Origin of the sequence: Rhizobium sp. L43, assembly GCF_002531725.1 — a bacterium.
Taxonomy (GTDB): Bacteria; Pseudomonadota; Alphaproteobacteria; order Rhizobiales; family Rhizobiaceae; genus Rhizobium.
This window is the reverse complement of record NZ_NWSQ01000013.1, coordinates 112,584-168,901: the sequence shown is the minus strand read 5'-3', so window position 1 is coordinate 168,901 and position 56,318 is coordinate 112,584. Positions and strand designations below refer to the sequence as shown.

The following is a 56,318-nucleotide window of genomic DNA, read 5'->3' as shown; positions in this document are numbered from 1 at the left end:
GAAGTCTTCGGTCTTTGCAGGCGCGTTCATTGCGGTAGAGGATCCCGTTTCGTCGGATGAACTGTCGGATGCGAGGCTGATATTACATATCGGGCCGGAATTAAAGGCATTCCATTCCACGCGACGCTTCAGAAGGGAAATATGCATGTCATTGTCAGGATTCAATGCCCCGCAGGGAGCGAGCAGCGGACGGGGGAATGTCGTATTTCCCGCTGGCGAAGCCCGGCAAAGGATGCATATTAGAACGGCGCGCCTGACATGGATACCGGTTTTCGGCAAAAACGGTGCGACAACAAAGGCCTACGGCGGCGGAACCCGATTCAGCAACAGGATCCGGCGAGGTGTGGCTGATAACGATGCTTGCCGGGGCGAGCACGATAGGGCGGTCGGGGGAATATGAAGATTTTCAACTATAAGCGCGTTCCTTACGCGGAGATGCGCGCCTTCTCCGTCCATATCCTGACGGCCTCCGGTTCCTTCCTTGCCTTTCTCGGCGTCGTCGCCGCCGCCGAGCACCGCTTCATCGACATGTTCTGGTGGCTGGGGCTTGCGCTTCTCGTCGACGGCATAGACGGGCCGATCGCCCGCAAGGTGCGCGTCAAGGAAGTGCTGCCGAACTGGTCGGGCGATACACTCGACAATATCATCGATTACGTCACCTATGTGCTGCTGCCGGCTTTCGCGCTCTATCAGAGCGGCATGATCGGCGAGCCCTGGTCCTTCGTCGCCGCCGGCATGATCGTCGTCTCCAGCGCCATCTATTATGCCGATATGGGCATGAAGACGGACGAGTATTTTTTCTCCGGCTTCCCGGTCGTCTGGAACATGATCGTATTCACCCTGTTCGTTATCGATGCCAGCGCCACGACGGCGCTCGCCGTCGTCATCGTCTCGGTGGTGCTGACCTTCCTGCCGATCAACTTCCTGCACCCGGTCCGGGTCAAAAGGTTGCGCCCGCTCAATCTCGGCGTGTTTTTCCTGTGGTCGGCGCTCGGCATTTTTTCGCTGCTGATGCATTTCGACACCCCCGAATGGGCGCTCATTCTCTTTATCGTGACCGGGCTCTATCTTTACGTCATCGGCGCGGTGCTGCAATTCTTCCCCGCCCTTGGACGCGAAGCTTAGGATAGGCAGATGAGCAAAACACAGGCGGTTTCATTCTCGAGGACGGGCGGGCCGGAGGTGTTCGACTATGTCGAGATCGATCTTCCCACGCCCTCGGCCGGCGAAGTGCAGATCCGGCAGGCAGCGGTCGGCCTCAACTTCATCGACGTCTATTTCCGCAATGGCACCTATAAGCCGCCGCATCTGCCCTTCGTCAGCGGCAAGGAGGGCGCCGGCACGGTGACCTCGGTCGGCCCCGGCGTGACGGATTTCAAGGTCGGCGATCGCGTCGCCTATGCCAGCGCCGACGGTGCTTACAGCACTGAGCGCAATATCGAGGTCCGCCATCTCGTGCATGTGCCCGACGGCATAGCGCTCGAAACGGCGGCGGCGATGATGCTGAAGGGCATGACCGCCGAATATCTGTTGAACCGCACGTTCAAGGTCGGGCCCGAGACGGTCCTGCTGTTCCATGCCGCTGCCGGCGGTGTTGGCCTGATCGCCGGCCAGTGGGCAAAGGCGCTCGGCGCCACCGTCATCGGCACGGCGGGCTCTGAAGACAAGGTCGAGCTGGCGCTCGCGCATGGCTACGACCATGTGATCAATTATAAGAGCGACAGTTTCGTTGACCGTGTCCGCGAAATTACCGGCGGCAAGGGCGTCGATGTCGTCTATGATTCGATCGGCCGCGATACTTTTCCACAGTCGCTTGACTGCCTGAAGCCGCGCGGCCTTTTTGCCTCCTTCGGCCAATCCTCCGGGCCGATCGAGAATTTCACCCTCGCGGCCCTGGCGCAGAAGGGCTCGCTGTTTGCGACCCGGCCGACGCTCTTCACCTATATCGCCGCCCGCCAGGAACTGATCGACAGCGCCAAAGCGCTATTTGATATTGTGCAAAGCAACAAAGTGCGTATCAATATCAATCAAACCTATCCGCTGCGTGAGGTTGGGCAGGCTCACGCGGATCTGGAAACAAGAAAAACAACAGGAACGACGCTGCTGATTCCATGAGATCCGAAACGGACCGGTTGGCAGAAGAAATGAGGGGAACGTGTCGCCATTGAATGTGCCGGATTCCGGTGCGTTATTATCGGTCCAGAAGCTGACGAAGTTCTTCGGAAGCTTTGCCGCCTGCAATGAAATCGATCTCGATATCGCGCCGGGCGAAATTCATGCGCTTCTCGGCGAAAACGGCGCAGGCAAATCCACCCTGGTGAAGATGCTGTTCGGCGTTCTCGAGCCGACGGGCGGGCATATCCTCTGGCAGGGCCAGCCGGTTGCGATCACCTCGCCGGGGGAAGCCCGCAAGCACGGCATCGGCATGGTGTTCCAGCATTTTTCGCTGTTCGAGGCGTTGACGGTTGCCGAAAACATTGCGCTGTCGCTCGATGACGCCATCCCGATCGACCGGATCGCCGAGGAGGCGAGGGCGCTGTCGATCGCCTACGGCCTGCCGCTCGATCCGCATGCCCATGTCGCCGATCTCTCGGTCGGTGAGCGCCAGCGCATCGAAATCGTCCGCGCGCTGCTGCAGAACCCGAAGCTCATCATCCTCGACGAGCCGACCTCGGTACTGACGCCGCAGGAGGCCGACAGGCTGTTCGAGACGCTGTTCAAACTGAGAGCAGAAGGGCGCTCGGTTCTTTATATCAGCCATCGCCTGGAAGAGGTGCAGCGTATCTGCGATCGCGCCACCGTGCTGCGCCATGGCCGTGTGACCGGCGCCTGCGATCCCAGGCGGGAAACGCCGGCCTCGCTCGCCCGCATGATGGTCGGTAGCGAGGTGGCTGTTGTCACCCATCCGGAGCGCAGCGACAAGGGCGAGGTGCAGCTTGCCGTCGCCAATCTTTCCGTTGCCGCCCGCACCCCTTTCGCCATGCCGCTGCGCGATGTGTCGATGACGGTGCGCTCAGGCGAGATTCTCGCCATTGCCGGTGTCGCCGGCAACGGCCAGAGCGAGCTCTTCGATGCGCTCTCCGGTGAATATCCGGTTGCTTCGGCCGAGGCGATCGTCATCCGCAAAAAGCACGTGGGCACTCAGGGCATTACCGCCCGCCGTCTTCTCGGCGCCGGCTTCGTGCCGGAGGAGCGCCACGGCCATGCCGCCGTCTCCGCCATGAAACTCTCCGACAATCTGGTGCTGGCCCGCAGTCAGTCCGACCGCAAAGCCTTTCTCGGCCTGCTCGGCATCATCCGCCATGGCGCGGTGAGATCCGCCGCAAGGCGTATTTCCGAGGCCATGGATGTCCGCAAGAGCGGCGAGGATCCTGCCGCCGGCTCCTTGTCGGGTGGCAATCTGCAGAAATTCATCGTCGGCCGCGAGCTCGATCGCCAGCCGGCAGTGCTCGTCGTCAACCAGCCGACCTGGGGTGTCGATGCCGGGGCTGCAAGCCGCATCCGCCAGGCTCTGGTCGATCTGGCACGGAGCGGTTCGGCCGTCGTCGTCATCAGCCAGGATCTCGACGAGATCTTCGAAGTGGCGACCGATATTGCCGTGATCTCCGAAGGCCGCCTTTCCCGCCCGTTCCCATCAGGCGAACTGACACGGGAAAAGATCGGCCTGCTGATGGGCGGCCTGCATGAGAGCAGCTCTGCCCCAGAGGCGCCCATGCGCATTGAAGAGGCGCCGCATGCGCATTGAACTCGAAAAACGCCCCGACGTCTCGAAGCTCTACGCTTTCGTCTCGCCGCTCCTGGCCCTCGTCCTGACGTTGGCCTTCGGCGCCATCATGTTCGCCATGCTCGGCAAGGACCCGGTCGAGGCCCTCGACGCCTTCTTCGTCGAGCCGCTGCTCGAGGTCTGGTCGCTGCACGAACTGGCGATCAAGGCGGCACCCTTGATCCTGATCGCCGTCGGCCTTGCCGTCTGCTACCGCTCGAACAACTGGAATATCGGCGCCGAAGGCCAGTTCACCATCGGCGCCATCACCGGCTCCTATCTGCCGATCGTCTTCTACGACTGGCATTCGCCGCTGGTGCTGCCGCTGATGCTGATCCTTGGCGGGCTCGGCGGTGCGCTCTTCGCCGCCATTCCGGCGCTGCTGAAAGCGCATTTCAACACCAACGAGATCCTGACGTCGCTGATGCTGGTCTATATCGCCCAGCTCTTCCTCGACTGGCTGATCCGCGGCGCCTGGCGCGATCCGAAGGGCTTCAACTTTCCGGTCTCGCGCGATTTTGCACCGGAAGCGGTGCTGCCGGCGATCTGGGAAGAATCGGGCCGCGCCCATTGGGCCTTCATCTTCGCCATCATTGCGGCGATCGGCGTCTGGTTCATGCTGCGTTATACGCTGAAAGGCTTCGAGATCGTCGTGCTCGGCCAATCCGAGCGGGCAGGGCGCTTTGCCGGCTTCTCGTCGAAGAAGATGATCTGGTTCAGCTTTCTTTTTTCGGGCGCGCTGGCCGGCCTTGCCGGTATATCAGAGGTCTCCGGCTCGATCGGCCACCTGCAGCCGGCGATTTCGCCGGGCTATGGCTTCACCGCCATCATCGTCGCCTTCCTCGGCCGCCTCAATCCGCTCGGCATCATCGCATCGGGCCTGGTGCTGGCGCTGACCTATCTCGGCGGCGAGGCGGCACAGCTTTCGCTCGGCGTTTCCGACAAGGTCACCCGTGTCTTCCAGGGCCTGCTGCTGTTCTTCGTGCTCTCCTGCGACACACTGATCTATTACAAAATCCGCATTGTCTGGTCGCGGCTAAGGGGTGGGGCGGCATGAGCATCTTCGAAGCCATTCTGCTCACTGTTATCACCGCCTCGACGCCACTCGTCATCGCCGCACTCGGCGAACTGGTGACGGAACGCTCCGGCGTTCTCAATCTCGGTGTCGAAGGCATGATGATCATGGGCGCGGTTGCTGCCTTTGCCGGCGCGCAAATCTCGGGCTCGCCCTATGTCGGCATTGTTTGCGGCATTGTGGCCGGCGCGCTGTTCTCGCTGCTGTTTGCCTTCCTGACGCTGACGCTGGTGGCAAACCAGGTGGCGACCGGGCTGGCGCTCACCCTTCTCGGCCTCGGTGCATCCGGCATGCTCGGCGAAGCCTATGTCAGCGTGCCCGGCATCCGGCTGCAAGAGATCGTCATTCCCGTCCTGTCGGATATCCCCGTTATCGGCCACGTTCTCTTCGGGCAGGATCTGATCTTCTATCTGTCGATTGCTCTGGTGGTCGGTGTCAGTTGGTTCCTGTTCAAGAGCCGTGCCGGGCTGAAACTGAGAGCGATCGGCGACAATCACGGTTCGGCCCACGCGCTCGGCATTCACGTCATCCGCACGCGCTACCTGGCGGTGATGTTCGGCGGCGCCTGCGCCGGTCTTGCCGGCGCGCAGCTCTCGCTCGTCTACACGCCGCAATGGGCGGAGAACATGTCGGCCGGCCGCGGCTGGATCACGCTGGCGCTTGTCGTTTTCGCCTCCTGGCGGCCGTGGCGGGTCTTTGCCGGCGGTTATCTCTTCGGCGCAGTCACCATCCTGCAGCTGCACGCGCAGGCCTTTGGTCTCGGCATTCCCTCGCAGTTCCTTTCGATGCTGCCCTATGCCGCGACTATTGTGGTTCTCATCATCATTTCTCATAATCGGCGCACGACGTTGATCAACACGCCCGCGTCGCTTGGAAAGGCCTTCGTGCCGGAGCGATGAAGCAACAACATAAGACGGGTTTCCCAACTTCAAACCAACAGGGGTTACTATGAAGAAGTTAGCACTCACACTTGCCGCCTCGGCTGCCGCCGTCATCGGTATCTCGTCCGCCGCAGAGGCCGCTGACAAGACGAAGGTCTGCTTCGTCTATGTCGGTTCGCATACCGACGGCGGTTATTCGCAGGCCCACGATCTCGGCCGCCAGCAGGTCCAGGCCGAATTCGGCGACAAGATCGAAACGCCTTACCTCGAAAACGTGCCGGAAGGCCCGGATGCCGAGCGCGCCATCGAACGCCTTGCCCGCTCCGGCTGCAAGCTGATCTTCACCACGTCCTTCGGCTTCATGGATGCGACGGTCAAGGTCGCCGCCAAGTTCCCGGACGTCAAGTTCGAGCACGGCACCGGCTACAAGGCCGGCCCGAATCTGGCGACCTACAATTCGCGCTTCTATGAAGGCCGTTACATCCTCGGCCAGATCGCTGCGAAAACCTCGAAGAATCACGGCGCCGCCTACATCGCCTCCTTCCCGATTCCGGAAGTGGTGATGGGCATCAACTCCTTCGAGCAGGGCGCCAAGTCGGTCGATCCGAGCTTCAAGCTGAAGGTCATCTGGGTCAACACCTGGTTCGACCCCGGCAAGGAAGCCGATGCCGCCAAGGCGATGGTCGATCAGGGCGTCGACGTGCTGACCCAGCACACCGACACGACAGCGCCGATGCAGGTTGCCGAAGAACGCGGCATCCATGCCTTCGGCCAGGCATCCGACATGATCGCAGCCGGCCCGAAGGCGCAGCTGACGGCCATCGTCGATACCTGGGGCACCTATTACTCCAAGCGCGTTCACGCGCTTCTCGACGGCACCTGGAAGTCCGAGCAGAGCTGGGACGGCCTGAAGGACGGCATCCTGAAGATGGCGCCCTACACCAACATGCCCGACGACGTGAAGAAGATGGCCGAGGAAACCGAGGCCAAGATCAAGTCGGGCGAACTGCATCCCTTCACCGGTCCGATCAACAAGCAGGACGGCACGCCGTGGCTGAAGGCCGGCGAGAAGGCCGATGACGGCACGCTGCTCGGCATGAACTTCTACGTCGAAGGCGTCGACGACAAGCTGCCGGCGCAATAAGCCGCATTTAATTCGCAGTTGCGAAGAGCGCCCCCTGTGGGCGCTCTTTTTTGTTGCAGTGCATGCCAAGATTCCGATTTACAAAAGTAATACTATATGATTTTTTGACCCTGCGCCGCGAGACGCGGCTTGGGAGAGGAAATCATGAAATTGAAGACAGCACTTTTGAGTGCCACGATTCTTGCTGCCTGCATGTTCGGTTCGGCTTCGGCCGCCGGGCTGACCGTCGGCTTCTCGCAGATCGGCTCGGAATCGGGCTGGCGTGCGGCTGAAACGACCGTCACCAAGGAGCAGGCCAAGAAGCGCGGCATCGATCTGAAGTTTGCCGATGCGCAGCAGAAGCAGGAAAACCAGATCAAGGCTCTGCGTTCCTTCATTGCTCAGGGCGTCGATGCCATTCTCATTGCTCCGGTCGTCGAAACCGGCTGGGACGACGTTCTCAAGGAAGCCAAGGAAGCCAAGATTCCGGTCATCCTTCTCGACCGCACCATCAAGGCTCCGGACGATCTCTACCTGACGGCGGTTACCTCGGATCTGGTTCACGAAGGCAAGGTTGCCGGCGACTTCCTGGTCAAGGCAGTCGGCGACAAGAAGTGCAACGTCGTCGAGCTGCAGGGCACCACCGGTTCCTCGCCGGCCATCGCCCGCAAGAAAGGCTTCGAAGAGGCTCTTGCCGGCCACGACAACCTGAAGATCGTTCGCAGCCAGACCGGTGACTTCACCCGCACCAAGGGCAAGGAAGTCATGGAAAGCTTCCTGAAGGCCGAAAATGGCGGCAAGGATATCTGCGCTCTCTACGCCCATAATGACGACATGGCCGTCGGCGCCATCCAGGCGATCAAGGAAGCCGGCCTGAAGCCGGGCAAGGATATCCTCGTCGTCTCGATCGACGCCGTGCCTGACATTTTCAAGGCCATGTCCGAAGGCGAGTCCAACGCCACGGTCGAGCTGACGCCGAATATGGCAGGTCCGGCCTTCGATGCGCTCGAAGCCTACCTGAAGGACAAGAAGGCTCCGGCGAAGTGGATCCAGACCGAGTCCAAGCTCTACACGCCTGCCGACGAACCGTTGAAGGTCTACGAAGAGAAGAAGGGTCAGGGCTACTGATCTGATTTGACACGACTGCATCATTCCGCAATCGGCAAAGAATTGAGGGAATGATGCAGCATTCAAAGCGCTACAGTGTCACGCGTCTTAAAAGACGGGGTGGCGCTGTAGAACCGCACCGGCCCGTCATGGACCGGTGCGGAACTGCCTTGCCGCCTTGGGACGTCATGTCCGGCCGCGGCGCGGCTTTTGCCGTCAATATCAGGAAAACAGACCCCTATGATTCACGATTTCGAGAACGTTCTCGCGGCTTCCGGAATATCGAAATTCTTTCCCGGCGCAGTGGCGTTGGACAAGGTCGATTTCACGCTGCGCAAGGGCGAGGTGCATGCGCTGCTTGGTGAAAACGGCGCCGGCAAATCGACGCTGATCAAATGCATCACCGGCGCCTATCATCGTGACGAGGGCAGCCTGACGCTCGACGGCCATGAAATCAATCCGGCCAATACGCTCGCCGCCCAGAAACTCGGCATCGGCACCGTCTATCAGGAGGTCAACCTCCTCGCCAATCTGAGCGTCGCCGAAAACCTCTTTCTCGGACGCCAGCCAAGGCGTTTCGGCATGACCGACGTGCGTGCGATGAACCGCAAGGCGCGCGATCTGCTCGCCGGCTACGGCGTCGATATCGACGTCACCGCCGAACTCAGCCGCTTCTCCGTCGCCGTCCAGCAGGTGGTTGCCATCGCCCGCGCCGTCGATCTCTCCGGCAAGGTGCTGATCCTCGACGAGCCCACGGCAAGCCTCGACAATCAGGAAGTGGCGCTGCTTTTCCGCATCATCGAGGACCTGAAGAAGCGCGGCCTCGGCATCGTCTTCATCACCCATTTTCTCGAGCAGGTCTATGCGATCAGCGACCGGATCACCGTGCTGCGCAACGGCAAGCTCGTCGGCACCCGCGACGCCGCCGATCTGCCGCGCCAGGGCCTGATCGCCATGATGCTCGGCCGCGAACTGGCGCATGTCGAGGAGACGGTGAGGGAACACAGCCTTGCGGCCGGCGAGGTCCGATACCGTTTTTCAGGCTACGGCAAACGCGGCAAGGTCAAACCCTTCGACCTCGACGTACGCGCCGGAGAGGTGGTCGGCATTGCCGGGCTGCTCGGCTCCGGCCGTACCGAAACCGCCGAACTGCTCTTCGGCATCGAACATGCCGACAGCGGCAGCGCCACGATCGACGGCCAGCCGGTGACGCTTTCCAGCCCGCGCGCCGCAATCGAAAAAGACTTCGGCTTCTGCCCCGAGGATCGCAAGACCGATGGCATCATCGGCGACCTGTCGATCCGCGAAAATATCGCGCTTGCGCTGCAGGCCCGCCGCGGCTGGACGCGGCCGCTTTCGCGCGCCGAACAGAATGCGCTCGCCGACCGCTACATCAAGGCGCTCGATATCCGCACCACCGATCGCGAAAAGCCGATCCGGCTGCTCTCCGGCGGCAATCAGCAGAAGGCGATCCTCGCCCGCTGGCTGGCGACCAATCCGAAGTTTCTGATCCTCGACGAGCCGACCCGCGGCATCGATGTCGGCGCCCATGCCGAGATTATCCGGCTGATCGAACAGCTCTGCGCCGAAGGCATGTCGCTGATCGTGATTTCCTCGGAACTTGAAGAGCTTGTCGCCTATAGTTCACGTGTCATCGTGCTTCGCGACCGGCAACATATCGCCGAACTCACAGGCGAACGTATCACGGCGGCCGGCATCGTCGAAGCCATTGCTGCCGCCGAACATAAGATGGAGGAGGCATGAGGTCCTCGCTGAAGGCGCTGGCCTATCGCCTGGCGCCGCAATTGATTGCGCTCGTTGTCATTCTTTTGTTGAATTTCATCACGTCACCGCAGTTTTTTAATGTCGTTGTTCAGAATGACCGGCTTTATGGCAGCCTGATCGACGTGCTCAATCGCGGTGCGCCGGTGGCGCTCCTGGCGATCGGCATGACGCTGGTCATTGCCACCAAGGGCATCGATCTTTCCGTCGGTGCGGTCATCGCGATCTGCGGCGCTGTTGCCGCTTCGTCGATTGTATCTGGAAATTCAGTTGCTTATACCATTATCCTAACGCTGGCGATCGGGCTTGCCTGCGGTGTCTGGAACGGTTTCCTGGTGGCCGTCCTCAATATCCAGCCGATCATCGCCACGCTGGTGCTGATGGTCGCCGGCCGCGGCATCGCCCAGCTCATCACCGAAGGCGCTATCCTCACCTTCAACGATGACGGGCTGACCTTTTTCGGCAGTGGTTCCTTCCTGCTCCTGCCGATGCCTGTCATCACCTGGCTTCTTGTCGGCCTGTTCGTCATCCTGCTCGTCCGCCGCACCGCGCTCGGCATGCTGATCGAGGCCGTCGGCATCAATCGCCGCGCCAGCACGCTCTCCGGCATTCAAACGCCGGTGCTGCTGATGGCGGTCTATATGCTGAGCGGCCTCTGCGCCTCGATCGCGGGCATCATCGTCGCCGCCGACATCAAGGGCGCCGATGCCAACAATGCCGGTCTCTGGCTGGAACTCGACGCCATCCTCGCCGTCGTCGTCGGCGGCAATTCGCTGCTCGGCGGCCGTTTCAGCATTCTCGGATCGTTGATCGGCGCGATGATCATCCAGGCGGTGAACACCGGCATCCTGTCCTCGGGTTTCCCGCCGGAATTCAACCTGATCATCAAAGCCGTCATTATTATCGTCATCCTCGTCATCCAGTCGCCGGCGGTGCAATCGCTCGCCATCTTCGCCAGCCGCCGGCAGGGCGGAAGGGAGCAGCCGAAATGAACTCCAAATACCTGCCGCTGCTTGCGACCATCGTCATCTTCGTGCTCGCCTATGCCGGCTGCACGCTGCAATATCCGAACATGCTGTCGACACGCGTCATCGGCAATCTTCTGACCGACAACGCCTTTCTCGGCATCGCCGCCGTCGGCATGACCTTCGTCATCATCTCCGGCGGCATCGATCTGTCGATCGGATCGGTCATCGCCTTCACCGGCGTCTTCCTCGCGGTGATCCTGCAGAAGACCTCGATCCATCCGTTGCTCGCCTTTGCGATCGTGCTGGTCATCACCACCGCCTTCGGCGGCATCATGGGCGCGATCATCCACTATCTTGAAATGCCGGCCTTCATCGTCACGCTCGCCGGCATGTTCCTGGCGCGCGGCATGGCCTTCGTGCTCTCGATCGACAGCATCCCGATCGATCACGAATATTATTCGACGCTGACGAGCCTCTATTGGCGTCTGCCCGGCGGCGGAAGGCTGACGCTGATCGGCGGCATCATGCTTCTGGTCTTTGCCGCCGGCATTTTCCTCGCCCAGCGCACCCGCTTCGGCACCAACGTCTATGCGCTCGGCGGCGGCCCGCAGACCGCGCGGCTGATGGGCGTGCCGGTCGGCCGCACGACAATTCAGATCTATGCGCTGTCGGGCTTTCTTGCAGGCCTATCCGGGATCGTCTTTTCGCTGTACACCTCTGCCGGATATTCTCTTGCAGCAGTCGGCGTCGAACTCGATGCCATTGCGGCGGTCGTCATCGGAGGGACGCTGCTGACCGGAGGAGCGGGATTCGTGGCGGGGACCTTGATCGGTATCCTGATCCAGGGGCTCATTCAGACCTACATCACCTTCGACGGCACCCTGTCGAGCTGGTGGACCAAGATACTGATTGGCCTTCTGCTGTTTGCATTCATCCTGATGCAGAAAGCCATCCTGTTCGTTTCCAGTCTGAACAAGAGGTACGCTTGAGAGGAGACGGATCGCTTGCGCAACAAATTGGACGAGACACGCAAGACGGGGCGTAGAACCCGAACGAGCCACGCGCAGGTGGTCGACGAACTCGGCAAGGCGATCGTCGCCGGCACCTATCCCGTCGGCTCGATCCTGCCGGGTGATACGGAACTGGCGCAACGCTTCAAGGTGTCCCGCACCGTCTTGCGCGAGACGATGAAGACGCTCGCCGCCAAGGGCATGGTCGTCGCCAAGGCGCGGGTCGGTACGCGTGTGACCGAGAAGAACCTCTGGAACATGTTCGACAGCGAGATCATCGCCTGGCACTTCGACAACGGCGTGACGGAAGAATTCCTGCTGCAGCTCTACGATATCCGTCTCGCCGTCGAACCCTTCGCCGCCGGCCTTGTCGCCGAACGGGCGAATGCAGAGGATATCGAGACGCTGCGCGGGCTGGCGCTCGAGATGGCGGCGAGCGGTCACACGGCCGACAGCCTGGCGCTCGCCGACCTGCGTTTTCACCTGGCGCTCGCCGAGGCCTCGCACAATCCCTTTATGCGGACGCTGGGCAGCCTCATCGAAGCGGCTCTCGTCGGCATGTTCCGCATGAGCACGCCGCCTGCCGAAAACGGTTTCGCCAATATCGCCGATACCCATATGCGCATCGTCGATGCTATCGTTTCCGGTGACAGCGCCGCCGCGCGCCGTGCGATGGAGCTCGTCATCCTGGACGGCCGCGATCACGTGCACGAAGCCTTCGCGGCCCGTGGTTCGGAGACCGTCAGAGTGCCGATTTCGACCTAAATTTCACACTTGTAAAGGCTTAGAGTGTCTGCGCCGCCACGCATATTTTCGGGCGCGCAGCGGCCGCCGTAACACTTTGCCCCCGCGCATCGTGCTTTCCGAAAATCGATTCCGATTTCAGGAATTATGCAGTATGAGGCGATAAAGCCGCCTCATGGCGCGGATTCGCGGAGCAGATCATGGAACGTACTTGTCTTGCCGTCATTCTTGCCGCCGGTGACAGCACGCGGATGAAATCCTCGAAATCGAAGGTGCTGCATCCGGTCGCCGGACGGCCGATGATCGCCCATGTGGTCGAGGCGGTCGCCTCCGCCGGCATCTCCTCGGTCGCGCTGGTCGTCGGCCGCGATGCCGAGGACGTGGCAAAGGCCGCAACCATCGCCGGCGTCGGCGTCGAATCCTATCTGCAGAAGGAACGCCTCGGCACCGGCCATGCGGTGCTGGCGGCGCGCGAAGCGATCGCCAAGGGTTATGACGATATCCTCGTCACTTATGGCGACGTGCCGCTCCAGACCGATGGACCGCTGAAGGCCGCCCGCCAGGGACTTGCCGAGGGCAGCGATGTCGTCGTCATCGGCTTCCACACCGACCGCCCGACCGGCTACGGCCGCCTGCTCGTCAAGGACGGCGAACTGATCGCCATCCGCGAGGAGAAGGACGCGACCGATGCCGAGCGCGCGGTGACGTGGTGCAACAGCGGGCTGATGGCGATCAACGGCCGCAAGGCGCTCGATCTTCTCTCACGCATCGGCAATGCCAATGCCAAGGGCGAATTCTATCTGACCGATCTCGTCGAGATCGCCCGGTCGCTCGGCGGCCGCGTCACCGCCGTCGATGCCCCTGAAATCGAGATGACCGGCTGCAACAACCGCGCCGAACTCGCCGTCATCGAGCGCTTCTGGCAGGAGCGCCGCCGCCACGAGATGATGCTGTCTGGTGTCAGCATGATCGCGCCGGAAACCGTCTTTCTCTCCTATGACACCGTCATCGGCCAGGATGCGCTGATCGAACCGAACGTCGTCTTCGGTCCGGGCGCGGTAATCGACAGCGGCGCCGTCATTCACGCCTTCTCGCATATCGAAGGCGCCCATGTCAGCCAGGGTGCCACCGTCGGCCCCTTCGCGCGGCTGCGGCCGGGGGCGGATCTCGGCAACGGTTCGAAGGTCGGCAATTTCTGCGAGGTCAAGAACGGCCGGCTGGGCGAGGGCGCCAAGGTCAATCATCTCACCTATATCGGCGATGCCGTCATCGGCGCCGGCAGCAATATCGGCGCCGGCACGATCACCTGCAATTATGACGGCGTCAACAAGAGCGAGACGGTGATCGGCGAAAACGCCTTCATCGGGTCCAACTCCTCGCTGGTCGCGCCGGTGACGATCGGCGACGGCGCCTATGTCGGCTCCGGCAGCGTCATAACAGTCGATGTGCCGGCCGATGCGCTGGCGCTCGGCCGCGCCCGGCAGGAGATCAAGCCCGGCCGCGCGACGCTGCTGCGCGAACGCGCACTCGCCATCAAGGCGGCGAAAAAGGCGAAGAGCTGAGGCTGATTTGCGTAACCGGCGGAAATTCAAAGTGACCGCCGAGGCGATTGAGAAATAAGCGAAAATCGTTAGGACTGGCCTCATTGTCAGAGGTTCATGGGGATATTTTATGTGCGGTATTGTCGGGATCGTCGGAACTCAGCCTGTTGCCGGGCGCCTGGTCGATGCGCTGAAGCGTCTTGAATATCGCGGTTACGATTCCGCCGGCGTCGCCACAATTCATGACGGGGTGATGGATCGCCGCCGCGCCGAGGGCAAGCTATTCAATCTGGAAAAGCGCCTCGACACCGAACCGTTGCCCGGCACGACAGGCATCGCTCATACGCGCTGGGCGACCCATGGCGTTCCCAACGAAACCAACGCCCATCCGCATTTCGTCGAAGGTGTGGCCGTCGTCCATAACGGCATCATCGAGAATTTCTCCGAGTTGCGCGATGAGTTGACCGAGGAGGGCGCGGTCTTTCAAACCCAGACCGATACCGAAGTCGTCGCCCAGCTGATGGCGAAATATCTGCGCGAGGGCCTGGAGCCGCGCGCCGCCATGCTGAAGATGCTGAACCGGGTGACCGGCGCCTATGCGCTGGCCGTCATGCTCAAGTCAGATCCCGGCACGATCATTGCCGCCCGTTCCGGCCCGCCGCTTGCCGTCGGCTACGGCCGCGGCGAAATGTTCCTCGGCTCGGATGCGATCGCGCTGTCGCCTTTCACCAACGAGATCAGCTATCTCGTCGACGGCGATTGCGCCGTGCTGACCCGCGACGGCGTGTCGGTGCTCGATTTCGCCGGCAAGCCGGTCAAGCGCGCCCGCCAGATCTCGCAGGCGACCGCCTATGTCGTCGACAAGGGCAACCATCGCCATTTCATGGAAAAGGAAATCTACGAGCAGCCGGAGGTCATCTCCCACGCGCTCAGCCATTATGTCGATTTCGCCGAGAACACGATCGGCGCCAATGCCGCGGCGATCGACTTCAAGGCGGCGACCGGCCTGGCGATCTCGGCCTGCGGCACTGCCTATCTCGCCGGTCTCGTCGGCAAATACTGGTTCGAGCGTTATGCCCGCCTGCCTGTCGAGATCGACGTCGCCTCCGAATTCAGATACCGCGAAATGCCGCTGTCGCCGTCGCAGGCGGCACTCTTCATCTCACAATCCGGCGAGACCGCCGATACGCTGGCATCGCTGCGTTATTGCCGCGACAACGGGTTGAAGATCGGCGCCGTCGTCAATGTCCGCGAATCGACAATCGCCCGCGAATCCGACGCCGTCTTCCCGATCATGGCCGGCCCTGAAATCGGCGTCGCCTCGACCAAGGCCTTCACCTGCCAGCTTGCCGTGCTGGCATCGCTGGCGATCGGCGCCGGCAAGGCCCGCGGCACGGTGAGTGCCGATGAGGAGAGGGCGCTGGTGCGCCATCTCGCTGAAATGCCGCGCATCATGAGCCGGGTGCTGAACCTCATCCAGCCGCAGATGGAAAGCCTGTCGCGCGAATTGTCGAAGTGCAAGGACGTGCTTTATCTCGGCCGCGGCACCAGCTTCCCGCTTGCCATGGAAGGCGCGCTCAAGCTCAAGGAAATCTCCTATATCCACGCCGAAGGTTATGCCGCCGGTGAATTGAAGCACGGACCGATCGCTTTGATTGACGAGAACATGCCTGTCATCGTCATCGCCCCTTACGACCGGTTCTTCGAGAAGACCGTTTCGAACATGCAGGAGGTCGCAGCCCGCGGCGGCCGCATCATCTTCATCACCGACGAGGCGGGCGCGGCGGCCTCGAAACTGCCGACCATGGCGACGATCACCCTGCCTGTGGTCGACGAAATCATCGCGCCGATGATCTTCTCGCTGCCGATCCAGCTGCTCGCCTATCACACCGCCGTTTTCATGGGCACCGACGTCGATCAGCCGCGCAACCTGGCGAAATCCGTGACCGTGGAATAAGCCTGCAACGCCGGGATCGTCGCGCCGAAACATATTGTGCGACGCCCCGAATTCTGGCAATTTTGGTCTGCGGACAAGGGGGAAGGGCCGGCGTTCCGGCCTGTCCACGACTGAGATGGAGTTCATCAGTAGAGATGACCGACAATACCCCCAGAATGCCGGTCGCGACCCGGTTGCGGAATAATTTCCTCGCAGGGCTGATCATCTGCGCCCCGATCGCGATCACCATCTGGCTGACCTGGACCTTCATCCACTGGTCGGACAGCTGGGTCAGGCCCTATATTCCGGCGCGCTGGAATCCGGAAAGCTATCTCAATTTCGCCATTCCCGGTTTCGGCCTGCTGACCGCCGTGGTGCTGATCACCGTCGTCGGCTTTCTCGGCAAGAACCTGATCGGCCAGAGCATCGTCCGCTTCGGCGAATCGATCGTCCAGCGCATGCCGCTGGTGCGCACCGTCTACCGAAGCGTGAAGCAGATTTTCGAAACGGTGCTGAAGGAACAGGCGAACTCCTTCAAGAAAGTCGGCCTCATTGAATATCCGGGTCCCGGCCTCTGGGCGCTGGTCTTCATCGCTACCGACGCCAAGGGCGAGATCGCGTCGAAGTTCAACGCCATGGGCCAGGATATGGTCGCCGTCTTCCTGCCGCCGACGCCGGTGCCGACGGCGGGTTTTCTCGTCTTCGTGCCGCGCGAAAAGATCGTGTTGCTCGACATGTCGCCGGAAGACGCCGCCAAGTTCCTGATCTCAGGTGGGCTGGTCGCCCCGGAACACAAGCCGTCCGAGCCGAAGCAGAAGCATTTGCCGCGGCCGAAGCCGGTGGCCGTTTCCAAGGCTGACTAACCTGCCCGCAGGAAGCGGATCGCCTCGTCGCGGCGGAAGAGATAGAGCAGGGTACGGATCGCCTCTCCTCTTTCACTGGTCAGTTCCGGATCGCGCTCGATCAGATAGGCGGCGTCCTTGCGGGCAATCTCCAGCAGGTCGGCATGCGCCTCGAGGCTGGCGATGCGGAAACCCGGCGTACCGGATTGCCTTGTGCCGAGCAATTCGCCTTCGCCGCGCAGCTTCAAATCTTCCTCGGCGATGCGGAAGCCGTCTTCCGTCTCGCGCATGATCGAAAGCCTGGCATGGCCGGTTTCGCCGAGCGGCCCCTTATAGAGCAGGATGCAGGTCGACGCCTCGTCGCCGCGTCCGACGCGGCCGCGCAGCTGATGCAATTGCGCCAGGCCGAAGCGCTCGGCATGTTCGATCACCATGATCGTCGCATCCGGCACATCGACGCCGACCTCAACGACGGTCGTGGCGACGAGAAGCCTGATGTCGCCGTTCTTGAAGGCCAGCATCGCCGCATCCTTCTCGGGTCCGCTCATGCGGCCGTGGATCAGGCCGACATCGGGGCCGAGCGCGGAGACGAGTGTGGCATGCCGTTCCTCGGCCGACATCAGGTCGAGCTCTTCGGATTCCTCGACCAGCGGGCAGATCCAATAGGCCTTCTTGCCCTCGGCAATCGCGCTTTGCAGCCGCCCGACGATTTCGCCGGTCCGTTCCATCGGCACGGTGATCGTCTGAATCGGCTTGCGGCCGGCCGGTTTCTCGGTGAGCTTGGAAACATCCATGTCGCCGAAGGCGGCAAGCACCAAAGTGCGCGGGATCGGCGTCGCCGTCATGACCAGCATATGCGGCGAGATGCCCTTGGCGGTCAGCCGCAGCCGCTGATGCACGCCGAAACGATGCTGCTCGTCGACGACAGCAAGCATCAGATTGGCGTAGGTGACGCTGTCCTGGAACAGCGCATGCGTGCCGATGATGATCTGGGCCGCACCCGAGGCGATCCGCTCCTGGATCTCCTCCCTTTCGCGTCCCTTGGTGCGCCCGGTCAGCACCTCGATGTTAAGCCCGGCGGAGGCGGCGAATTTCGCGATCGTCGCGTGGTGCTGCCGCGCCAGGATTTCGGTCGGCGCCATCAGCACGGCCTGGCCGCCGCTCTCGATCACCGCCGCCATCGCCATCAGCGCCACCAGCGTCTTGCCGGAACCGACATCGCCCTGCAGCAGCCGCAACATGCGCTCGTTGCCGGCCATGTCCCTCAAAACCTCGGCGATCGCCTCGTTCTGGCTGCCGGTCAGCGAAAAGGGCAAGGTCTTCAGGATCTTGCTGCTGATGGCGCCGGTCGCAGTGACCGGCTGGCCCGCCACCTTGCGCAGCCTCTGCCGCACCAGGCTGAGCGACAGCTGGCCGGCGAGAAACTCGTCATAGGCAAGCCGCCGCCGGGCAGGGGCCTGCGGGTCGATATCTCCGGGATCGCGCGGCTCGTGCAACATGTGGAAACTGTCGCGGATCGACGGCAGTCCTTGCTTCTCTGTCAGCGCCAGGTCGATCCATTCCGGCAGCTCCGGAAAACGCGGCAGGCCGGCGTCGATGATCTTGCGCAGCGTCTTCGGGGAAAGTCCCGCCGTCAGCGGATAGATCGGCTCGACCAGCGGCAGGCTCTCCGCCTCCTCGGCCCGGACGATATAGTCGGGATGCACCATCGAGGCGCGGCCGTTGAACCAGTCGATCTTGCCACTGACCGTCACTTCCGCATCAACAGGCAGCTGCTTTTCCAGCCACGCCGCCTGGCCGCGGAAGAAGACCAGCGTCAGCTCGCCGGTCTCGTCATGCAGGAAGACGCGGTAAGGGATATTGCTTTTGCCGCGCGGCGGCACCTGGTGCCGGTCGACACGCGCCGTGATCGTTACGATCGCGCCCTGCGGCGCGCGGGCGATGCCCGGCTGATTGCGCCGGTCGATCAGCGAGAAGGGCGCGTGGAGGAGCAGATCGATGACCCGGCAATCCTCCAGTGTCTCGCGCCCGAGCAGCTTGACCAGCAGCTCGGCGATCTTCGGGCCGACGCCCGGAAGGCCCGAAATAGGGGAAAACAGAGGATCGAGAATGGCGGGACGCATGCGGCCAAAATGCGATGAACAATGCGGCCTTGGCAAGGCTGACAAGCCGCTTTCCAGGGTCTATAGAGGCGCATCAACAGGAAGGTAATGCCATGACAGGTGTCACGCTCACGAGTGCCGGTCTCGACCCGCGCCGCCGCCGGATCCTTTTCCGTTGCTGGCATCGCGGCATTCGCGAGATGGACCTGGTCTTCGGCCAGTTTGCCGAAGCCGAGGTCGCGACTCTGTCGGAAGCCGAGCTCGACGAGTTCGAGACGATCATGGCCGAAGAGGACAATGATCTCGTCCGCTGGATCATGGGAACATGGCCGGTGCCAGAGCGTTTCCAGACACCGATGTTTGCCCGCCTGGCCGCCTACACGCCCGATTTCGACAAGCCCCTCAGGACGCCGGAATGATCCCTGGTTTTGATGCGAAGAAGCTTGCGGCCATTGCCGAGCCGCTGACGATCGGCAATGTGCCGGCCGGCCTTGAAACGCTGCTGCTCGCCGAGCTCGCGCGAACGGGAGAGCCGGTCGCCTATGTCATGTCGGACGGCCACCGCATGGCCGATCTCGAACAGATGCTGGGTTTCGTTGCCCCCGACATTCCGGTTCTCACCCTGCCGGCCTGGGACTGTCTGCCCTATGACCGCGTCTCGCCGAGTGCCGACACCTCGGCCCGCCGGCTGGCGGCACTCGGCGGCCTGATTGCCCATCGCAAGAAGCCGCATGCCGCAATCGTGCTCGTCACCGCCAACGCCATGCTGCAGAAGGTGGCGCCGCAGGATGTGATCGAAAGCTTGAGCTTTTCGGCCCGCCCCGGCAACCAGCTGCGCATGGACGATCTCGCCGGGCGCCTGGAGCGCAACGGTTTCGACCGCGTCGCGACCGTTCGCGAAGTCGGCGAATATGCCGTGCGCGGCGGCATTCTCGACGTCTTCGTGCCGGGTTCCGAAGAGCCGGTCCGTCTCGATTTCTTCGGTGACACGCTGGAATCGATTCGCAGCTTCGATCCGGCCAGCCAGCGCACGACGGGCCAGGTGCGCTCCCTTGATCTCAATCCGATGAGCGAGGTGACGCTGACCCCGGATACGATCAGCCGCTTCCGCAAGAATTACCTCTCGGCTTTCGGCGCCACGACGCGCGACGATGCGCTCTATCTCGCCGTCTCCGAAGGCCGCCGTTATCCCGGAATGGAGCACTGGCTGCCGCTCTTCTACGAGAAGCTCGATACCGTCTTCGATTATCTCAGCGGCTTCCGAGTCGTTACCGACCATACGGTGCGGGAGGCGGCCGAGGAGCGTTCCAAGCTGGTTTTCGATTATTACGACGCCCGCCTCAATTCCGGCCAGCCGGCAAAGAGCCAGATGTCGCAGGGCACGCCCTACAAGCCGGTGACACCGGGCCAGCTCTATCTCGACAGCAAGCTTTTCGCCAAAACCCTCGACGCGCTCGGCGCGATCCGCATCAGCCCCTTCAACGAGCATGAGGGCGAGGCGCGGCGGGTCGTCAATGTTGATGCCCGCCAGGGCCAGCGCTGGGCCCGCTCGAATGCCGAGGGTGGCGGTGATGCCGAACGCATCAATATCTTCGACGTCGTCGTCAAGCATATTGCCGACCGGCGTGCCGCCGGCGCGAAAGTGCTGGTCACCGCCTGGACCGAAGGTTCGCTGGAACGCCTGCTGCAGGTGCTGAACGAGCACGGCCTGGAAAAGGTCAAGCCGATCGAGGCGCTGAAGGATGTCGGCGCGCTGGCCAGAGGCGAGGCGGCCGCTGCCGTGCTCAGTCTCGAAGCCGGTTTCGAGGCCGGCGATCTCGTCGTCATCGGCGAGCAGGATATATTGGGCGACCGTATGGTGCGCCGCTCCAAGCGCCGCAAACGCGCCGCCGATTTCATCGCCGAGGTCGCGGGCCTCGACGAGGGCTCGATCGTCGTCCACGCCGAACACGGTATCGGCCGCTTCATCGGGCTGCGGACCATCGAGGCGGCCGGTGCGCCGCACGCCTGCCTGGAACTGCAATATGCCGACGAGGCCAAGCTCTTCCTGCCGGTCGAAAACATCGATCTGCTCTCGCGCTACGGCGGCGAAGGTACCGAGGCCCAACTCGACAAGCTCGGCGGCGGCGCCTGGCAGATGCGCAAGGCCAAGCTCAAGAAGCGGCTGCTCGACATGGCCGATGCGCTGATCCGCATCGCCGCCGAACGCCTCACGCGCTATGCGCCGATGCTGACGACGCCGGAAGGCCTCTACGATGAATTTGCCGCCCGCTTCCCCTATGATGAGACCGAGGATCAGGACAACGCCATCGAGGCAGTCCGCTCCGATCTCGCTGCCGGCCGGCCGATGGACCGCCTCGTCTGCGGCGACGTTGGTTTCGGCAAGACCGAAGTGGCGCTGCGCGCCGCCTTCGTCGCGGCGATGAACGGCGCCCAGGTTGCTGTCGTCGTGCCGACGACGCTGCTTGCCCGCCAGCATTTCAAGACATTTTCCGAGCGTTTCCGCGGTTTGCCGGTGCGCATCCAGCAGGCCTCGCGCCTCGTCGGCGCCAAGGAACTGGCGCTGACCAAGAAGGAAGTGGCGGACGGCAAGACCGATATCGTCGTCGGCACCCATGCGCTGCTCGGCGCCGGCATCAAATTCGCCAATCTCGGCTTGCTCGTCATCGACGAGGAGCAGCATTTCGGCGTCAAGCACAAGGAGCGGCTGAAGGAGCTGAAGAGCGACGTGCATGTGCTGACGCTGTCGGCAACGCCGATCCCGCGCACGCTGCAGCTGGCCATGACCGGCGTGCGCGAATTGTCGCTGATCACCACGCCGCCGGTCGACCGCATGGCGGTGCGCACCTTCATCTCGCCCTTCGACAGCCTGGTCATCCGCGAGACGCTGATGCGCGAGCATTATCGTGGCGGCCAGAGCTTCTATGTCTGCCCGAGACTTGCCGATCTCGCGGATATCCATGCCTTCCTGCAATCCGACGTGCCGGAGTTGAAGGTCGCCGTCGCCCATGGCCAGATGCCGGCCGGCGAACTCGAAGACATCATGAACGCCTTCTATGAAGGCCGCTACGATGTGCTGCTGTCCACAACCATCGTCGAATCCGGCCTCGATGTGCCGACAGCCAACACGCTGATCGTCCACCGCGCCGATATGTTCGGCCTGGCCCAGCTCTACCAGCTGCGCGGCCGCGTCGGCCGCTCGAAGGTGCGCGCCTTTGCGCTCTTCACCCTGCCTGTCAACAAGGTGCTGACGGCAACGGCCGAGCGCCGCCTCAAGGTGCTGCAGTCGCTGGATACGCTTGGTGCCGGCTTCCAGCTGGCAAGCCACGATCTCGATATCCGCGGCGCCGGCAATCTGCTCGGCGAGGAGCAGTCCGGCCATATCAAGGAGGTTGGTTTCGAGCTCTACCAGCAGATGCTGGAAGAGGCGGTCGCGGAGGTCAAGGGTGTCGACGAGATCCACGACACCGGCTGGTCGCCGCAAATCTCCGTGGGCACCACGGTGATGATCCCGGAGAGCTATGTGCCCGATCTGCATCTGCGCATGGCGCTCTATCGCCGCTTGGGCGAAATCACCGAACTCAAGGAGATCGACGGCTTCGGCGCCGAGATGATCGACCGCTTCGGCCCGATGCCGATCGAAGTCCAGCACCTGCTGAAGATCGTCTATATCAAGTCGCTCTGCCGCACCGCCAATGTCGAAAAGCTCGATGCCGGCCCGAAGGGCGTCGTTGTGCAGTTCCGCAACAAGGAGTTCCCCAACCCGGCCAACCTCGTCGGCTATATCGGCAAGCAGGGCACGATGGCGAAGATCCGCCCCGATCACAGCCTGTTCCTGACCCGCGACCTGCCGACGCCGGAAAAACGCCTGCAGGGTGCGGCGGTGATCATGACGCAACTGGCAGAACTCGCGAAATAGAGCAATTCCAGCAAAAGTGTACCGCGGTTTTGCGTCCGGAATTGCGTGGAAAAGGGAGATGGAGATGGCGAGATACGGCGCAACGATTGCCTGGCAGCGTAACGGTGAGACCTTCACCGACAACCGCTATAGCCGCGCCCACCGCTGGACCTTCGACGGCGGCATCGAGGTGAGGGCGTCCTCTTCCGCGCATGTCGTCCCGCTGCCCTATTCAGCCGAGGATGCCGTTGATCCGGAAGAGGCTTTCGTCGCCTCGCTCTCCAGCTGCCACATGCTCTGGTTCCTGTCGCTCGCCGCCAAACAGCGCCTTTGCGTCGACAGCTACACCGATGCCGCCGAGGGCATCATGGAGAAGAATGCCGAGGGCCGCCTTGCCATGACCGTCGTGACGCTGCGTCCGCATGTCGTCTTCAGCGGCGAAAAACAGCCCTCGTTGAGCGAGCTCGAAGCCCTGCATCATCGCGCCCACGACGAATGTTTCATCGCCAATTCGGTGAAGACCGAGGTGCGCTGCGTTCCGGTTCTAGGCTGAGGGCCAAAGCCGGTTAGTCGTGCGGCGGCTCAGACCAGCCGATCAGCTTTGCCCATTCATTGGCGCCGTCCATGATGATGTCGAACACCGGGTCCTTGATATCGTAGTAGAAATCGACATCGTCGGGAAAACGCTGGGCGAGCCGCTGCTTGATCAGGGCGTAGGCGTTTGCCGCTGTCGGATGGGCGCGCAGGAAGTCGCGGCAAAGAAGAGAGTAACGCTGATTGAAACGGCCTCTTTGCCGGATATGCAGATTGGCGGGGCGTCCTTTGCTGCGATAGAAGGCCTTGCGCAATTCGCCTTCCGCCAGTTCAAGTCCCGGAGGGCAGTGATCGATGACGATTGGCCTGCGCTCGAAACCCGCCCGTTCGAATGCGTCGGCATCGACACCGGCCAGCTCGTTGACGGTGAGCTGAATATCGATGATATCCTTGGCGGGAAGGCCGGGTATGGCCGTCGAGCCGATATGATGCAGATAGGCTCCGGCCGGCGCCGCGCCCATGACGGCGCGCTTGAGAATCACGAAATCCTCGACCCAACTCTGTCGCGGCTGTTCGAGCTCGATCCGCATGGCAGGCAACGTCAGTTGAGGCCCGATCGCGCCTCGGCCTTCGCCTGGGCGATATCGCGCAGCGCATTCGCCAGCACATCGGGCGTCTGTGCACCGCTGACGGCATATTGCTGGTCGAAGATGAAGAACGGCACGCCGTTGACGCCCATCTCTTGCGCCGCCTTGATCTCGGCGACGATCAGATCGCCATCCGCATCGGAGGCGAGCAGCGAGGCGATGACCGAGTGATCGAGACCGGCCTTTTCGGCGATATCGAGCAGCACGGCATGGTCGCCGATATTGCGGCCCTCCTCGAAATTCGCTTTGAACAGCGCGGCAACGACCTTGTCCTGCTTCTCGCGGCCTTCGATCATCGCCCAGTGGATCAGCCGATGGGCATCGAGTGTGTTCGGGCCGATCTTGATCGCCTCGAAATCGAAGGCGATGCCGACCTCGCGGCCGTAATCGGTGAGCATCTTATGCGCCTGCGCCACGCGCTCTTCGCCGCCGAGCTTCTCAGCCAGCGCCTTCTTCTGGTCGACGCCTTGCTTGGGATAGTCGGGATTGAGCCGGTACGGCCGCCAGTTGATGTCGACGCCGATTTCGTCCTGCACCTCGGCGATGGCGAGATCCAGCCGCGCCTTGCCGAGATAGCACCAGGGGCAGACGACATCCGAGACGACGTCGATGGTGATACGCTCCATGAGGATTTTCCTTATTCACTGTGCGTCTCCCGAGAGAGACATTCGGCCGGTGCGGTTCCGCTGTTCTTATTGCGCGCTTGTATCCCACCAAACCGGCAACTGGTAGCCATAAAGCGGTGTCCTGTCAGGACGGCCGATGCGCTTGCTGCGCGCCACCCATTGCTGGCCGATATGATAGAGCGGCAGCACGTAGCGGCTGGAAAGCAGCAGCCGGTCGTAGGAACGCACTGCTGCGATGAAGTCCTCGGCCGAGCGCGCTTTGAGCAGATGGTCGATCAGCGTATCAAGATCGGGATCGTTGGCGCCGGCAAAGCTGTCGGTACCCTCGTGTGTGCGCTCAGCGGAGGACCAGCGACCGACCTGCTCTATTCCAGGCGAGAGCGTAGACACATAGGCCTTGATGATCATGTCGTAATCACGGCTGTTCGTCCGGCTCTGATACTGCGAATCATCGACCGTGCGGATGGAAACGGCGATCCCGATCGCCTGCAGCGAACGCTGATAGGCGACAGCCAGCTTCTCCTGGTCGGCGTTCTGTGTCATGATTTCGAAGGTGAGCTGGTGGCCGGAAGCATCAAGCATCTTGCCGCCCTGGATCGTATAACCGCCCTGTTTCAGTAGCTCGACGCCCTGTTTCAGCACGTTGCGGTCTCGGCCGGAGCCGTCGGTGACCGGCAGCTTGTAGGTGCCGTCGAGAATCTCCGGCGCAATTTTGTCCTTGATCGGCCCGAGCAGGGCAAGTTCCCTTGCATCTGCGGCAACGCCGAAGCTTGAAAGCTCGGAATTCTGCCAGAAACTCTGGGTGCGTTTATAGGCGCCGGAATAGAGGTTCTTGTTCGCCCATTCGAAATCGAACACCAGCGACAGGCCCTCGCGCACCTTGGGATCGGCAAAGATCGGCCGGCGTGTATTGAACACGAAGCCCAACATGCCGCTCGGAAGTTTCGGCGTGAACACGTCCTTGACCACGGCTCCCGAGGTGACGGCCGGGAAATTATAGGCATTGGCCCAATGACCCGGATTGCCGTCGGGATAGATGTCGACTTCGCCCTTCTTGAAAGCTTCGAACAGCGTCGTGTCCTGCAGATAATATTGCACGGTGATCTGATCGTAATTGTCGGTGCCGACTTTGGACGGAATATCCTTGCCCCAATAATTCGGATCGCGCTCATAAGTGATGCTCTCGCCGGGCTTCACCGTCTTGACCTTGTAGGGGCCGGAGCCGACCGGCGGCGTCAGCGAAGTGCGGTCGAAGGTCTCGGGATCGATCGCATGTTTCGGCAGCACCGGAAAAAGGCCGAAGATCAGCGGCGTCTCGCGATTAGCTTTGTCGCTGAAGGTTAAGCGCACGCTCCGCTCGCCCACCTTCTCCATCTTGGCGACAACTTTCAGCGGATTCGAGTAGCGCGGGAGGCCCTTGTCGCGCAGCATATCGAAGGTGAACAGCACGTCTTCGGGCGTCACCTGCTGGCCATCGGCCCATTTCGCCTTCGGATTGAGATTGAACTGGATGAAGCTCCTGTCGTCGTCCCATTCCACCGTCTCGGCAAGCAGGCCGTAAAGCGTGAAGGGCTCGTCTCTGGAGCGCTGCATCAGCGATTCGTAGACGAGATTGCCATATTCCGGATCCCACATGCCGCGCGCCGTCGTCCGCATGCTTTTCAGGATGAACGGGTTGAGGCTGTCGAAGGTGCCGACGACGCCGTAGGTGATCTTGCCGCCCTTTTTCACATCGGGATTGACGTAAGGGAAGTGTTTGTAATCCGCCGGCAAAGCCGGCTCGCCATGCATGGCGATGCCGTGCAGCGGGTCGGCTGCAACAGTGCCGCAGAGCAGAGACAGGACGAGGGGGACGACGATACGGAGCATTCGGCAATCCTTGATCCGTGAAAACGGGGCATGATTCACCGCGGAGATTATCATGGGGTCGAGTGATTCCAACACGCAGCGGCGTTTTCTTTGGCCCGGCTTCGAAATTGCCTCTCAAATTGCCAAAGAAAAGCTGGATATCTTGAACGCTGCGATGTAACAGGTGAACCCGAAGTTTCGGGGTCATGCATTTGCCTTATTTTTCCATGAGGTGGAGTGCCGAACGACCCGATGGTTGGGGCGGCACGTCGCTGCCCCGAACGGATATCAGGAGACGGAATTCGTTATGATGTTCAAGTCTGAAAAGAAAATGCGGGCAGCACTGTCCGTTCTGGCAGTGATGTTCGGCGCCTCGGCTCCGGTCTCCTCCTTCGCCCAGGAGGCCGCGGCACCGGCTCCCGCAGATGGCCAGGCGCAGGCCGCCGGCGCGCCCAAGCTCGGCTGGTACAAGACCTGCAGCAAGCAGGAAGACAACGACATCTGTGTTGTCCAGAACCTGATCCTCGCCAATGGCGGCCAGCTGGTCACGGCCGTCGGCCTGATCTCGGTTACCGGCAAGATCAACCGCAAGCTCCTGCAGGTATCGGTTCCCACGGCACGCCTGATTCCTCCGGGCATCAGCATGCAGATCGATGGCGGCAAGGGCCAGAAGCTCGACTACGCCGTCTGCCTGCCGGACAAGTGCACGGCTGAAATCCCGCTGACCGACGCGATGATCGCCAGCCTCAAGAAGGGCAGCGACGTGATCTTCACGTCGATCAACTTCCGCCGCGCCCCGAACCCGATCAAGATTTCGCTCGAAGGCTTCACCGGCGCTTATGACGGCGAACCGGTTTCCGAATCCAAGCTCGCTGAAAGCCAGCGCAGCCTGCAGGAAGGCATGCAGAAGAAGGCCGAAGAAGCCCGCAAGAAGCTGGAAGACGCCCAGAAGGCAGCCAAGGCGCAGTAATCCTGCCGCCATATCGAACAGAAACCCGGCTTCGCGCCGGGTTTTTTGTTGGTGGACTTTGCTCTCTGCGCGGTGTCAATGGCTGCCCCCTTCACGTGCCGCGCGAGAGGTTGGTGGGGAACGGAGAGGGCGCGGCATGTCCCTTCGCCCCGCCGTGCGGGGAGAAGGTGGCGGCAGCCGGATGGGGCATTCCGCCATAGACCAAAGAGAAATTGGTACAGCTTAGTTCGGACCAAAAGAAAAAGGCCTCGCCGGGACTGCGAGGCCTTGTTTCATGCGGTCGGTCAGCCTGGTTTAATGGGCGAAGCTCATCTTGGGTTTGAACTGCCCTGACGGGGCCTGATCGAAAATCTGGTAGATCTGCGGATTGCGAAGCGGCGTGCCGCTTTCGTCGTTCATCAGGTTCTGCTCGGAGACATAAGCGACATATTCGCTTTCGTCATTTTCGGCGAGCAGGTGATAGAAGGGCTGGTCCCTGCTCGGGCGCACCTCGGCCGGAATGGAATTCCACCATTCCTCCGTATTCGCGAACTCAGGATCAACGTCGAAGATGACGCCGCGAAACGGAAATACCTTGTGCCGAACCACTTCGCCGATACTGAACTTTGCTATTCTTTCTTTCATGGTACGACTTCCTTTCATCACCAAATTTGGTGATTGGTACCGCGCAAATCAAGATTTTTGCGCGTGTTCGTCGCATGAACGTCACATCCTCCTGCTGGCGTCCATGACCCGGGGAGGTGAAAGCCCCGGCGAACCGGGGCTTTCGGTGTCGGCGGCCGATCAGGCCGAATAGTACATGTCGTATTCGACCGGATGCGGCGTCATTTCGAAACGCATCACCTCGGCCATCTTCAGCTCGATGAAGGCATCGATCTGGTCGTCGTCGAAGACTCCGCCTGCTGTCAGGAACTTGCGGTCCTTGTCGAGGCTTTCGAGCGCTTCGCGCAGTGAGCCGCAGACGGTCGGGATCTTCTTCAACTCCTTCGGCGGCAGATCGTAGAGATCCTTGTCCATAGCCTTGCCGGGATGGATCTTGTTCTTGATGCCGTCGAGGCCGGCCATCAGCATGGCGGCGAAGGCGAGATAGGGGTTGGCGGTCGGATCCGGGAAGCGGACTTCGACGCGCTTGGCCTTCGGGTTGGAGCCGAACGGAATGCGGCAGGAAGCCGAGCGGTTGCGGGCCGAATAGGCGAGCAGCACCGGTGCTTCATAACCCGGGACGAGACGCTTGTAAGAGTTCGTCGACGGATTGGTGAAGGCGTTGATCGCCTTGGCATGTTTGATGATGCCGCCGATGTAGAACAGGCAGCTTTCGGAAAGGCCGGCATATTCGTCGCCGGCAAAGGTTGGCTTGCCACCCTTCCAGATCGACTGGTGCACATGCATGCCCGAGCCGTTGTCGCCGAAGATCGGCTTCGGCATGAAGGTCGCCGTCTTGCCGTAGGCATTGGCCACCTGATGAACGACGTATTTGTAGATCTGCATCTTGTCGGCGTTGCGCACCAGCGTATCGAACTTGATGCCGAGTTCGTGCTGGGCGGCGGCGACTTCGTGGTGATGCTTTTCGACGACGACGCCCATTTCGGAGAGCACCGTCAGCATTTCCGAACGCATGTCTTGGGCGCTATCGACCGGAGGAACCGGGAAATAACCGCCCTTGACGCGCGGGCGATGGCCGAGGTTGCCGGTTTCGTAGTCGGTGTCATCGTTCGACGGAAGTTCCGTCGAATCGAGCTTAAAGCCGGTATTGTAGGGATCGGCCTTGTACTTGACGTCGTCGAAGACGAAGAATTCGGCTTCCGGGCCGACGAAGATCGTGTCGCCGATGCCGGATGCCTTGAGATAGGCTTCGGCCTTCTTGGCGGTGCCGCGCGGATCGCGGTTATAGGCTTCGCCGGAAACCGGATCGAGGATATCGCACATGATGACCATGGTCGACTGAGCGAAGAACGGGTCCATATGCACCGTCTCGGTATCGGGCATCAGCACCATGTCGGACTCGTTGATGGCCTTCCAGCCGCCGATCGAGGAGCCGTCGAACATCACGCCGTCAGCGAACATGTCTTCGTCGACGCAGACGACGTCCATCGTCACATGCTGCAGCTTGCCCTTCGGGTCGGTGAAGCGCAGATCGACGAACTTCACATCGTTCTCTTTGATCTGCTTCAGAATTTCGCTTGCGGTCGCCATTAAATACCTTCCTCCGATTTGCGATGACAACAGGTGGCTGCGCTGACCGTATCGAACTTTGCGTGGTTGGCAAAGTGGGTCAGATGGCGTCGATGCCGGTCTCGCCGGTGCGGATGCGGATAACCTCTTCGACGTTGGAGACGAAGATCTTTCCGTCGCCGATGCGGCCGGTCTGCGCCGCCTTGCGGATCGCATCGATGACGGCCTCCGCGTTCTCGTCGGCCAGCACAACCTCGACCTTTACCTTCGGCAGGAAATCGACGACGTATTCGGCGCCGCGGTAAAGTTCCGTGTGGCCCTTCTGACGGCCGAAGCCCTTGGCTTCCGTGACCGTGATACCTTGCAGGCCGACTTCCTGAAGGGCTTCCTTCACTTCGTCCAGCTTGAAAGGCTTAATGATCGCTTCGATCTTTTTCATGAGAAAATGTCTCTCCGCTTCTCCCGTTACGGCAGGAATGTTCCCGCTCGCCGGATATGATGCAGATATCGTGCCAGTTTGAAATCCATCTTATCGAAAAAAGACGCCGATTCTGTCAAAACCGGCGCGTTTGCGGGGAATTCCACGTCGTTTTGATGACGGAGAAGTGGAAAAACATTGCCTCCAGACCAAAATCACGTTCAAAACTGAAAAAATCTGGAATATCAGCAACTCCGTAAACACATTGAGCTGAGATTAAAAGATAGGCAAATGCACAAATAAAGCCCTTTTCTTTGCCGTCTCAGGCGGTTGTTTTTTGGGCGTTTATTGAATTGAATGGGGCAATGAGCCAACATCTGTTCGACCTTCTTCTGACGCCTGCCGAAATGGCCGCCGTCGATGCGGCTGCTGCCGCATCCGGTATCGATTCCTTCGGCCTGATGGAGAGGGCGGGGGCTGCGGCCGCAGCGGCCGCGCTGCGGCTTCATCCGGATGCGCTGCGTTTCGTCCTGCTCTGCGGTCCCGGCAACAATGGCGGCGACGCCTATGTCGCGGCAAGGCATCTGCAGGAGGGCGGGGCGACGGTGGCGCTCTTCCATCTCGGCGATCCCTCAAGGCTGAAGGGCGATGCCGCCCGCGCCCGTGGCGGCTGCGCGCTCCGGGGACAAGGGCTCCACCTCTACCAGCACGAAACCGGCGACGTCGTCATCGATGGCCTGTTCGGCGCCGGGCTCGCCCGCGAGGTGCCGGCCGATGTCCGCGCGCTGATCGAGCGCGTCACCGAGGCCGGTATCCCGGTGCTTTCAATCGATCTGCCCTCCGGTCTCGATGGCCGCACCGGCAAGGTGCTGGGTGCCGCCTTCAGGGCGCAGAACACCATCACCTTCATGACGCGCAAGCCCGGGCATCTGCTGATGCCGGGCAGGCAGCTTTGCGGCGAACTGGAAGTCTTCGATATCGGCATTCCCGCCCGCTTCGTCAGGGCCGCGGCAGGCAGTAGCATCGCCGAGAACAGGCCGGATGCCTGGACGAGCGTGCTGCCGGCCGAGCAGCTGGAGACCCACAAATACAAGCGCGGCCATCTGGTGGTCTTCTCAGGCGCGGCCGACAAGACGGGGGCTGCACGGATGTCGGCGATATCGGGCCTGAAGGCCGGCGCCGGCCTGGTGACGATCGCCGCCCCGCATGCGGCAATGGCCGCCAATGCCGCGCATCTCACCGCCGTCATGCTGCATGCGATCGACGACGAGGCGGAGCTCGAAAACTGGCTCTCGGACCGGCGGCTGCAGACATTCGTCCTCGGTCCCGGTTTTGGCATCGGCGCCAGGGCGCGCGGCTTCGTCACCGCCCTTGCCGAGCGCCATCTTGTGCTCGATGCCGACGGCATCTCCTCGTTCAAGGACGATCCGCAGCAGTTGTTTGATCTTTTCCGGGGAAAGCCGCGTCTGGTGCTGACGCCGCATGAGGGCGAATTCGTGCGGCTCTTTCCCGATATCGGCGGCGACGATGCGCTCGGCAAGGTGGACAAGGCAGTGGCCGCCGCCCGTCGCGCCAATGCTGCGATCGTCTATAAAGGCGCCGATACCGTCATTGCTGCGCCTGATGGACGGGCGCTGATCAATACCAACGCTCCCGTCTGGCTTGCCACCGCCGGTTCCGGGGATGTGCTCGCCGGCATTATCGGTGGATTGCTTGCCCAAGGCCTGCCGGCCTTCGAGGCCGCCGCCGCCGGCGTCTGGCTGCACGGAGAGGCCGGCCATCGCGCCGGCAAAGGCCTGACGGCGGAAGACCTCGCCACCCACGTCTTACCTCTTTAACCCGCCCGATGCATCAGCTTCGGGCTCCCGATGCTTTGGCTTAGCGCCGCCGATGCTTCAGCTTCGGGCCGCCCGATGCATCAGCCTTTGGCGCTAGCCTCTGCCCGGCCTATTTCGCCAGCGCCTGCTGCAGGGCGATTGCGCCATGCGGCGCATTGACCTTGCCCTCATGGATCATGAAGGCGAAGACGTCGCGCGGCTCGGACTTGACCTTGCGGTCAGCATCGATCAGCGGCAGGTCGTCGGGGATCTTGCCTTCCGCCCAGGTCTCAAGCCGGTTTGCCCAGGCCTTCAGGTCCTCGTCGGGATAGCAGGTCGCAATATCGTCCGAGCCCTTCTGCAGCCTGGCATAGACGAAATCGGCCGTGACGTCGGCAATCATCGGATATTCGAAATGCTCGGCACAAACCGGCGCCACGCCGTATTTCGCCAGCAGCGCCACGAATTCCGGCACCTTGAAGGAATCGTGCCGTACCTCCACCACGTGGCGGAGCGCCAGCCCATCCTGTTTTGCCGGCAGCAGCTTCAGGAAGGCCTCGAAATCGTCCGGGTCGAACTTCTTGGTCGGCGCGAACTGCCAGAGCAGCGGCCCGAGATGATCGCCGAGCTCACTGATGCCTGATGTCAGGAAGCGCTCCATCGATTCACCGGCTTCGGCAAGCACCCGCCGATTGGTGACGAAACGCGTCGCCTTCAGCGAGAAGATGAATCCGTCGGGCACATCGGCTGCCCATTTGGCGAAGACCGCCGGCTTTTGCGTGCTGTAATAGGTGCCGTTGACCTCGATCACCTTCAACTGGCGGCTGGCATAATTCAGCTCGTCCTTCTGTTTCAGGTCATCGGGAAAGAAATGCCCGCGCCAGGGCTCGAAGGTCCAGCCGCCGATGCCGGTGCGGATAGTGCCGGATTTCGTCATGTCGTCCTCCCCATTGGCAGCCGCTCAGGCTGCATCGATCTCTTTCACCATGTCGACGAGCGTCCATCCTGGCCGACAAGGGTTCGGCCGGCGACCCGTTTCCTGAAAGCCGAAGGCGCGATAGAGCGCGATGTTCCGCTCCATAAGCGCATTCGTATAGAGCCGGATTTCCGCCACTGCCCATTCCCGCGCCTTGCCTTCCAGCCAGTGCAGCATCGAGAGCCCATGTCCGTCGCCCTGAACGGCCGGCGAGACCGCGATGCTGAACAGCATCAAGTGATCGGAATGCTTCTCGATGACCAAGAGGCCGGCCGTTTCACCACCGATCTCGCGCAGCCAGACCTCGCCGCGTTCGATGCGCGACACGTAATCCTCCGTCACCGGGATCGGCGGAGCGCCGAAGAGTTCGGTATAGGGCCGATAGGCGGCTGCCGTCAGCGTCGCGATCGTTTGCAGATCATCGGGCGACGCTGGCCTCATCGTCATTCCGCCGCAACCGCCTTCTTCGCCGGCCGCCGCTCCAACAATTCCTTGAGGAAATGGCCGGTATAGGAGCGCTTCTCCTTGACGATCGCTTCAGGCGTGCCGACAGCCACGATCTCGCCGCCGCCGTCACCGCCCTCGGGGCCGAAATCGAGCACCCAGTCGGCCGTCTTGATGACTTCGAGATTGTGCTCGATCACCACCACCGAATTGCCCTGGTTGACCAGTTCGTGCAGCATTTCGAGCAGCTTGGCGACGTCGTGGAAATGCAGGCCGGTCGTCGGTTCATCGAGAATATAGAGCGTGCGTCCCGTCGACCGTTTCGACAGCTCCTTGGCGAGCTTGACGCGCTGCGCCTCGCCGCCCGAGAGCGTATTCGCCTGCTGGCCGACCTTGATATAACCGAGGCCGACATCCTTCAGCGACTGTAGCTTGTCGCGCACGGCAGGCACCGCCGCGAAGAAATCGACGCCTTCCTCCACTGTCATGTCGAGCACGTCGGCGATCGACTTCTGCTTGAAGGTGACGTCGAGCGTCTCTCTGTTATAGCGCTTGCCGTGGCAGACGTCGCAGGTGACATAGACATCGGGCAGGAAGTGCATCTCGATCTTGATGACGCCGTCGCCCTGGCAGGCCTCGCAGCGCCCGCCCTTGACGTTGAACGAGAAGCGGCCCGGCTGGTAGCCGCGCGCCTTGGCTTCCGGCAGGCCGGCGAACCAGTCGCGGATCGGCGTGAATGCGCCGGTATAGGTCGCCGGGTTCGAGCGTGGCGTGCGGCCGATCGGCGATTGATCGATGTCGATCACCTTGTCGATATGCTCGAAGCCGTCGATACGGTCGTGATCGGCCGGGTTTTCACGCGCGCCCATGACACGGCGCGCTGCCGATTTATACAGCGTCTCGATCAGGAAGGTGGATTTGCCGCCGCCGGAAACGCCGGTCACCGCCGTGAACACGCCGAGCGGGATCGACGCCGTGACATTCTTCAGATTGTTGCCGCGTGCGCCGACCACCTTGATCTCGCGGCCCTTCTTCTGCTTGCGGCGCTCATGGGGAACGGGCACGCCGAGTTCGCCCGACAGGTATTTGCCGGTCAGCGACTGCGGATTGTCCATGATATCCTGCGGCGTGCCGTGGGCGATGACCTGGCCGCCGTGAATGCCGGCGGCCGGGCCGATATCGACCACGTCGTCGGCCGTCATGATCGCATCCTCGTCATGTTCGACGACGATGACCGTGTTGCCGATGTCGCGCAGGTGTTTCAGCGTGTCGAGCAGCCGCGCATTGTCGCGCTGATGCAGGCCGATCGACGGCTCGTCGAGCACATAGAGCACGCCGGTCAGCCCCGAACCGATCTGCGAGGCAAGCCGGATGCGCTGGCTTTCGCCGCCCGACAGCGTGCCGGAATTGCGCGACAGGCTGAGATATTCCAGGCCGACATCGTTGAGGAAGCGCAGCCGGTCGCGGATTTCCTTGAGGATGCGCACCGCAATCTCGTTCTGCTTGGCGTTGAAGCTGGCCGGCAGCGTCTCGAACCAGTCGCGGGCGACGCGGATCGACATACCCGTGACTTCACCGATATGCAGCGTGTCGATCTTCACCGCCAAGGCCTCCGGCTTCAGGCGGAAGCCGCTGCAGGAAGGGCAGGGAGCGGCCGACATGAAACGCTCGATATCCTCGCGCGCCCAGGCGGAATCCGTCTCCTTCCAGCGGCGCTCGAGATTGGTGATGATGCCTTCGAAATTCTTCTGGGTCGTATAGGAACGGGCGCCGTCGGCGTAGTGGAATTCGATCTTGTCGTCGGTGCCGTTGAGGATGACGTCCTTGGCCTCGTCGGACAGATCGTTCCAGCGGGTTCCGAGCTTGAAGCCGTAATGTTTGCCGAGCGCTTCCAGTGTCTGATTGTAATAGGGCGAGGTCGACTTCGCCCAGGGCGCGATCGCTCCGTCGCGCAGAGTCCGCTCGGGCTCGGGCACGATCAGATCCGGATCGATCTTCTGCTGGGCGCCTAGGCCGTCGCAGGTCGGGCAGGCGCCGAAGGGATTGTTGAAGGAAAACAGCCGCGGCTCGATCTCGGGTATGGTGAAGCCGGAAACCGGGCAGGCAAATTTCTCCGAAAACAGTACGCGCTCATGCGTCTCGTTCAGCGACTTGTTGGCCGAGCCACCGGCCGACGTCTCTTCCGGCGGCAGCGGTTTGTCGGCGAATTCGGCGATCGCCAGCCCGTCGGCGAGCTTCAGACAGGTTTCCAGGCTGTCCGCCAGGCGGGCCGAGACATCCGAGCGCACGACGATGCGGTCGACCACCACGTCGATATCGTGCTTGTATTTCTTGTCGAGCACTGGCGCCTCGGCGATCTCGTAGAACTGCCCGTCGACCTTGACGCGCTGGAAGCCCTTCTTCATCAGCTCGGCGAGTTCCTTCTTGTATTCGCCCTTGCGGCCGCGCACGAGCGGCGCGAGAATATAAAGACGGGTGTCTTCGCCGAAATCGAGGACGCGGTCGACCATCTGGCTGACCGTCTGGCTCTCGATCGGCAGGCCGGTCGCCGGCGAATAGGGAACGCCGACGCGGGCAAAGAGCAGGCGCATGTAGTCGTAGATCTCGGTGACGGTGCCGACCGTCGAGCGCGGGTTGCGCGACGTGGTCTTCTGCTCGATCGAGATCGCCGGCGACAGTCCGTCGATCTGGTCGACATCGGGCTTCTGCATCATTTCGAGGAACTGCCGGGCATAGGCCGACAGGCTCTCGACATAACGGCGCTGGCCCTCGGCATAGATCGTGTCGAAAGCAAGCGAGGATTTGCCGGAGCCCGAAAGCCCGGTCATGACGATCAGCTTGTTGCGCGGCAGATCGAGATCGATGCCCTTGAGATTGTGCTCGCGCGCGCCGCGGATGGAGATCGTCTTCAGTTCGCTCATCGTCTCAGCTTTGGTCCTTTGGGATAACAGCCCTTATTTAGTGATGCCGACCGGCGAGTCGAGGCTGAATGTCGGCAACACTGAAGGTTTTCGATTCTGTTGACAGGATCATACGGATAAACTAGAACAAATAAAGAACAAAATTCCTGATGGATGCATGCGGCTTTCTGATGGATAAACATGTGGATTAAATGCCGCCCATGCGCATCGGCGGTCCGTGATGGTTTAAGGTGCGCCGATCGATTGAAACGCCGCCGGGCAGGGCGGCAGGCAGGGTGAGAAGCATGGCTGGTAGCGTGAATAAGGTAATTCTGGTTGGAAACGTGGGTGCAGACCCCGAAATCCGCCGTACTCAGGATGGCCGGCCGATCGCCAATCTTCGTATCGCGACCTCGGAGACCTGGCGCGACCGAAATTCCGGCGAGCGCCGTGAAAAGACCGAATGGCACACTGTCGTCGTCTTCAACGAGGGCCTCTGCAAGGTCGTCGAGCAATATGTGAAGAAGGGCGCCAAGCTCTATATCGAAGGCCAGCTGCAGACCCGCAAGTGGCAGGACCAGCAGGGTCAGGACCGCTATTCGACGGAGGTGGTGCTGCAGGGCTTCAGCTCGACGCTGACCATGCTCGACGGCCGCGGCGATGGCGGCGGGGCGAGCGGCGGCCGTGGCGGCGGCAGCAACAATGATTATGGCGACGACTACGGCGCCCCGGCTCCCTCTTCATCGCCAAGCCGTGGCGGTGGCGGCGGCAACTTCTCGCGCGATCTCGACGACGACATCCCGTTCTGATCAACCGCCTTTTGGAGCTTGAAAGACCTGAGAGCATGATGCCTTTGACGGCGTCATGCTCTTTTTCTTTGATCTCGCGCCGTTCTTGGGGAATTTCCGGATGAGTTGCCACGCCTTTACGAAAGCCACTGGAGCGAGCCTCCGGCTTTGGTTGGACGAGGCACCGCCATCAATCGAAGCAACTCGATGCCATCTGTGGGAGAGTAAAGTTTTCGCCAGCGGAGAGGGCACGCCTCGTCGGAAAAGCGTGGCTGTGGAGATAGCTCGGCCCGTTGGGGGCATGACCGTATATGGCCTGTTGTCAGCAACCTTCGATCAGTCCATCAAGGCGCAAGGTCTGCGGGTGAATGTCCCAATTGAACCTACTGAAGGAGAGAGTTGGTTCCTATCACTTGCTCCACGTTATGACAAAGTGCTTAGCGGATTTGCGGCAGAATACATGCCGGGCCTTTTCAAGGGGATAGAGGATCTTCGTGAAGGCGCACCCAGTTTTGGAATTCTCTCGTTCGATCGTATGGCACATTCGGATGTAGGTTCATCGATAGACATTTTTCGCAAGTTGACGAGAGCTGTCGTGCGCGCCTTGGTCATGGAGCGGGTACCTGAAACGCCGGAGGAGGCGTACGCGCTTCTCGCAATTTAGCTTGGAAGACGTTCCAGGTTTTCAATGCGGCGTCGCGCTGATGAGATTGAGCGCCGCTTTCGCGCCGTCGACGACGAATTGCACCGCAAGGGCAGCGAGGATGACGCCGAGGAGGCGAGTCAGGATCGCACGGCCGGTGACGCCGAGGAAACGGTCGAGCCTGTCGGCGATCAGCAGCATCAGCAGTGTCAGCAATAGATTGGCGGCGATGACGGCGATCAGCTGCGCTTTTCCGACTGAGGTCGCCAGCGTCCCGGCTAGAAGGATCGTCGCCGAGATCGCACCCGGACCGGCAATCAGCGGCAAGGCGAGGGGAAAGACGGCGATATTCTCGATATGATCCTTGGTGACGGCCGCCTCGGTGGCCTTCTCCTTGCGTTCCTGCCGCCTCTCGAACACCATCTCGAAGGCGATCCAGAAGAGCAGCAGCCCGCCGGCGATGCGGAAGGCGCCGATCGAGATCCCAAGCACGCCGAGCACGCCGGCGCCGAACAGGGCGAAGACGGCGAGGATGATGAAGGCGATGGTCGAGCCGCGCAGCGCCACCTGCGTGCGCTCGGCCCGGCTCATGCCCGCCGTCAGCCCCAGGAAGATCGGTGCGAGCCCCGGCGGATCGATGGTGACGAGCAGCGTCGTGAACGCGTTGATCAATTGGTCGGCGCTTGCCATCGTCTCTCCGAAACCCCATATGGTCGCGTGGTTTTTATGATTGTGAAGCGGGGATTCCGATTTGGCAAATATCCCGCGGCCGCCCGCGACGGATTTGTCCGCTCAGGCCGCGCATCTTGTATGTTTTACCCTCTTTAAGCCGCAAAAGCCTGTTCAAAACGCGCTCATAAATTGGCGCGGGAACAGGCTTTCCGCTATAAATCTTCAAGTGATTCTAGAAGAGATCGTGATCTGTTTTGACTGAGCAAACACCCCCCGGCGGCGGGAAGCTCCCGCCAGGCATCGAGCCCATCTCCATCATGGAGGAAATGCAGCGGTCGTATCTCGATTACGCCATGAGCGTCATCGTCAGCCGTGCGCTGCCCGACGTGCGCGACGGCCTGAAGCCCGTGCACCGGCGCATCCTCTACGGCATGTCCGAGCTCGGCATCGACTGGAACAAGAAATACGTCAAATGCGCCCGCGTCACCGGTGACGTGATGGGTAAATACCACCCGCACGGCAATACCGCGATCTATGATGCGCTCGCCCGCATGGCCCAGCCTTGGTCGCTGCGGCTGCCGCTGATCGACGGCCAGGGCAATTTCGGCTCGGTCGATGGCGATCCGCCGGCGGCCGAACGTTACACCGAATGCCGTCTCGAAAAGGCTGCCCATTCGCTGCTCGACGATCTCGATAAGGAAACCGTCGATTTCCGCGACAACTACGACGGCACGCTCTCCGAGCCGGTCGTGGTGCCCGCCAAGTTCCCGAACCTGCTCGTCAACGGCGCCGGCGGCATTGCCGTCGGCATGGCGACCAACATTCCGCCGCACAATCTCTCCGAAGTGATCGACGGCTGCATTGCGCTGATCAACGATCCGGCCATCGAGCTGCCGGAACTGATGCAGATCATTCCCGGCCCCGACTTCCCGACAGGAGCGAAGATTCTCGGCCGTGCCGGCATCCGCTCGGCTTACGAGACCGGCCGCGGTTCGGTCATCATGCGCGGCGTCGCCGCCATCGAGCCGATGCGCGGCGACCGCGAGCAGATCATCATCACCGAGATTCCCTACCAGGTGAACAAGGCGACGATGATCGAGAAGATGGCCGAGCTGGTGCGCGACAAGCGCATTGAAGGCATTTCCGATCTGCGCGACGAATCCGATCGCCAGGGTTACCGCGTCGTCGTCGAGCTGAAGCGCGACGCCAATGCCGAGGTCATCCTCAATCAGCTCTATCGTTATACGCCGCTGCAGACCTCCTTCGGCTGCAACATGGTGGCGCTGAACGGCGGCAAGCCCGAGCAGCTGGCGCTGCTCGACATGCTGCGCGCTTTCGTCTCTTTCCGCGAGGAAGTCGTTAGCCGGAGAACGAAATTCCTGCTGCGCAAGGCGCGTGACCGTGCCCATGTGTTGGTTGGTCTCGCCATTGCCGTCGCCAATATCGATGAAGTCATCCGCGTCATCCGCCAGGCACCCGATCCGCAGTCGGCCCGCGAAGAGCTGATGACCCGCCGCTGGCCGGCCGAAGATGTCGAGAGCCTGATCCGTCTGATCGACGATCCGCGCCACCGCATCAACGAGGACCTGACCTACAATCTCTCCGAAGAGCAGGCCCGCGCCATCCTCGAACTGCGCCTTGCCCGCCTGACGGCGCTCGGCCGCGACGAAATCGGCGATGAGCTCAACAAAATCGGCGAAGAGATCAAGGATTACCTCGACATTCTCTCCTCCCGCGTCCGCATCCAGACCATCGTCAAGGACGAACTCATCGCCGTCCGCGACGAATTCGGCACGCCGCGCCGCACCGAGATCGTCGATGGCGGCCTCGAAATGGACGACGAGGATCTGATCGCCCGCGAGGACATGGTCGTCACCGTCTCGCATCTTGGTTACATCAAGCGCGTGCCGCTGACCACCTACCGCGCCCAGCGCCGCGGCGGTAAGGGCCGTTCCGGCATGACCACCCGCGACGAGGATTTTGTTAGCCGGCTATTCGTGGTCAATACCCATACGCCGGTACTGTTCTTCTCCTCGCGCGGCATCGTCTACAAGGAGAAGGTCTGGCGCCTGCCGATCGGCACGCCGACCTCGCGCGGTAAGGCGCTGATCAACATGCTGCCGCTCGCACCCGGCGAGCGCATCACCACCATCCTGCCTCTGCCAGAGGACGAGGCGAGCTGGGATAATCTCGACGTCATGTTCTCGACGACGCGCGGCACGGTTCGCCGCAACAAGCTGTCGGACTTCGTCCAGGTCAACCGCAACGGTAAGATCGCCATGAAGCTCGAGGAGGAGGGCGACGAAATCCTCTCCGTCGAGACCTGCACCGAGAACGACGACGTGCTGCTGACGACTGCGCTCGGCCAGTGCATCCGCTTCTCCGTCGACGACGTCCGCGTCTTTGCCGGCCGCAACTCGATCGGCGTGCGCGGCATCAATCTCGGCGATGGCGACCGCATCATCTCGATGACGATCGTCGGTCATGTCGACGCCGAGCCGTGGGAGCGCGCCGCCTATCTCAAGCGCTCCGCCACAGAACGTCGGGCGACGGGCGTTGATGAAGAGGACATCGCGCTGGTTGGTGAAGAAGTCACCGAAGAGGGACAGCTCTCCGACGAGCGTTACGAAGTGCTGAGGGCACGCGAACAATTCGTGCTGACAGTCTCGGAAAAGGGCTTCGGCAAGCGTTCGTCGTCGTACGATTTCCGCATCTCCGGCCGCGGCGGCAAGGGCATCCGCGCCACCGACACGTCGAAAACCGGCGAGATCGGCGAACTGGTCGCGGCCTTCCCCGTCGATGACGGCGACCAGATCATGCTGGTTTCCGATGGCGGCCAGCTGATCCGTGTGCCGGTCGGCGGCATCCGCATCGCCAGCCGCGCCACCAAGGGCGTCACCATCTTCTCGACGCACAAGGACGAAAAGGTCGTCTCGGTCGAGCGCATCAGCGAGCCGGAGGAGGACGAGACCGAGGAGGCTGTCGAGGGCGCCACAGCTGCCGACGAAGGTGCGACCGGCGACGGCCCGATTGCCGATGGTGATCCGGCCGGGTCCACCGAGGAATGATTAAATGAAAGGGCGGCTTCGGGCCGCCCTTTCTTTTTAAACCCGAGGACAGCTCAATCCAAAGAAAAAGCCGGACGCTTCGTGCATCCGGCTTTGAATGTCCCTGGCGACGGAAGGGTGCCGCTCAGGGGTCGTGAGAAAGGAACGTCAGAACGCTCTATGTTTTTCATTCAGTGCCTTCACCTCTTCGCCTTCGCGCCGGAGCGCTGCGATCGTCGAGGTTACGGACACGATGAACATGACGCTGATAAGGGCCGTGAGCACTGTCAAGATCGTGAACATAGGCATTCCTTTCCTGGGGAGTTGCGTTTTCGCCCCTCAGTACTGGCCCAGTACGGCCGTCCGGGCCGAAGCATAGGGACCATAAACCTTTGAGGTATCGACCTTCTGATCATAGAGAGCGACAGTTGCGGTCAGCATGCCCGTGACCATTACCATCCAGAGCACGTTAATCATCGTAATCTTGCCGGGCATTTGTAGTCCTTCCTGCCGCGCTAATCGCATCTATGGGTCGGTTGAATGAACGCATCCGTTTTAAAATGGTTCCGCCGGATGTTGAGGGGGTGTTTACCAACGCCGATCTGAAGCCTCCTTGAATATCTCGTTCATCTGGCGTTCAGATTCGAAGCTCGGTTTTCGCGCAGCCGGCCTTGAGCGCGCACGATGGCCGCATGCTCGACAAGCTCCGGCCGCACCCAGCTCACCTCGTAGCGATCGGCGAAATAGCCATAGGCCATCTCGGCGGCAAGGGAGGAAACGACGGCAAGTGCAACGAGCACGATCAGCATGGATCTGGTCTTTCGGGGAGCGCCGGATGCCGGAATGGCATCGGCTGCGTTGATGATTTGAGTTAAGCAGATCCTGTCTGAAACCGCCTTGAACGGGCCATTCATCCGGCGTTCAACCGTCCGGGACGATTGGCCAAATCACTTGCGGCAAGGCGGTATCCGTGACAAAAGGCGTCAAACCAACGGTCGGGCCAGATGACGACAGCTTTTTATCCGGGGTCTTTCGACCCGATCACCAACGGGCATGTGGATGTTCTGGTCCAGGCGCTGAACGTCGCCGAAAAGGTGATCGTCGCGATCGGCATCCATCCCGGCAAGGCGCCGCTGTTTTCCTTCGAAGAGAGAGCCGAGCTGATCCGCCATTCGCTGGCTGAAGCGCTGCCCGGCAAGGTCGGCGATATATCAGTCGTCGCCTTCGATAATCTGGTCGTCGATGCCGCCCGCACCCATGGCGCCACGCTTTTGATCCGCGGTCTTCGCGACGGCACCGATCTTGATTATGAAATGCAGATGGCCGGCATGAACAGGACGATGGCGCCCGATATCCAGACCATCTTTTTGCCGGCGGGCACGGCCTCTCGGCCCATTACCGCCACATTGGTCCGCCAGATCGCCGCCATGGGCGGCGATGTCAGCGCTTTCGTGCCGGCCGCCGTCTTGCAAGCCCTCACATCCAAGCGCCAAAACTAACAAGTACAAAGACTTGCAGGCACAAAGACCAGCAAGCGCAAAGACCAGGCGGAACCCGCCGCAATGGAGCCCATATGAAACTCTTTTATCTCGCATTTGCCGGCGTGTTGTATCTCGCCTCCTTCGCCGGGGATGCCTTCGCCCAGTCGGCCGATCATTATCTCACCATTCAGCTGAAGGACGGCCCCGTCGTCATCCAGCTGATGCCTGAGGTGGCGCCGAAGCATGTCGCCCAGATCGAGGCGCTGGCCAAGAAGGGCGAATACGACAACGTCGCCTTCCACCGCGTCATCGAGGGTTTCATGGCCCAGACCGGCGATGTCAAATACGGCAACATGGAAAAGGGCTTCGATGCGAGCCTGGCCGGCACCGGCTCCTCGGATCTGCCGGATATTCCGGCTGAATTCTCCAAGACCCCGTTCGTGCGCGGCACGGTCGGCATGGCCCGTTCGCAGGATCCGAATTCCGCCAATTCGCAGTTCTTCATCATGTTCGCCGACGGTTCCTTCCTGAACGGCCAGTACACCGTCGTCGGCAAGGTCGTGTCCGGCATGGAGAATGTCGACAAGATCATGCGCGGCGAAGGCCAGAACGGCGAAGTCAAAAGTCCCGACCGGATGATCAAGGTCACCCTGGGCAAGAAGTAAGTTACGAGAGAAACAAGAGGAGAAGACAATGGCCGAGATCAAGGATCCGGAAAACACCATCATTCTGGAAACCACCAAGGGCAAGGTTGTCATTCAGCTTCTGCCGCAGGTTGCCCCCGAGCATGTCGCCCGCATCAAGGAACTCGCCCGCGAGAAGGCCTATGACGGCGTCGTCTTCCACCGCGTCATTCAGGATTTCATGGCCCAGACGGGCGATGTCGAATTCGGCAAGAAGGGTTCGGAAACTTTCAATCCCGGCCGCGCCGGCATGGGCGGCTCTTCGAAGCCGGATCTGAAGGCCGAATTCTCGGCGACGACGCATACGCGCGGCACCTGCTCGATGGCTCGCTCGCAGAACCCGAACTCGGCCAATTCGCAGTTCTTCATCTGCTTCACCGACGCGCCCTGGCTGAACAAGCAGTATTCGGTCTGGGGCCAGGTCATCGAAGGCATGGACAACGTCGACAAGATCAAGCGCGGCGAGCCGGTTTCCGATCCGGACTCGATCGTCTCGATGCGGGTTGCCGCCGACGTCTGATTGTGATTTCTGCTGACACCCGCCCTTGCGTGACTGCGCGAGGGCGGGTTTCGCTTTGAAAGTGCCCTTATGCGCGTAGACCTTTTCGATTTCGATTTGCCCGATGAACGCATCGCGCTGCGGCCCGCCGAGCCGCGCGACAGTGCGCGCCTGCTCGTCGTCGATCCCAATGCGGGAAACAGCCTTTCGGATCACACCGTCAGCGACCTGCCGTCCTTCCTGCGGGCGGGTGATGCACTGGTCTTCAACGATACCAAGGTCATCCCGGCCCAGCTCGAAGGCATCCGTCATCGCGACGGCGCCGGCGGCCAGCAGGTATCGGCAACGCTGCACATGCGCGTCGGCCCCAGCCGCTGGAAGGCGTTTGCCAAGCCCGGCAAACGCATCAAGCAGGGTGATCGCATCGCCTTCGGCCATTCCGGCGAAAGCTGCTTTCTCGGCTCGCTCGATGCCACCGTCGAGGAAAAGGGCGAGGCCGGCGAGGTGACGCTGCTGTTCGATCTTTCCGGCCCGGCGCTCGACGAGGCGATCGCCGCCGTCGGCCATATTCCGCTGCCGCCCTATATCGCCGCCAAGCGCCGCGAGGACGAGCGCGACCGCGCGGATTACCAGACGATCTATGCCCGTGAGGAGGGCGCCGTTGCCGCGCCGACCGCCGGCTTGCATTTTACGCCTGCGCTGTTCGAGGCGCTCGACAAGGCGGGCATTGAACGCCATTTCGTCACATTGCATGTCGGCGCCGGCACCTTCCTGCCCGTGAAGGCCGACGATACCGACGACCACCGCATGCATCTGGAAAGCGGCTATGTCAGCGCCGAAGTCGCTGCCCGGCTGAACGCCGTCAAGGCAAAGGGCGGGCGCATCGTCTGCGTCGGCACCACCTCGTTGCGGCTGATCGAGAGTGCAGTGGGGGAAAGCGGAGAGATCAAGCCTTGGGCCGGCGCCACGGGCATCTTCATCACGCCCGGCTACCGCTTCAAGGCGGTCGACATTCTGATGACCAATTTCCACCTGCCACGCTCGACGCTGTTCATGCTGGTGTCGGCGTTTTCAGGCTTCGAGGCCATGCAAGCGGCCTATAGACACGCCATTTCGACAGGCTACCGCTTCTACTCTTACGGCGACGCGAGCCTTCTTTTCCGGAAAGCCAAATGACAGAGAACTTCCAATTCACGCTTGACAAGACCGATGCCGGCGCCCGCCTCGGCAAAGTCTCGATGCCGCGCGGCGAGATCCGCACCCCGGCCTTCATGCCGGTCGGCACCGTCGGCACTGTCAAGGCCATGTATCTCGATCAGGTGCGCGAAACCGGCGCCGACATCATCCTCGGCAATACCTATCACCTGATGCTGCGCCCGACCGCCGAGCGCGTCGCCCGCCTCGGCGGCCTGCACAAGCTGATCCGCTGGGAGCACCCGATCCTGACGGATTCCGGCGGCTTCCAGGTCATGTCGCTGTCCGGCCTGCGCAAGCTCGACGAGCAGGGCGTTACCTTCAAGTCGCATGTCGACGGCAGCCTGCACCATATGTCGCCGGAACGCTCCATCGAAATCCAAGGCCTGCTCGGCTCCGATATCCAGATGCAGCTCGACGAATGCGTGGCGCTGCCGGCCGAGCCGAGGGAGATCGAGCGCGCCATGGAAATGTCGCTGCGCTGGGCCGAGCGCTGCCGGGTCGCCTTCGGCGAGCAGCCCGGCAAGGCGATGTTCGGCATTGTCCAGGGCGGCGATATCCCGGCGCTGCGCATCCGTTCGGCGCAGGCGCTGAGCCAGCTCGACCTCAAGGGTTATGCCATCGGCGGGCTTGCCGTCGGCGAGCCGCAGGACGTCATGCTGCAGATGCTGGAAACGACGCTGCCGGTGCTGCCTCTGGAAAAGCCGCGCTACCTCATGGGTGTGGGCACGCCGGATGATATCCTGAAATCGGTCGCCCGCGGCATCGACATGTTCGACTGCGTCATGCCGACCCGCTCCGGTCGCCACGGCCTGGCCTTTACCCGCCGCGGCAAGGTCAACATCCGCAACGCCCGCCATGCCGAGGATATGCGCCCGCTCGACGAACAGTCGAACTGCCCGGCCGCGCGCGATTATTCGCGTGCCTATCTGCACCATCTCGTCCGCTCCAACGAAGCGCTCGGCGGCATGCTGCTCTCCTGGAACAATCTCGCCTATTACCAGGAACTGATGGAAGGCATCCGCAAGGCCATCGCCGAAGGCCGCTTCGCCGATTTCATGGCGGAAACGCAGGAGGAATGGGCGAGGGGCGATCTCCAACCGGTTTGACCAATCAAACAAGGTTTGATCGATCCAGCGAGGTGTTTGATCAGATCGGGATCAGATGCCCTTGCTGTCCGCATCCGGCATGATCTGCACGCCGTTGATCCGGTAGCTGCCATCCGGCTGGCGGGTGATCTGGTAGATCGCCGTCCAGTCCTTGCCGTCGCGGCCCGAGATCAGCACCTCGTGATAGATCAGCGCACCGTTGTCGATCGAGCGGCTGCGGCCGAAGGCGTAGTTGCCGGGATGATAAACCGGTTCGTAGCTCTTCTTCACCATGGCGAAGAACAGGTTCTTGTCGGGATACATCGCCTTGATGCCGGGGGCGGCGAAGGAGTAGGCGGTCTCGGCGTCGTCCTTGAGGAAGGCCTTGATCTGTTCCTCGATCATCGTTCGCGTCGTGTCGATCGGATCTTCGGCACGGGCCGAGAGAGGAGAGAAGGCGGACGCGGCACACAGAATGAGAACTGCGAGAAAGGCGCGCATGGATTGATCTCCGGCTCCGTCGGGAGCGAGCCCCGATAGAGCGGAAGTGTAAGCGAATTTCAGCGCAAGAAAAGCAGACTTTACGACCAGCGGCGGAAGAGGGCGCTGGCATTCACCCCACCGAAGCCGAAACCGTTGGTGATGGCATAATCCATGGTGAGCGGCCGCGCCGCCTTGCCGACGATATCGATGCCGTCGGCGGCCGGATCGGCCTCATCCAAGTTGCGGGTCGGCGGCGCGATCTGGTCGCGCAGCGCCAGGATGGTGAAGATCGCCTCCAGCCCGCCGGCCGCCCCGAGCAGATGGCCGGTCGCCGATTTCGTCGCGCTGACGGCAATGCCGCCATTGCGGCCGAAGACCGTGCCGATCGCCGCGATCTCGCCCCTGTCGCCGACCGGTGTCGAGGTTGCATGGGCGTTCAGGTGCCGAACCTCGGAGGCGGGAATCTCAGCCTGCCGAAGCGCTGCCTCCATCGCCCGGCGCGCACCGTCGCCGTCTTCGGGGCCTGAGGTCATATGATAGGCATCCGCCGCCGTACCGTAGCCGACGAGCTCGGCAAGCGGCATGGCGCCACGGGCAAGCGCGTGTTCGAGTGTTTCGATGACCAGAATGCCGGCGCCTTCGCCCATGACGAAGCCGTCACGTGCCGTGTCGAAGGGCCGCGAGGCAAGCTCCGGCGTCTCGTTGAAACCGGTGGACAGGGCGCGCGCAGCCGCAAAGCCGCCAAGGCTCACCTTGTCGATGCAGGCCTCGGCGCCGCCGCAGATCGCCACATCGGCTTCGCCGGAGCGGATCAGCCGCGCCGCATCGCCGATCGCCTGGACGCTGGCCGCACAGGCCGTCACCGGCGCACCGAGCGGCCCCTTGAAGCCGTAGCGGATACTGACCTGGCCGGCGGCGAGATTGACGAGGAAGGAAGGCACGGTGAAGGGCGACAGCCGCCGCACGCCGCGGGCCTCGCCGATCCGCACCGCTTCGGCGATAGCCGGAAAGCCGCCGACCCCTGAGGCGATGATCGTCGCGGTGCGCTCGCGCTCGCCCTCGTCGGTCGGCATCCAGCCGGCCTGTCTGACCGCTTCCTCCGTCGCCGCCATGGCGAACTGGATGAAGCGGTCCATCTTCTTCTGGTCCTTGGGCGGGATGTAACGGTCGGGATCGAAGCCGGCTTGCGCATCTTCACCAATACCGGGAACGATGCCGCCGACCTTGGCCGAGAGCTCGCCGACGACATCGTCCGTCAGCAGCGTCAGACCGGAAGCGCCATCGAGGAGACGTTTCCAAGCTGGCTCGACGCCGGTGCCGAGTGGCGAGACAAGTCCCATACCGGTGATAACAATGTGGTCCATTCTATTCTCCTTTTAGGCGTCGATGCCGAGATACCAGGCGCGCATGCGGGCGATCCGCTCGTGCACCTCGTCGTCGGCTGCAGGGCCTGCCAGCAGGCTGGTATTTTCGGGTGTCACTTCTTCGCCGGTCCGCGCGTCCACAAGCATTGTCTCGCGCTCTTTGCCCGAAGCGGCATCGCCCAAGAGGAAGGCGAGATCCTCTTCCGGAATATGCCGGCTTCCCCAGGAAAACAGCGTCATCAGCACCGGAAAGAAATCGCGGCCCTTTTCCGTCAGCACATATTCGTAGCGGGCAGGGCGCTGATGGTAGAGACGCCGTTCGAACAGCCCTTCATCCGTCAGATGTTTCAACCGCCGCGTCAGGATATTCGGCGCCACGCCGAGGCTCTTCTGAAAATCGTCGAAGCGCGACAGTCCCTGAAAGGCGTCGCGCAGGATCAGGATGCTCCACCAGTCGCCGACGCTGTCGAGGGCGCGCGCCGCCGGGCATTTGAATTGACTGAAGCTTGTTCGCTGCATGGCTGATGTCACTATACCAGTAACTATCATCATGCAAGTTACTATCGGGACTCGCCCTCGAAAATCCGAGCAAGGACGATGCCGGTGACCAACATGCCGGCGGCGACGAAGATCGTATCACCACGCGTGCCGATATAGAGCGGCCCGATATTGGCAAACAGTAGGAAGGCGATGAGGAAGTTCGCCCAGCCCCAGACGACATTGGCTGTCGGCGAGCCGAGCTTTGCCCGCGGCGCAAAAGGGATGCGGAACGGCCGGCCGCTGACGCCGTTGACGAAATGCGGGATGCCGTTCGTCAGAAAGGCTGCGGCGATGAAATGGGCGATATAGGCGATCCAGGGCAAAGGCTTCTCCGCTGCTGCTCGAGTGGCATCAACGGAAGAATGTGGCGGATATCTGCGGCGGCAAGAGGGGCGCGGGAACGCAGCTGGTGGAAGCGGCCGGAACGGCCGCTATCCCGATCAGAGAAGCTGGAAATCGCTGAAGTGAAGTGCGGGAGACTTGTCGAGATCGGCGACATGGACTGCGCTGCCCGCGGCACTTCCATCCGCGTCAAAGGAGAGAGTGCCGCTGGTCTGATCGTAGATCAGCCTATCATCGGCCTCGAGCGCTTTCGTTCCCAGAACGAAATTCTCATCCGAAAATTTGGATAGGCTGAGTGCGGCGAAAATCGTATGGTCGAACAACAGCTTGTCGCCCGCAGCCGAAGAGAAATCCCGGATCTTGTCGACGCTGAGATTGTCGGGATTCACGTCGAAGACGAAGGAATCTGCGCCGCCGCCGCCGGTCAGAATGTCCGCACCGGCTTTCCCGATCAGCTTGTCGTTGCCGAGCCCGCCGGTCAGCTGGTCGGCGCCTTTGCCGCCGTTGATCGTGTTGCTTCCGTCGTTGCCTGTGAGAACGTTGGCGGTGTTGTTGCCCGTAGCGCTGAGATTGGCCGTTCCGGTCAAGGTCAGATTCTCGATCGTTCCGGCTGTGCGCGTTTGATCGGCCAGGCTGAAGGAGGTCGCAGCCTTGACGCTGTCCCTGCCGGATGCCCCCGTTTCATCGGCAAAATCGCCCGCATTATCGATCACATAGGTATCGTTGCCGGCATGCCCCGCCATGCGGTCGGCGCCGGTGCTGCCGTCAAGAATATTATTGCCGGAATTGCCGACGAGAACATTGGTCAGCGCATTTCCCGTGCCGTTGATATTGGCGGCGCCGGTCAGTGTGAGATTCTCGATGTTTCCGATCGCATGCGCCGTATCCTTGAGGCTGAAGCTGATCGACGACATGACGGTGTCCGTCCCGCCGCCCTTGCTTTCGTCGACGATTTGCGTGGGGCTGGTTACGGTGAATGTGTCGTTGCCCGCACCGCCATAGACATGCCCGGTTGCCGGCGGCGTGCCACCGCTGCCTGCGACCTCGATGATAACGGGATGGTCGACGACATCAACCGTCAGGGACGAGACATTGCTGAGGCTTTTGATCGCCGTCGACCCGGTCAAGGGATCGAAGACCTTAACAGAACCGAACGCGGTCCCGAGATTGACTTTGACGCCTGTCGTAGCGGCCTGAATCGCCGTGTCGGTGGATTGGTTCCAGATATCGGGCTCGTTCCAGATGATGATCTGGTAGCTTCCGTCCGATTTTTCCGTAAGCAGGCTGCGAGCCGAGGATGGCAAGCCGTCGATCGAATAGTTGAGGGTTCCGGCGCTGAAGTTTGCCTTCTGAGCGCCGTCGTCCGCAAGGATTCCGGTCAGGTTGTGGATCGCTGTCGCCGCCGGCTTGGCCGAATAGTCGAGGCGAAAAAGGCCGAAATGCTTTTCCTGATTGGTGCCCTGCGGATCGGAATAGGCGTCGAGCAGCTCGTAGAGGAAGGTTTGTTTCGATCCGAGTGCCGCGCCGTCCATCAGCGTATTGAGCAGGAGCTTTGCCTGCGTCGCTTCGCTGACGCCTTCCCAGCCGCCATTGGTGTCGGCAGTCAGCGAGGTATGGTAACCGGTCTCGGTGATCGCCAGCGGCTTGCCCGGATCGGCAGCGCGCTGAACGCCGGATTCTCGGGAGAGCCATGAATATGGCTGGTCGCCATCTTTCGCATAGGTATGGATGGTCGTGTAGTCGGAAGCGGAAGCAACCGTGTATCCGGTGAAGCCGAGGACCGGGATATCCTTCAGCAAGGGATCGGCGTTGACGGCGGCAGACAGGTCCTTCTGATAGGCGAGTGCTGCGGCCTGGCCGCTCAGTCCGTGATAGCTGACGGGCCAGTTGTTGACTTCGTTCGGGCCTTCAATGCCGACGACCGAGCCGGGATGGGTTTCAACGAAAGCATGCAGCCGCTGGGCCACGGTGGCGGGGTCGACCTCCCGCTGGGCGCTGAAGACGAATTGCACACCGGCTTCGGCAGCATCGCCGAGATGGGTTTGTCCGTTGGGGTCGGAAGCGGAGTTGGGGGCGTGATCGCGAACCGTATCGAGGCCAAGATAATCGAGAGCCTTAACGACTTCTCCGACATTGGAATATTTTCCGTCGGTGTAGTCGATATGCGTATCAATGCCAAAAGAACGAATAATATCATTTATTCTAACGGCTTGAGCCATAAGTTTTTCTCCCGGTTTACGAGGGAATTGGCGATGGGAATAGATCCCCATTTGCTCTGGCCAATTCGATTTAATACACGAGGATGGCTGCGCAGTGCGCCCCGTTAACCATGATATATTGTTCCGAATGTGGTCTGTTTCGGGCCGCATTAATTATAAAATCTGTGCTTGCATTTTTGCGATCGGCCGGCCGATCATGCCCGGGTGAGGCGCCTCCGCATCGAAGGCAGGCGGCCTGATCGGCGCGCCGGCCGTCGGCGTGCAGGACCGGATAAGCGGCGGCGATGACGCTGTTGTCGGCCGGAACGCCGATGTTTTTCATGGGCGAGGAAATCGGCGCCCAGAAACCGTATCGCTACAATGATTTCCTGGAGAATCGGGAGAATATTCTCGGCGAAGCTGATGGTAACGGGGCAGGGATGATCAGCTGTTATCGCGATCTCATCGCTCTCAGCGTCGGAGAGGCAGCCATTCGCTCCCGCAACATCGCCGTCCCGTTGGTTCACGACGAAAATCGGATCATCGCCTTTCATCGATGGAACGACGGCGAGGATTTCCTCGTCGTGGGATCATTGAACGATGCTCCGTTCGATCACGGCTACTGGCTGCACAGCGAACGCCTGGGGAATGGCCTTTGGCAGGAGATCTTCAATACCGACGTCCGCAAATATGGCGGCTGGAACATCGGCAATCGCGGCGAAAAGATCAAAGCCACGGCCGGAGCGCTCAATGTCGTCTTGCCTGCGTCAGGCGTGCTGGTCTTTCGCAGGCAGTAGCGGCAGGGGTCAGGCGAAGCCAAGCGGCAGCTTGTCCAGTTTCCTGTCGGCGCCGTAATCGCGCTCATGCGGCGAGCGGCGGCGGCCGTCGCTACGGCTGGAAAGGTCGATCCGGTTTTCGGCAAAGATCCCATCGGGCCAGGTGCCGGTATCATGGGAATCGGCGTCGATCTTCGGGGCAAGGATTTTCAGCAGCATAGGGGTTCCTCCGCGGCGCACCATCAACATTCGGAAAGGCCGCTTGGTTCCATTTGTAAACCCTGAATTATTAATAAATTAACCATAATCACAGGGCGAAAACCCGTTGAAATGACTGGCCCATGGAACTCCTGATCCTGATTGCCGTTGATCCGGCATGAACCACAGGAGGTTTCCATGCAGCTGATCGATACGCGGGTGACACAGGCGGGCGACTTCTTCACCGTCGAATTCCTAGGCGAGGGAGAAGAATCGATTTCCGTCAAAATCGATAATTCCCATGGCGAGCTCGACGGCGCGACGGCGCTCGACCGCGCCAAGGTGATGATGGTTCAACTGACTGCCTTTTCCGGCCGGGAGGCGGACGGCAGCATCAACCGTTACGATGCCTTGAGCAACGGCAATTTCGACGAAGGCAGCAAGGGTTTGCTCGGCCAGCCGAGCGCGCGTTCGGCCCATGACCGCGAAACGCTGGAGGAGGAGCTGAACGAAGGTCTTGAGGACAGCTTCCCCGCAAGCGACCCCGTCTCGGCAACGGTGTCGTCCATTCCGGCCAACACGCCACGGCATTGATTTCGCCGCGGTCTCTATTCCAAATGCAGGCGAAAGCTGCCCCGGTTGCCGCGGGCGGCTTTTTCTTGCATGACAGATTGATGTCAAAACTGAGAAACAGCTGAAAACCACGGATGTCTGATTGACATGGGAGCCTTCTAGAGAAGGCCCGGGAAGGGAGCGTCCATGACGCGCTTCCAAGTCTCGGAGACGCGCACCCCATGAAAATGATTCAGGCATGAAAATCATTCAGATTACCGACACGCATTTCAGCCCGAACAAGCCGCATTTCAACGGCAACTGGGCGCCGCTTCTGAGCTGGATCGAAGAGACCGGCGCCGATCTGATCGTCCATACCGGTGATCTCACCGTCGACGGCGCCGACAAGGACGAAGATATCACCTTCTCGATGGATCTGATGCGGCAGGTGTCGATCCCGATGCTGATCGTCCCCGGCAATCACGATGTCGGTCACTTCAGGGAAACCGACCAGCCCGTCAATGCCGAGCGGCTGGCCCGCTGGCGCAGCCTTGCCGGTGACGATCGCTGGCTGGAGGATGCGGCCGGCTGGCGCTTCATTGGCTTGAATTCGCTGCTTCTCGGCCATGAGGATGACGAGGAAGAGGCCCAGTTCGAATGGCTCGCCAAGGCGTTCGAAGACAGGGCAGGGCGGCGCGTGGCGCTCTTCGCGCATAAGCCGCTGTTCGTCGATGCGCCCGATGAAGGCGATACCGGCTACTGGAGCGTTCGCCCGGCGCAGCGCCGGCGGCTTTATGATCTGATATCGGCCCATGACGTGGCGCTTTTTGCCAGCGGCCACCTTCATTGGGCCTGGCAAGGTCGTTTCGACAATACGCAGCTGACCTGGGGCCCATCGGCTGCCTTCATCATCGACAAGATGGAGCGTGAGATGCCGGGCGAGCGCCTGATCGGCGCCGTCGTTCACGAGTTCGATCGATCGGTCGAAAGCGAGATCGTCGCCGTTCCCGGCATGACCGCTTATGTGCTCGACGATGTCGTGCTCGAGGTCTATCCCCAGGCGGTCAAGCCGCGCGAGCCTGTCGAATGAGCGCGCTCTCGCTTCGCGGCATCACCAAGGCCTTCGGCGGCAACCAGATCCTCGATGGCGTCAGCCTGGATGTCGGGGCCGGTGAATTCATCGCGCTGGTCGGTCCTTCCGGCTGCGGCAAGAGCACGCTGCTGCGCGTCCTTGCCGGCCTCGACCATGTCGACCAAGGCGAGATCCTGATCGGCGAGCGGGATATGTCCGGTGTGGCAGCCGCCGACCGCAACATCGCCATGGTATTTCAGTCCTACGCGCTCTATCCGCATCTGACGGCGTCGCAGAATGTCGCCGTGCCGCTGGCAATGCGCCGACTGTCGAGGATGCAGCGGCTGCCCTTTCTGGGATCGCTGATGCCGGGCCAGCGCGCCATCCGCGCGGCGATCGCCCGCGACGTCAGGGAAATGGCGACATCGCTGAAGATCGACCACCTGCTCGACCGCAAGCCCGGCCAGATGTCGGGCGGCCAGCGTCAGCGTGTGGCGCTGGCCCGCGCCATGGTGCGCCAGCCGAGCATCTTCCTGATGGACGAGCCGCTGTCCAACCTCGACGCCAACCTGCGTGTCCACGCCCGCGGCGAGATCGTCGACCTGCATCGCCGCGCCGGCGTGCCGACGCTCTATGTCACCCATGACCAGGCGGAAGCGCTGTCGATGGCGGACCGCGTCGCCGTGATGCTGGGCGGAAAGTTGCTGCAGATCGCCAGCCCTGAGATCATCTACGACGATCCGGCCCATATCGAAGTCGCCCGCTTCATCGGTCAGCCGCGCATCAACCTGCTGCCGGCCTTTGCCGAAGGCGGCGTCATCCTCTGCGGCGGCCTGCGGCTGACGCTTGAAAATGCGCCAGACAGGAAGATGCCGGTCACGCTCGCCATTCGTCCCGAATTCGTCTTTCTCGCCAAGAGCCGGCATGACGGCCTTGCCGCCCGGATCGAACGCGTCGAATTCCTGGGGTCCGAAGTCATCCTCTATTGCCGGCTCGAGGCGATCGGCGAGACCATCGTCGCCAAGGTTCAGCCGTCCGAAGCTGCAGGCCTTGCGGCCGGTGATGCCGTCGGGCTTCGATTGTCGCCCGGGCGCACGCTGATCTTTGCCGAGGACGGCCGCCGGCTGGCGGGCTTCGTCGCCGGCAGTGATGCCGGGCTCAGCGCTGCTGCTGATGCCGGACTTGCTGGCAATGCCGATTCCCAGCGGGAGATGGCGCATGGCTAGCGTCGCCTCAATGGCCATCCCGGGCAATTCCGCCATTGCCCATCGCCGCAGCGAGGCCCGCATCGCCTGGATGCTGGTGCTGCCGGCGATGATCCTGCTGTTCCTTTTCGTGCTGCTGCCGGTCGCATCTGTCGTCGTGCTCGGCTTTACCGACTTCGAACTCGGCTACGGCAAGTTCCGTTTCGTCGGCTTCGAGAATTACGCGCACCTGATCACCGACCGCACATTTCGCAAGTCGCTGTGGAATACGACGGTCTATACGGCGATCGTCGCACCCGTCTCGATCCTTCTAGGCCTCGGCATCGCCATGCTGATCGAGAGCGAGACGGCGGCGCGCAGCTTCTTCCGCACCGCCTATTTCCTGCCGGTCGCCTCGCTGATCGTCGCCATGGCGACCGTCTGGCAATATATGTTCCACCCGACAATCGGCCCGCTCAACGCGCTGCTTGCCCTTGTCGGCCTTCCCGGCCCGAACTGGCTCGGCAGCTCCGGCACGGTGCTTTACAGCCTGTCGATCATCGGTGTCTGGCAATCGGCCGGCTTCAACATGGTGCTGTTCCTGGCCGGCCTGACGGCGATCCCGCGCGAGCTTTACGCAGCCGCCGAAGTGGACGGCGCCAGATCTTCTCTCGACCGCTTCCTGCTGGTGACCTGGCCGATGCTCGGGCCGACGACGCTCTTCGTCATCACCATCAGCATCACCAATGCCGTCAAGGTCTTCGAGACGGTCAAGACGCTGACGGACGGCGGCCCGAACAAGGCGTCGGAAGTGCTGCTCTTTACCATCTACCAGGAAGGTTTCGTCTATCTGCGCGTCGGTTATGCCTCGGCGATGACGGTGGTCTTCCTGCTGATCCTGGTGGTGCTGATGTTCCTGCAGTACCGCGTTCTTGATCGCCGGGTGCATTACACATGATGGCCAGCGCTTTTTCCCTCGGCAGGATCATCCGTCTCACCTTGCTTTCCTTAGGCGCGATCATCTTCCTGGCGCCTTACATCTTCATGATCTCAACGGCAGGTAAGGCCCAAAGCGACATCTTCACCTCGTCGCTGTCGTTGATCCCGGCGCACTTCACCTATGTCGAGAACTTCGCCAAGGCCTTGAGCCGGGTGCCGATGGCGCGGCTGCTGTGGAACGGCGTCGTCGTCTGCGGGCTGATCTTCTTCTTCCAGGTGCTGGTGGCAATCCCCTGCGCCTACGCCATGGCGAAGCTGCGCTTCGGCGCAGCCCGCGCCATGATGGTGCTGGTCATGCTCGGCCTGCTGGTGCCGATCCATGCGACGGCGCTGCCGCTCTATGTCGCCTTCGACAGCGCCTCGCTGCTCAACAGCTATGCCGCCCTGGTCG

The 56,318-nt window shown here is 61.7% G+C and carries 53 protein-coding genes and 1 pseudogene (2 of these 54 cut by a window edge); 33 read left to right on the top strand and 21 right to left on the bottom strand.

The features are described 5' to 3' along the window. Window positions 1–30, bottom strand: the 5' portion of a protein-coding gene (locus tag CO667_RS18760; protein ID WP_097619782.1) for a ferredoxin--NADP reductase. 783 nt of this gene lie to the left of the window's left edge; only the first 30 of its 813 coding nucleotides appear in the window; its start codon is at window positions 28–30; its stop codon lies off the left edge, out of view. Between the two features lie 366 nt (window positions 31–396). Between CO667_RS18760 and pcsA the strand changes: the two genes are divergently transcribed. The 14 genes from pcsA (at window position 397) to CO667_RS18690 (ending at window position 16,793) form a co-directional block, all read left to right on the top strand. Further along, a complete protein-coding gene (gene pcsA, locus CO667_RS18755; RefSeq protein WP_097619781.1) occupies window positions 397–1,125 on the top strand; it encodes a phosphatidylcholine synthase in 729 nt (242 codons plus the stop codon). A 9-nt stretch (window positions 1,126–1,134) separates the two neighbouring features. Further along, the gene (locus CO667_RS18750; protein ID WP_097619780.1) at window positions 1,135–2,115 is read left to right on the top strand and encodes a quinone oxidoreductase; all 981 of its coding nucleotides are present in this window, start codon (window positions 1,135–1,137) and stop codon (window positions 2,113–2,115) included. A gap of 40 nt (window positions 2,116–2,155) precedes the next feature. After that, the gene (locus CO667_RS18745; RefSeq protein WP_097619779.1) at window positions 2,156–3,745 is read left to right on the top strand and encodes an ABC transporter ATP-binding protein; all 1,590 of its coding nucleotides are present in this window, start codon (window positions 2,156–2,158) and stop codon (window positions 3,743–3,745) included. Beyond that, complete coding sequence (locus tag CO667_RS18740; protein ID WP_097619778.1) at window positions 3,735–4,820, top strand: ABC transporter permease; 1,086 nt, start codon at window positions 3,735–3,737, stop codon at window positions 4,818–4,820. Before CO667_RS18745 ends, CO667_RS18740 begins: the two co-directional genes overlap by 11 nt. Beyond that, window positions 4,817–5,737 carry an ABC transporter permease gene (locus CO667_RS18735; protein WP_097619777.1) on the top strand — a complete coding sequence of 307 codons (921 nt, stop codon included), beginning with the start codon at window positions 4,817–4,819 and terminating at the stop codon, window positions 5,735–5,737. Before CO667_RS18740 ends, CO667_RS18735 begins: the two co-directional genes overlap by 4 nt. A 49-nt stretch (window positions 5,738–5,786) precedes the next feature. Then, complete coding sequence (locus tag CO667_RS18730) at window positions 5,787–6,863, top strand: BMP family ABC transporter substrate-binding protein (protein WP_097619776.1); 1,077 nt, start codon at window positions 5,787–5,789, stop codon at window positions 6,861–6,863. A gap of 144 nt (window positions 6,864–7,007) precedes the next feature. Next, entirely contained in the window at window positions 7,008–7,970 is a 963-nt protein-coding gene (gene ytfQ / locus CO667_RS18725) for a galactofuranose ABC transporter, galactofuranose-binding protein YtfQ (RefSeq protein WP_097619775.1), read from the top strand. A gap of 219 nt (window positions 7,971–8,189) precedes the next feature. After that, window positions 8,190–9,713: a galactofuranose ABC transporter, ATP-binding protein YtfR gene (ytfR, locus tag CO667_RS18720; protein ID WP_097619774.1), complete on the top strand. Its 1,524-nt coding sequence runs from the start codon at window positions 8,190–8,192 to the stop codon at window positions 9,711–9,713. Next, window positions 9,710–10,723: an ABC transporter permease gene (locus CO667_RS18715; RefSeq protein ID WP_097619773.1), complete on the top strand. Its 1,014-nt coding sequence runs from the start codon at window positions 9,710–9,712 to the stop codon at window positions 10,721–10,723. Before ytfR ends, CO667_RS18715 begins: the two co-directional genes overlap by 4 nt. Next, window positions 10,720–11,688: a galactofuranose ABC transporter, permease protein YjfF gene (gene yjfF / locus CO667_RS18710; RefSeq protein ID WP_097619772.1), complete on the top strand. Its 969-nt coding sequence runs from the start codon at window positions 10,720–10,722 to the stop codon at window positions 11,686–11,688. The genes CO667_RS18715 and yjfF overlap by 4 nt, the downstream gene beginning before the upstream one ends. A 15-nt stretch (window positions 11,689–11,703) precedes the next feature. Further along, entirely contained in the window at window positions 11,704–12,474 is a 771-nt protein-coding gene (locus CO667_RS18705) for a FadR/GntR family transcriptional regulator (protein ID WP_097619771.1), read from the top strand. A gap of 179 nt (window positions 12,475–12,653) precedes the next feature. After that, a complete protein-coding gene (gene glmU, locus CO667_RS18700; RefSeq protein ID WP_097619770.1) occupies window positions 12,654–14,015 on the top strand; it encodes a bifunctional UDP-N-acetylglucosamine diphosphorylase/glucosamine-1-phosphate N-acetyltransferase GlmU in 1,362 nt (453 codons plus the stop codon). 109 nt (window positions 14,016–14,124) lie between these two features. Next, entirely contained in the window at window positions 14,125–15,951 is a 1,827-nt protein-coding gene (glmS, locus tag CO667_RS18695; RefSeq protein WP_097619769.1) for a glutamine--fructose-6-phosphate transaminase (isomerizing), read from the top strand. 134 nt (window positions 15,952–16,085) lie between these two features. After that, window positions 16,086–16,793 carry a DUF502 domain-containing protein gene (locus CO667_RS18690; protein ID WP_097619768.1) on the top strand — a complete coding sequence of 236 codons (708 nt, stop codon included), beginning with the start codon at window positions 16,086–16,088 and terminating at the stop codon, window positions 16,791–16,793. On the opposite strand, the gene recG is transcribed toward CO667_RS18690, so the two are convergent. Continuing rightward, window positions 16,790–18,895, bottom strand: a complete 2,106-nt coding sequence (gene recG, locus CO667_RS18685) for an ATP-dependent DNA helicase RecG (RefSeq protein WP_097619837.1) — start codon at window positions 18,893–18,895, stop codon at window positions 16,790–16,792. The genes CO667_RS18690 and recG overlap by 4 nt on opposite strands. A 92-nt stretch (window positions 18,896–18,987) precedes the next feature. Here recG and CO667_RS18680 point away from each other — a divergent pair, with 92 nt between their 5' ends. From CO667_RS18680 to CO667_RS18670, 3 genes are all read left to right on the top strand, one after another. Continuing rightward, a complete protein-coding gene (locus tag CO667_RS18680) occupies window positions 18,988–19,293 on the top strand; it encodes a succinate dehydrogenase assembly factor 2 (RefSeq protein WP_097619767.1) in 306 nt (101 codons plus the stop codon). After that, the gene (gene mfd, locus CO667_RS18675; protein WP_097619766.1) at window positions 19,290–22,793 is read left to right on the top strand and encodes a transcription-repair coupling factor; all 3,504 of its coding nucleotides are present in this window, start codon (window positions 19,290–19,292) and stop codon (window positions 22,791–22,793) included. The genes CO667_RS18680 and mfd overlap by 4 nt, the downstream gene beginning before the upstream one ends. A gap of 64 nt (window positions 22,794–22,857) precedes the next feature. Continuing rightward, on the top strand, window positions 22,858–23,325 hold the full coding sequence (locus CO667_RS18670) for an OsmC family protein (protein WP_097619836.1): 468 nt from the start codon (window positions 22,858–22,860) through the stop codon (window positions 23,323–23,325). 13 nt (window positions 23,326–23,338) lie between these two features. Here the strand turns inward: CO667_RS18670 and CO667_RS18665 are convergent, their stop codons facing one another. The 3 genes from CO667_RS18665 to CO667_RS18655 all read right to left on the bottom strand — a co-directional run bounded on the left by CO667_RS18665 (window position 23,339) and on the right by CO667_RS18655 (window position 26,448). Beyond that, a complete protein-coding gene (locus CO667_RS18665) occupies window positions 23,339–23,896 on the bottom strand; it encodes a GrpB family protein (RefSeq protein ID WP_097619835.1) in 558 nt (185 codons plus the stop codon). An 11-nt stretch (window positions 23,897–23,907) separates the two neighbouring features. Then, on the bottom strand, window positions 23,908–24,579 hold the full coding sequence (locus CO667_RS18660) for a DsbA family oxidoreductase (RefSeq protein WP_097619765.1): 672 nt from the start codon (window positions 24,577–24,579) through the stop codon (window positions 23,908–23,910). Window positions 24,580–24,645: 66 nt separating this feature from the next. Continuing rightward, the gene (locus CO667_RS18655; RefSeq protein WP_097619764.1) at window positions 24,646–26,448 is read right to left on the bottom strand and encodes an extracellular solute-binding protein; all 1,803 of its coding nucleotides are present in this window, start codon (window positions 26,446–26,448) and stop codon (window positions 24,646–24,648) included. A 286-nt stretch (window positions 26,449–26,734) separates the two neighbouring features. On the opposite strand from CO667_RS18655, the gene CO667_RS18650 reads away from it, so the two are divergent. Further along, window positions 26,735–27,397 (top strand): invasion associated locus B family protein, encoded by a 663-nt coding sequence (locus tag CO667_RS18650; protein ID WP_097619763.1) that lies wholly within the window; start codon window positions 26,735–26,737, stop codon window positions 27,395–27,397. Window positions 27,398–27,691: 294 nt separating this feature from the next. On the opposite strand, the gene hspQ is transcribed toward CO667_RS18650, so the two are convergent. From hspQ to CO667_RS18635, 3 genes are all read right to left on the bottom strand, one after another. Then, a complete protein-coding gene (gene hspQ, locus CO667_RS18645) occupies window positions 27,692–28,021 on the bottom strand; it encodes a heat shock protein HspQ (protein ID WP_003559363.1) in 330 nt (109 codons plus the stop codon). Window positions 28,022–28,180: 159 nt separating this feature from the next. Beyond that, window positions 28,181–29,590: a type I glutamate--ammonia ligase gene (gene glnA / locus CO667_RS18640; protein ID WP_028756888.1), complete on the bottom strand. Its 1,410-nt coding sequence runs from the start codon at window positions 29,588–29,590 to the stop codon at window positions 28,181–28,183. Between the two features lie 79 nt (window positions 29,591–29,669). Further along, entirely contained in the window at window positions 29,670–30,008 is a 339-nt protein-coding gene (locus CO667_RS18635) for a P-II family nitrogen regulator (RefSeq protein ID WP_003539626.1), read from the bottom strand. Window positions 30,009–30,352: 344 nt separating this feature from the next. Here CO667_RS18635 and CO667_RS18630 point away from each other — a divergent pair, with 344 nt between their 5' ends. Further along, a complete protein-coding gene (locus CO667_RS18630) occupies window positions 30,353–31,825 on the top strand; it encodes an NAD(P)H-hydrate dehydratase (protein ID WP_097619762.1) in 1,473 nt (490 codons plus the stop codon). Between the two features lie 109 nt (window positions 31,826–31,934). On the opposite strand, the gene CO667_RS18625 is transcribed toward CO667_RS18630, so the two are convergent. Genes CO667_RS18625 through uvrA form a run of 3 tightly spaced genes read right to left on the bottom strand, consistent with a single transcriptional unit; the run spans window position 31,935 to window position 36,145 of the window. Further along, window positions 31,935–32,741, bottom strand: coding sequence for a DUF72 domain-containing protein (locus CO667_RS18625; protein WP_097619761.1), 807 nt, complete (start codon window positions 32,739–32,741; stop codon window positions 31,935–31,937). Window positions 32,742–32,765: 24 nt separating this feature from the next. Then, window positions 32,766–33,227 carry a GNAT family N-acetyltransferase gene (locus CO667_RS18620; protein WP_097619760.1) on the bottom strand — a complete coding sequence of 154 codons (462 nt, stop codon included), beginning with the start codon at window positions 33,225–33,227 and terminating at the stop codon, window positions 32,766–32,768. After that, complete coding sequence (gene uvrA, locus CO667_RS18615; RefSeq protein WP_097619759.1) at window positions 33,224–36,145, bottom strand: excinuclease ABC subunit UvrA; 2,922 nt, start codon at window positions 36,143–36,145, stop codon at window positions 33,224–33,226. The genes CO667_RS18620 and uvrA overlap by 4 nt, the downstream gene beginning before the upstream one ends. 284 nt (window positions 36,146–36,429) lie before the next feature. Between uvrA and CO667_RS18610 the strand changes: the two genes are divergently transcribed. Beyond that, window positions 36,430–36,933 carry a single-stranded DNA-binding protein gene (locus CO667_RS18610; RefSeq protein WP_097619758.1) on the top strand — a complete coding sequence of 168 codons (504 nt, stop codon included), beginning with the start codon at window positions 36,430–36,432 and terminating at the stop codon, window positions 36,931–36,933. A gap of 55 nt (window positions 36,934–36,988) precedes the next feature. After that, complete coding sequence (locus CO667_RS18605) at window positions 36,989–37,576, top strand: hypothetical protein (RefSeq protein ID WP_245433157.1); 588 nt, start codon at window positions 36,989–36,991, stop codon at window positions 37,574–37,576. Between the two features lie 21 nt (window positions 37,577–37,597). Here the strand turns inward: CO667_RS18605 and CO667_RS18600 are convergent, their stop codons facing one another. Beyond that, the gene (locus CO667_RS18600) at window positions 37,598–38,245 is read right to left on the bottom strand and encodes a MarC family protein (RefSeq protein ID WP_097619757.1); all 648 of its coding nucleotides are present in this window, start codon (window positions 38,243–38,245) and stop codon (window positions 37,598–37,600) included. Window positions 38,246–38,481: 236 nt separating this feature from the next. Here CO667_RS18600 and gyrA point away from each other — a divergent pair, with 236 nt between their 5' ends. Continuing rightward, the gene (gene gyrA, locus CO667_RS18595; RefSeq protein WP_097619756.1) at window positions 38,482–41,295 is read left to right on the top strand and encodes a DNA gyrase subunit A; all 2,814 of its coding nucleotides are present in this window, start codon (window positions 38,482–38,484) and stop codon (window positions 41,293–41,295) included. A gap of 147 nt (window positions 41,296–41,442) precedes the next feature. On the opposite strand, the gene CO667_RS36260 is transcribed toward gyrA, so the two are convergent. From CO667_RS36260 to CO667_RS18590, 3 genes are all read right to left on the bottom strand, one after another. Continuing rightward, on the bottom strand, window positions 41,443–41,577 hold the full coding sequence (locus CO667_RS36260) for a hypothetical protein (RefSeq protein ID WP_280953227.1): 135 nt from the start codon (window positions 41,575–41,577) through the stop codon (window positions 41,443–41,445). A 36-nt stretch (window positions 41,578–41,613) separates the two neighbouring features. Further along, entirely contained in the window at window positions 41,614–41,769 is a 156-nt protein-coding gene (locus tag CO667_RS35440; protein WP_003539654.1) for a hypothetical protein, read from the bottom strand. 131 nt (window positions 41,770–41,900) lie between these two features. Next, the gene (locus tag CO667_RS18590; RefSeq protein ID WP_097619755.1) at window positions 41,901–42,188 is read right to left on the bottom strand and encodes a hypothetical protein; all 288 of its coding nucleotides are present in this window, start codon (window positions 42,186–42,188) and stop codon (window positions 41,901–41,903) included. 90 nt (window positions 42,189–42,278) lie between these two features. Here CO667_RS18590 and coaD point away from each other — a divergent pair, with 90 nt between their 5' ends. From coaD to tgt, 5 genes are all read left to right on the top strand, one after another. Beyond that, window positions 42,279–42,773 carry a pantetheine-phosphate adenylyltransferase gene (gene coaD / locus CO667_RS18585; protein WP_097619754.1) on the top strand — a complete coding sequence of 165 codons (495 nt, stop codon included), beginning with the start codon at window positions 42,279–42,281 and terminating at the stop codon, window positions 42,771–42,773. 74 nt (window positions 42,774–42,847) lie between these two features. Next, the gene (locus tag CO667_RS18580; protein ID WP_097619753.1) at window positions 42,848–43,420 is read left to right on the top strand and encodes a peptidylprolyl isomerase; all 573 of its coding nucleotides are present in this window, start codon (window positions 42,848–42,850) and stop codon (window positions 43,418–43,420) included. 28 nt (window positions 43,421–43,448) lie between these two features. Next, window positions 43,449–43,958: a peptidylprolyl isomerase gene (locus CO667_RS18575; RefSeq protein WP_003573154.1), complete on the top strand. Its 510-nt coding sequence runs from the start codon at window positions 43,449–43,451 to the stop codon at window positions 43,956–43,958. 69 nt (window positions 43,959–44,027) lie between these two features. Further along, window positions 44,028–45,113 carry a tRNA preQ1(34) S-adenosylmethionine ribosyltransferase-isomerase QueA gene (gene queA, locus CO667_RS18570; protein WP_097619752.1) on the top strand — a complete coding sequence of 362 codons (1,086 nt, stop codon included), beginning with the start codon at window positions 44,028–44,030 and terminating at the stop codon, window positions 45,111–45,113. Then, window positions 45,110–46,240, top strand: coding sequence for a tRNA guanosine(34) transglycosylase Tgt (gene tgt / locus CO667_RS18565; protein ID WP_097619751.1), 1,131 nt, complete (start codon window positions 45,110–45,112; stop codon window positions 46,238–46,240). Before queA ends, tgt begins: the two co-directional genes overlap by 4 nt. Window positions 46,241–46,291: 51 nt before the next feature. Here the strand turns inward: tgt and CO667_RS18560 are convergent, their stop codons facing one another. The 5 genes from CO667_RS18560 to CO667_RS18540 all read right to left on the bottom strand — a co-directional run bounded on the left by CO667_RS18560 (window position 46,292) and on the right by CO667_RS18540 (window position 51,167). Beyond that, entirely contained in the window at window positions 46,292–46,720 is a 429-nt protein-coding gene (locus tag CO667_RS18560) for a DUF4864 domain-containing protein (protein WP_097619750.1), read from the bottom strand. A gap of 80 nt (window positions 46,721–46,800) precedes the next feature. Then, the gene (fabF, locus tag CO667_RS18555; protein ID WP_097619749.1) at window positions 46,801–48,066 is read right to left on the bottom strand and encodes a beta-ketoacyl-ACP synthase II; all 1,266 of its coding nucleotides are present in this window, start codon (window positions 48,064–48,066) and stop codon (window positions 46,801–46,803) included. A gap of 12 nt (window positions 48,067–48,078) precedes the next feature. After that, on the bottom strand, window positions 48,079–48,585 hold the full coding sequence (locus tag CO667_RS18550; protein ID WP_097619748.1) for a helix-turn-helix domain-containing protein: 507 nt from the start codon (window positions 48,583–48,585) through the stop codon (window positions 48,079–48,081). 41 nt (window positions 48,586–48,626) lie between these two features. Continuing rightward, on the bottom strand, window positions 48,627–48,929 hold the full coding sequence (locus tag CO667_RS18545; protein WP_097619747.1) for a hypothetical protein: 303 nt from the start codon (window positions 48,927–48,929) through the stop codon (window positions 48,627–48,629). Window positions 48,930–49,046: 117 nt separating this feature from the next. After that, window positions 49,047–51,167, bottom strand: coding sequence for a calcium-binding protein (locus tag CO667_RS18540; protein WP_097619746.1), 2,121 nt, complete (start codon window positions 51,165–51,167; stop codon window positions 49,047–49,049). Between the two features lie 275 nt (window positions 51,168–51,442). On the opposite strand from CO667_RS18540, the pseudogene CO667_RS18535 reads away from it, so the two are divergent. Then, window positions 51,443–51,943 (top strand): annotated as a pseudogene (locus CO667_RS18535) (alpha amylase C-terminal domain-containing protein); the annotation flags it as partial. Window positions 51,944–51,952: 9 nt separating this feature from the next. Here CO667_RS18535 and CO667_RS18530 read toward each other — a convergent pair. After that, a complete protein-coding gene (locus CO667_RS18530) occupies window positions 51,953–52,141 on the bottom strand; it encodes a hypothetical protein (protein WP_097619745.1) in 189 nt (62 codons plus the stop codon). Window positions 52,142–52,318: 177 nt separating this feature from the next. Between CO667_RS18530 and CO667_RS18525 the strand changes: the two genes are divergently transcribed. The 5 genes from CO667_RS18525 to CO667_RS18505 all read left to right on the top strand — a co-directional run. Beyond that, window positions 52,319–52,714 carry a hypothetical protein gene (locus CO667_RS18525; protein WP_097619744.1) on the top strand — a complete coding sequence of 132 codons (396 nt, stop codon included), beginning with the start codon at window positions 52,319–52,321 and terminating at the stop codon, window positions 52,712–52,714. A gap of 217 nt (window positions 52,715–52,931) precedes the next feature. Then, a complete protein-coding gene (locus tag CO667_RS18520; RefSeq protein ID WP_097619743.1) occupies window positions 52,932–53,762 on the top strand; it encodes a metallophosphoesterase in 831 nt (276 codons plus the stop codon). Continuing rightward, window positions 53,759–54,970, top strand: a complete 1,212-nt coding sequence (locus tag CO667_RS18515) for an ABC transporter ATP-binding protein (protein WP_097619742.1) — start codon at window positions 53,759–53,761, stop codon at window positions 54,968–54,970. Before CO667_RS18520 ends, CO667_RS18515 begins: the two co-directional genes overlap by 4 nt. Next, the gene (locus CO667_RS18510; protein ID WP_097619741.1) at window positions 54,963–55,886 is read left to right on the top strand and encodes a sugar ABC transporter permease; all 924 of its coding nucleotides are present in this window, start codon (window positions 54,963–54,965) and stop codon (window positions 55,884–55,886) included. Before CO667_RS18515 ends, CO667_RS18510 begins: the two co-directional genes overlap by 8 nt. Further along, window positions 55,883–56,318 carry the 5' portion of a carbohydrate ABC transporter permease gene (locus CO667_RS18505; protein WP_097619740.1) on the top strand. It continues 401 nt past the right edge of the window, so 436 of the gene's 837 nt are visible here — the first part of the coding sequence; it begins with the start codon at window positions 55,883–55,885; the stop codon falls past the right edge of the window. The genes CO667_RS18510 and CO667_RS18505 overlap by 4 nt, the downstream gene beginning before the upstream one ends.

Bases quoted from the DNA above. Each gene is read 5' to 3' on its own strand.
- pcsA (WP_097619781.1), top strand. From the start codon at position 397: ATGAAGATTTTCAACTATAAGCGCGTTCCTTACGCGGAGATGCGCGCC.
- CO667_RS18750 (WP_097619780.1), top strand. From the start codon at position 1,135: ATGAGCAAAACACAGGCGGTTTCATTCTCGAGGACGGGCGGGCCGGAG.
- CO667_RS18740 (WP_097619778.1), top strand. From the start codon at position 3,735: ATGCGCATTGAACTCGAAAAACGCCCCGACGTCTCGAAGCTCTACGCT.
- CO667_RS18735 (WP_097619777.1), top strand. From the start codon at position 4,817: ATGAGCATCTTCGAAGCCATTCTGCTCACTGTTATCACCGCCTCGACG.
- CO667_RS18730 (WP_097619776.1), top strand. From the start codon at position 5,787: ATGAAGAAGTTAGCACTCACACTTGCCGCCTCGGCTGCCGCCGTCATC.
- ytfQ (WP_097619775.1), top strand. From the start codon at position 7,008: ATGAAATTGAAGACAGCACTTTTGAGTGCCACGATTCTTGCTGCCTGC.
- ytfR (WP_097619774.1), top strand. From the start codon at position 8,190: ATGATTCACGATTTCGAGAACGTTCTCGCGGCTTCCGGAATATCGAAA.
- CO667_RS18715 (WP_097619773.1), top strand. From the start codon at position 9,710: ATGAGGTCCTCGCTGAAGGCGCTGGCCTATCGCCTGGCGCCGCAATTG.
- yjfF (WP_097619772.1), top strand. From the start codon at position 10,720: ATGAACTCCAAATACCTGCCGCTGCTTGCGACCATCGTCATCTTCGTG.
- glmU (WP_097619770.1), top strand. From the start codon at position 12,654: ATGGAACGTACTTGTCTTGCCGTCATTCTTGCCGCCGGTGACAGCACG.
- glmS (WP_097619769.1), top strand. From the start codon at position 14,125: ATGTGCGGTATTGTCGGGATCGTCGGAACTCAGCCTGTTGCCGGGCGC.
- CO667_RS18690 (WP_097619768.1), top strand. From the start codon at position 16,086: ATGACCGACAATACCCCCAGAATGCCGGTCGCGACCCGGTTGCGGAAT.
- recG (WP_097619837.1), bottom strand. From the start codon at position 18,895: ATGCGTCCCGCCATTCTCGATCCTCTGTTTTCCCCTATTTCGGGCCTT.
- CO667_RS18680 (WP_097619767.1), top strand. From the start codon at position 18,988: ATGACAGGTGTCACGCTCACGAGTGCCGGTCTCGACCCGCGCCGCCGC.
- mfd (WP_097619766.1), top strand. From the start codon at position 19,290: ATGATCCCTGGTTTTGATGCGAAGAAGCTTGCGGCCATTGCCGAGCCG.
- CO667_RS18670 (WP_097619836.1), top strand. From the start codon at position 22,858: ATGGCGAGATACGGCGCAACGATTGCCTGGCAGCGTAACGGTGAGACC.
- CO667_RS18665 (WP_097619835.1), bottom strand. From the start codon at position 23,896: ATGCGGATCGAGCTCGAACAGCCGCGACAGAGTTGGGTCGAGGATTTC.
- CO667_RS18660 (WP_097619765.1), bottom strand. From the start codon at position 24,579: ATGGAGCGTATCACCATCGACGTCGTCTCGGATGTCGTCTGCCCCTGG.
- CO667_RS18655 (WP_097619764.1), bottom strand. From the start codon at position 26,448: ATGCTCCGTATCGTCGTCCCCCTCGTCCTGTCTCTGCTCTGCGGCACT.
- CO667_RS18650 (WP_097619763.1), top strand. From the start codon at position 26,735: ATGATGTTCAAGTCTGAAAAGAAAATGCGGGCAGCACTGTCCGTTCTG.
- hspQ (WP_003559363.1), bottom strand. From the start codon at position 28,021: ATGAAAGAAAGAATAGCAAAGTTCAGTATCGGCGAAGTGGTTCGGCAC.
- glnA (WP_028756888.1), bottom strand. From the start codon at position 29,590: ATGGCGACCGCAAGCGAAATTCTGAAGCAGATCAAAGAGAACGATGTG.
- CO667_RS18635 (WP_003539626.1), bottom strand. From the start codon at position 30,008: ATGAAAAAGATCGAAGCGATCATTAAGCCTTTCAAGCTGGACGAAGTG.
- CO667_RS18630 (WP_097619762.1), top strand. From the start codon at position 30,353: ATGAGCCAACATCTGTTCGACCTTCTTCTGACGCCTGCCGAAATGGCC.
- CO667_RS18625 (WP_097619761.1), bottom strand. From the start codon at position 32,741: ATGACGAAATCCGGCACTATCCGCACCGGCATCGGCGGCTGGACCTTC.
- CO667_RS18620 (WP_097619760.1), bottom strand. From the start codon at position 33,227: ATGACGATGAGGCCAGCGTCGCCCGATGATCTGCAAACGATCGCGACG.
- uvrA (WP_097619759.1), bottom strand. From the start codon at position 36,145: ATGAGCGAACTGAAGACGATCTCCATCCGCGGCGCGCGCGAGCACAAT.
- CO667_RS18610 (WP_097619758.1), top strand. From the start codon at position 36,430: ATGGCTGGTAGCGTGAATAAGGTAATTCTGGTTGGAAACGTGGGTGCA.
- CO667_RS18605 (WP_245433157.1), top strand. From the start codon at position 36,989: ATGCTCTTTTTCTTTGATCTCGCGCCGTTCTTGGGGAATTTCCGGATG.
- CO667_RS18600 (WP_097619757.1), bottom strand. From the start codon at position 38,245: ATGGCAAGCGCCGACCAATTGATCAACGCGTTCACGACGCTGCTCGTC.
- CO667_RS36260 (WP_280953227.1), bottom strand. From the start codon at position 41,577: ATGTTCACGATCTTGACAGTGCTCACGGCCCTTATCAGCGTCATGTTC.
- CO667_RS35440 (WP_003539654.1), bottom strand. From the start codon at position 41,769: ATGCCCGGCAAGATTACGATGATTAACGTGCTCTGGATGGTAATGGTC.
- CO667_RS18590 (WP_097619755.1), bottom strand. From the start codon at position 42,188: ATGAATGGCCCGTTCAAGGCGGTTTCAGACAGGATCTGCTTAACTCAA.
- coaD (WP_097619754.1), top strand. From the start codon at position 42,279: ATGACGACAGCTTTTTATCCGGGGTCTTTCGACCCGATCACCAACGGG.
- CO667_RS18580 (WP_097619753.1), top strand. From the start codon at position 42,848: ATGAAACTCTTTTATCTCGCATTTGCCGGCGTGTTGTATCTCGCCTCC.
- CO667_RS18575 (WP_003573154.1), top strand. From the start codon at position 43,449: ATGGCCGAGATCAAGGATCCGGAAAACACCATCATTCTGGAAACCACC.
- queA (WP_097619752.1), top strand. From the start codon at position 44,028: ATGCGCGTAGACCTTTTCGATTTCGATTTGCCCGATGAACGCATCGCG.
- tgt (WP_097619751.1), top strand. From the start codon at position 45,110: ATGACAGAGAACTTCCAATTCACGCTTGACAAGACCGATGCCGGCGCC.
- CO667_RS18560 (WP_097619750.1), bottom strand. From the start codon at position 46,720: ATGCGCGCCTTTCTCGCAGTTCTCATTCTGTGTGCCGCGTCCGCCTTC.
- fabF (WP_097619749.1), bottom strand. From the start codon at position 48,066: ATGGACCACATTGTTATCACCGGTATGGGACTTGTCTCGCCACTCGGC.
- CO667_RS18550 (WP_097619748.1), bottom strand. From the start codon at position 48,585: ATGCAGCGAACAAGCTTCAGTCAATTCAAATGCCCGGCGGCGCGCGCC.
- CO667_RS18540 (WP_097619746.1), bottom strand. From the start codon at position 51,167: ATGGCTCAAGCCGTTAGAATAAATGATATTATTCGTTCTTTTGGCATT.
- CO667_RS18530 (WP_097619745.1), bottom strand. From the start codon at position 52,141: ATGCTGCTGAAAATCCTTGCCCCGAAGATCGACGCCGATTCCCATGAT.
- CO667_RS18525 (WP_097619744.1), top strand. From the start codon at position 52,319: ATGCAGCTGATCGATACGCGGGTGACACAGGCGGGCGACTTCTTCACC.
- CO667_RS18520 (WP_097619743.1), top strand. From the start codon at position 52,932: ATGAAAATCATTCAGATTACCGACACGCATTTCAGCCCGAACAAGCCG.
- CO667_RS18515 (WP_097619742.1), top strand. From the start codon at position 53,759: ATGAGCGCGCTCTCGCTTCGCGGCATCACCAAGGCCTTCGGCGGCAAC.
- CO667_RS18510 (WP_097619741.1), top strand. From the start codon at position 54,963: ATGGCTAGCGTCGCCTCAATGGCCATCCCGGGCAATTCCGCCATTGCC.